At 73.1% G+C, this 52,104-nt stretch carries 12 protein-coding genes and 1 pseudogene (1 of these 13 running past the window's edge); 5 read left to right on the plus strand and 8 right to left on the minus strand.

The genetic code is table 11. The features are described from left to right. Positions 1-1,084 carry the 3' portion of an MFS transporter gene (locus ACIGXE_RS23760; protein WP_399750525.1) on the plus strand. 467 nt of this gene lie to the left of the window's left edge, so the window shows 1,084 of its 1,551 coding nt (coding positions 468-1,551); its start codon lies beyond the left edge, outside the window; the stop codon is at positions 1,082-1,084. A 123-nt stretch (positions 1,085-1,207) separates the two neighbouring features. Here ACIGXE_RS23760 and ACIGXE_RS23765 read toward each other — a convergent pair whose 3' ends face one another. The 8 genes and pseudogenes from ACIGXE_RS23765 to ACIGXE_RS23800 all read right to left on the minus strand — a co-directional run bounded on the left by ACIGXE_RS23765 (position 1,208) and on the right by ACIGXE_RS23800 (position 9,469). After that, on the minus strand, positions 1,208-1,915 hold the full coding sequence (locus ACIGXE_RS23765; protein WP_399750527.1) for a methylmalonyl-CoA mutase family protein: 708 nt from the start codon (positions 1,913-1,915) through the stop codon (positions 1,208-1,210). A 41-nt stretch (positions 1,916-1,956) separates the two neighbouring features. Beyond that, positions 1,957-2,745: a carbon-nitrogen hydrolase family protein gene (locus ACIGXE_RS23770; RefSeq protein WP_399750529.1), complete on the minus strand. Its 789-nt coding sequence runs from the start codon at positions 2,743-2,745 to the stop codon at positions 1,957-1,959. A 15-nt stretch (positions 2,746-2,760) separates the two neighbouring features. Continuing rightward, positions 2,761-4,230, minus strand: a complete 1,470-nt coding sequence (locus ACIGXE_RS23775) for a class I adenylate-forming enzyme family protein (RefSeq protein WP_399750531.1) — start codon at positions 4,228-4,230, stop codon at positions 2,761-2,763. 122 nt (positions 4,231-4,352) lie between these two features. Further along, positions 4,353-4,979: a thioesterase II family protein gene (locus tag ACIGXE_RS23780; RefSeq protein ID WP_399750533.1), complete on the minus strand. Its 627-nt coding sequence runs from the start codon at positions 4,977-4,979 to the stop codon at positions 4,353-4,355. A 353-nt stretch (positions 4,980-5,332) separates the two neighbouring features. Beyond that, positions 5,333-5,500, minus strand: a complete 168-nt coding sequence (locus tag ACIGXE_RS23785; protein WP_399750535.1) for a hypothetical protein — start codon at positions 5,498-5,500, stop codon at positions 5,333-5,335. Between the two features lie 21 nt (positions 5,501-5,521). Continuing rightward, a pseudogene (locus ACIGXE_RS23790) lies at positions 5,522-5,578 on the minus strand (hypothetical protein); the annotation flags it as partial. Between the two features lie 173 nt (positions 5,579-5,751). After that, positions 5,752-8,523 carry an AAA family ATPase gene (locus tag ACIGXE_RS23795; protein WP_399750537.1) on the minus strand — a complete coding sequence of 924 codons (2,772 nt, stop codon included), beginning with the start codon at positions 8,521-8,523 and terminating at the stop codon, positions 5,752-5,754. Positions 8,524-8,716: 193 nt separating this feature from the next. Continuing rightward, positions 8,717-9,469: a thioesterase II family protein gene (locus ACIGXE_RS23800; RefSeq protein WP_399750539.1), complete on the minus strand. Its 753-nt coding sequence runs from the start codon at positions 9,467-9,469 to the stop codon at positions 8,717-8,719. Between the two features lie 540 nt (positions 9,470-10,009). On the opposite strand from ACIGXE_RS23800, the gene ACIGXE_RS23805 reads away from it, so the two are divergent. The 4 genes from ACIGXE_RS23805 to ACIGXE_RS23820 form a co-directional block, all read left to right on the plus strand. Continuing rightward, positions 10,010-10,945, plus strand: a complete 936-nt coding sequence (locus ACIGXE_RS23805) for an ACP S-malonyltransferase (protein WP_399750541.1) — start codon at positions 10,010-10,012, stop codon at positions 10,943-10,945. Positions 10,946-11,158: 213 nt separating this feature from the next. Continuing rightward, entirely contained in the window at positions 11,159-23,452 is a 12,294-nt protein-coding gene (locus tag ACIGXE_RS23810; protein WP_399750568.1) for an SDR family NAD(P)-dependent oxidoreductase, read from the plus strand. A 22-nt stretch (positions 23,453-23,474) separates the two neighbouring features. After that, positions 23,475-35,636 (plus strand): SDR family NAD(P)-dependent oxidoreductase, encoded by a 12,162-nt coding sequence (locus ACIGXE_RS23815; RefSeq protein ID WP_399750543.1) that lies wholly within the window; start codon positions 23,475-23,477, stop codon positions 35,634-35,636. 365 nt (positions 35,637-36,001) lie between these two features. Further along, positions 36,002-52,104 (plus strand): type I polyketide synthase (locus ACIGXE_RS23820; protein ID WP_399750545.1); only part of this gene is annotated, 16,103 nt, incomplete at its 3' end.

Genomic DNA, 52,104 nt, shown 5'->3' on the forward strand with positions numbered 1-52,104 from the left:
CGTCTCGGCCGGCGGCGGCGCGATCGGACTGCTCGCCGGCGGCATCCTCGTCGAATGGCTCAACTGGCGCTGGGTGTTCTTCGTCAACGTGCCGATCGCCCTGCTGATCACCTTCCTGACCCCCCGTCACGTGAAGGAGTCCGAGCGGCATCCCGGCCACTTCGACCTCCTCGGCGCGCTCACCTCGACCCTCGGCATGGTCGCGCTGGTCTACGGCTTCATCCGCGCCGCCCAGGAGGGCTGGAGCGACCCGTACACGCTGGGCTCGTTCGCGGCGGCGGTCGTGCTGCTCGTGGCCTTCATCCTGATCGAGCGGCGCTCGCGGCAGCCGATCACCCCGCTGCACATGTTCGCCGACCGCAACCGCGCCGGCACGTACGGCATCATGCTCTGCCTCGCCGCGGCGATCTTCGGGATGTTCTTCTTCCTGACCCTGTTCGTGCAGAACGTGCTGGGCTTCAGCCCGTTGCAGGCCGGACTCGCCTTCCTGCCGGTCAGCGCGGTGATCGCGGTCCTCGCCGGCGTCACCTCCCAGTTCCTGCCCCGCTTCGGGCCGAAACCGTTCATGGTGGTCGGCTCCATCTGCCTGGCGGCGGGCCTGTCCTGGCTGACGCTGACCGACGTCCACTCCACGTACGCCGGCAGCATCCTCGGGCCGATGCTGGTGCTGAGCGCCGGCATGGGCATGCTGTTCGTGTCGCTGACCCTGATGGCGCTCTCCGGTGTCGAGTCCTTCGAGGCGGGCGCCGCCTCCGGCCTGCTCAACGCGACCCAGCAGGTCGGCGGCTCGCTCGGTCTGTCGATCCTGGTCACCGTCTACGGCACCGCCAGCCGCAACGAGGCCGAGACGCAGGTGCCGGCCTTCCTGTCCCAGGCCGGCCCCTTGGAGAAGGCCCAGTTCGCCAAGACGGGTCAACTGCCCAAACCCTGGGGCGACGAGGTCCTCACCAGCGGCGTGACCGCCGGCTTCGTCGTGGCCGCGGCGTTCGCCTGCGTCGCCTTCCTGATCGCCCTCTTCGCGATCAAGGTCCGCCCGTCCGACATCGAACGCCTCAAGGGCGGCGCGATGGTCCCGGGCGCCTGACTGCGGACCGCGCCTTACGACGGACCGAGCCTTACGACGGACCGCGCCTGACGACGCCTGACCGCGTCCGCGAGGCGCGTCCGCGAGGCGCGTCGGCGAGGCGGCGGCGCCCCGGCCCCGTGGTCAGGGGCGGCGCGGCGCCCCGGGAAGGCCGACCCCGCCCCAGACCTCGCGCAGCGTCCCGTACACCTCGCCGACCGTCGCGCCGGAACCGAGCGCGTCCTTCATCGGCGGGAGCACCCCCTCCGTGCCCCAGGCCGCCTTCTGCAGCCGCACCAGCGCCTCGCCCACCAGGTCCTGGTCCCGCCAGGCCCGTAGCTTCGCGAGCCGCTCGCGCTGCCGGGGCTCCAGGACCGGACACGGCAGACAGGCCGCGTCCGGCGGGGGAGCGGCGACCGGGCGGGCGGTCCAGCCGGGCAGCTCGGCGCGGAGGTACGCGAGGACGTCGGCCGCCAGCCGTGGCGCGGCGTCCGCCCGGAAACCCCCGCGGCCGGTGCTCAGGACGCCGGTGAGCCGACGGGCCGGGACCCCCTGTTCCTCGCCGACCAGCTGACACAGCAGGAGCAGCGCGGCGGCCGGGTCGGCGGCGGTCAGCGTCACCGACACCGTGCCCAGCGGGATCCCCCGGAAGAGCACGCGCATGTCGTCGAGCGAGTCGATCGCCACCCCCGACCGGCCCACCCGCCCGGCGGCCTCGCGGGTGTCGGAGTCGTAGCCCTGCCGGGTGGGCAGGTCGACGACGACGCACAGCGACCGCGCGCCGCCGTCGGCCAGTCGTCTCAGGTACGCGTTGGACTCCACCGCGGTACCGGGACCCGTGTAGTGATGCACCGTTCTGTGCCTCCCTCGGACCGGCCGCCGACCGGATCGCGTCAAGGGGCCGGCCCGTACAACTCGGGCCGGCGATCCTGAAGATAGGTGGTGCTCGCGCGCGCGGCTACGACGCGGGCCGGATCGATGTCGGCGAACAGCAGCTCCTCCCCGTCGCCCCCGACCGTCACCAGCCCGCCGTCCGGCCCCGCGACCCTGGTCAGGCCGGCGAAGTCCAGCCCCGCCCGAGCCCCGGTCCAGTTCGTGTACGCGATGAACAGGCCGTTCTCGAAGGCCCGGGCGGGCACCACGACCCGCGCCACGAAGTCCCACGGACGCATCAGCGCCGTCGGCACCACCAAGAGCTCCGTGCCGGCCAGCGCGTGCGCCCGGACGGCCTCGGGGAACTCCACGTCGTAGCAGATCAGCAGGCCGACGGTGAGGCCCCCGAGACGGGTCTGGACGACCCCGTCGGAGCCCGGCGCGAACAGCGCCCGCTCCTGCGACCCGAACAGATGCCCCTTGCGGTAGGTGAGCAGCCGGCCCTCGGGCGAGGTGACCGCCGCCGCGTTGTGCACGACCGCGCCCGCCGCCTCGGGCCAGCCGTGCACGATCGCGACCCCGGTCTCCCGGGCGATCGCCGCGATCGCCTCGCCGTGCGGACCGGCCACCGGTTCGCGCGCCTCGGCGAGGGCGGCCGCGCTCAACGGGTAGCCGCCCACCGACATCTCGGGGGTGACGAGGAGTCCGGCCCCGCCGGCCGCCGCCCGCCGGGCAACGGCCCGGAGGGACTCCAGGAAGGCCGGTACGCCCCCGGGGGCACACGTCGCCTGCCAGCAAGCGATCCTCATACGGTCCTCGTCCGCTCAGGCCGGGGTGGGGCGGATCTGCCCGGCGGTGTCGCGCTGGCGCGGCAGCAGCCCGCCCGCACGCTGCCGCTCCGCGAGCTCCCGCAGCCGCAGCTTGTCCGGCTTGCCGTTGCGGTTGAGCGGGAAGCGGTCCAGGGTGACGACCGTGTTCGGCTGCTCGAACTCCGGCAGCGCGGCGCGCAGCACCCCGCGCCAGTGCGGCACCCCCAGGTCGGCCTCGTCCTCGACGAAGAACACCAGCTGCGAGCCGCGTGAGCCGTCGTCCAGGGCGACGATCCGGGTGGAACAGCCAGCCGCGGCCGCCTTCCGCTCGATCAGCTCGGGATACAGCGTGTAACCGTTGCGGTGGACGGCGTACTTGCGGCCGAGGACGAACACGTTGCCGTGCTCGTCGAGGTGACCGAGGTCGCCGGTGCGCGTCCAGCCGCCCGGCACGGGCACCAGCTCGCCGTCCTCGCCGAGGAAGCCTTCCAGCGCGTCGGGGGTGTCCACCTCGATCTCGCCGGGCTGCCCGGCGGGCACGGGCAGGCCGTCCTCGTCGACGATCCGCAGCCGGATGCCCTCCATGGCGGTGCCGCAGGCGACGGGGTTGTCGAGGGTCGCGAAGGCGATGTTGCCGAGCTCGGTACTGCCGTAGCTGTCGAGCAGCGGCAGGCCGAACTCCTCCACGTACCGGTCCACCAGTGGCTGGTCCAGCGGCGCGGCGCCGACGCAGAACATGCGCACCCGGTCGAGGTGCTCGCGCAGCCCCGGGTTGCGGGTCACGATGTTGAGCATGCTGCGGTAGCTGGCGGGCGTCGCGTCGAGGACGGTGCCGCCGGACTGGCCGGCCATCACCAGCGAGCGGTCGAGCCTGCGGTACGGGGCGATCACCAGCGAGCAGCGCACCTGCCAGGCGATCAGCACCATGGACAGCCCGTACTGGTGGGAGAACGGCAGCAGCGGCACCAGCACGTCGGCGGCGACGTGGCCGACCTGGTCGGCGTTGCGCCGCAGGTTCTCGAGGAACCTGCCGCCCGACTTGACGATGCCCTTCGGGCTGCCCGTGGAGCCCGAGGTCCACATGATCAGCGAGTCGGGCATCGCACACCATGTGCCGAAGTCCAGCCGCGTGTCGAGCGCCGTGCGGCCGGCGGCCGCCACCAGCAGCTCGTACAGGGTGATGGGGGCCAGCTCGTCGGGCACCGCCGCGTCGTTGTCGACCAGGACCAGCTTGGCGCCGGTGCGCTCGGCGATGCGCAGCGTCTCCTCCGAGCGCTCCTGCTGGTCGATGAGGACGATCGACGCCGCCGTGTGCATGAGGGCGAGGAGGGTCGCGACGTACGCGGCCGAGTTGCCGGCCTTGAGGATGACGCGCTGCCCGGGGGTGACGCCCCGCTCCGCGAGCGCCTCTGCGACACGGAGAGCGCAGTCCTCGAATTCCTCCAGGGTCTGCACAGAGTCGGATGCGAATATTTTCGCTGTCATTTCTGCACGCTCCTTCCGCGTCCGAACGTGAGGTTGCCGCACCGGATATAGGGCTCCCGTTGTCGAACCCTGCCCTCTCGTACCGGACCGGTGGAACCCCTAACACGGCCCCTAGGCGCCCCTCATTCGGGCGGCAGGAGTACCGGTTGCGGGAGGGAGAGAAGCTGGTCGTGAATCAGGTTGACCAGCTGGCTCGAGTCGCCGTAAGGGAATTGCTGCGAGCCCGGAAACACCTCCAGGTCGAACGGCCCGCTGGTGAATTCCCGCCAGGCCAGGTGAGAGGCGTATCCGGCGGGCGAGGTGTCGCCGGTGAGCGCCACGATGCGGCAGCTCGGCTTGCGCCACTCGCGGCGCTCGGCCTCCGACGGCGCCGCCCGGTCGGCGACGAACAGGGTGGACGGCGTCACCCCGAACCGGTGCTCGAGCCGCTGGGCCACCAGGAGCGCCAGGTAGGCGCCGCCGCGGTGGCCGATGAGGGCCAGCGGCAGATCGGTCCACTCGAGCAGCGCCTGGAGCGACTGCTCGGCCAGTTCCTCGATGTCCCGGATGTGCACGGGGGTGCCGTCCGGCTGATTCGCCGCGTACTGGAACGACAGGACCTCCACTCCGGGCAGCAGCTGCCCGGAAAGCCTGTGGTAACTGGAAGGATATTCCGTGAGATGCGGGAAACAGGCCAGTCGGTGCGAGCCCGGTTCGGTGGCACAGTAAGTCCGGATGACACAGACGCCATCGTTCCGGTCGGCGTACAAAAGAAACCTCCGCTGGACGTGGGCAGCACGACTTCGGCAGCCGCCCGACGGCCAGCCGGCCACCACCATTAAGGCGTGAGCCGTATTCCCGACGGAAGAGATTTCCGCAGGATAAGGGATCGGATAAGGGATTGAGGGGTGGCTGCGCCCGGCGCGGCCCGCGCCCGCAGGGGTCCTTCGCGGTGGCGCGGGCGGCGGCGCCGGAAGCGGCCCGTCCGCGCCGGGGGTGCGGCGACGTCCACGGCGGCGAGGGCCGGAGTCAGGGGCGGGCCGGGAAGGTCAGGGGCGGGCCGGGAGGACGACGGCCGTGCGGAGGATGCCGCGTCCGGCCGGCCAACGCCCGTCGAAACGGGTCACCGGGTGTCCGTCGGGCGTCCGCCCCGGACGCCCAGTTCCTCACGCATGAGGGGGTACCACGCCTTGTGGACGCACTCCTTGGCGCTGAACAGCAGCCGCGACCAGGCCACCGGCCCGTCCGCCGAGGCGACGGCCGCCGCGCGGTAGCCGGCGCAGTGGGTCATGCTCCCGACCACGCCGGCGGGCCACACGGGCGCGTTGCGCACCCCCGGCAGCAGCGGCACAGGCGGCAGCCCGAGGCCGGCGAGCGCCGTCCGGGCGCAGGCCCGGACGGCGCCGAACTCCGCGCGGCGCCGCCATACCGGTGTGCAGGTCGCTCACCGCGAGCAGCCGCGGCCCCGACGCGACCCCGACCCCGACCCCGACCCCGACGCCGGGGTCGGCGTCGACGCCGCCGCCGTCCGATGACGCTGCATCAGCTGGCCACCTGGGTGAGTTCGGCGAGTGCCGTGGGCAGGTCGCGCCGCCGCTTCACGCTGAGCTTGCGGTAGATGCGGGTCAGATGCTGCTCGACCGTGCTCACCGTGATGTACAGCTTCGCCGAGATCTCACGGTTCGTCAGGCCCTGGGCGGCGAGGACCGCCACCCGGTTCTCCGCCTCCGACAGCAGGGTGTCGTTCCCTTGGGACATCTCGTCCTCCGGGCCTGCCTCCACATGGCCTCCCTCCGGGCTCTGCGGCGCCAGTCTGCGGCAGACCGGTTCCGCGGCACAGGACTTCGCCAGGTGCCAGGCTCGACGGGTCAGCATGCGGGCCCGTCCGAAGTCGCCCTTGGCGTGGTGGACATCGCCGAGCTCGCCCAGCGCGAGGGCCAGCTGCAGCGGGCCCTCACCGCCTTCGAGGAGCTCGACCGACTCGTGCAGCGCGGCCGTGCGCGCGGCCGTGTCCCGCGTCGCCATGCCGAGCACGCGCAGCGTCATGCCGCGCAGCTGGCGCAGCCGGGCGGGGGTGAGCTTCAGCTGCTCCTCCGCGAGCGCGGCCGCTCGCTGGGGCTGCCCGAGCGCCAGCCAGGCCTCGGCCGCGTCGGTCCGCCACGGCACCAGCGCCGGTGCGTCCGCGCCCCACCGCTCCACCAGCTCGCCGCAGGCGAGGAAGTCGCCCAGGGCGGCGTGGTGACGGTTGGTGGCCAGGTAGAGGCGCCCGCGCGCGCGGCGGTAGTGCAGGCCGGGCAGGGTGTCCAGCATCTCGTCGGGTACCGGCCGGCTGAGCATGGCGAGGGCCTCGTCGTAGCGGCCCATCCCGGTCAGCGCCTCGACCCGGATCGCCACCGGGAAGCCCACGCCCAGGCCCCAGCTGCGTAGGGACATCCCGCGCAGGCCGGTGTTCGCCAGGTGGTCGGCGCTGTTCAGCCGTGAGCGGCGCAGGTCGACCTCGGCGCGTACGGAGATCAGCAGCGCCTGCCACGAGGGGGCGTGCGTGCCGGAGCACTCGGTCAGCAGCCGGCGGCTCCAGTCGTCGGCCAGGTCGAGTCTCTCCGCGTAGACCAGCGCCCAGAGGGCGAAGACGAGCGGCTGCACCGTGGTGTCGTTCAGCTGGTAGCGCTGCAGGACGAACAGCGCCTTGTCGGTGGCGCCGTTGGTCAGGGACTCGGCGACCGCGCCGGCGGCGTGGAAGTAGGGGTCGTCGGCGAGGGCGGCGTCCTCCGCGGCGCCGGCCGCGTCGGCGGCGGCGAGCCGCTCGCGCAGCCGCGGGCTCAGCATGGCCAGCCAGGAGCGGGCGCCGGTGAGGCGGTCGGTGCGGGTGGGGCCCCAGGGCTGCGCCTCGCGCAGTCGCTCGGCGAGCTCCGCCGCCTGCTCGACCCGGCCCGCCCAGGCGAGCTGGGACAGCGACGCCACGGCCTCGACGGGCGACAGCAGTCCGCCGGCCATGTCGGTGGTGAGCTCGGCGAAGTGCTTCTCCGCGGCCGTCGGCAGGGTCCGCCACAGCACGCCGGCGAGCCGCAGCCGGATGGTGGCCCGCGCCCGCTCGTCGACCGCGGCCTCCAGAGCCGCCTCCAGGCAGCGGCGCGCCTGCGTCGTGTCCCCGGCGACCAGGGCGTGTTCCGCGGCCTCGCGCAGGACGGGCGCGGTCCACGCCTCGTGGCGGGCCGGGCCGCGCAGCAGGTGGCGGGCCACCTCGGTGGCGGAGGCGCCCTCCTGGTGGAGCAGGGCCGCCGCGTCCTGGTGGAGCTCGGCGAGGACCGACGCGGGGGTGGAGTCGTAGATGGTGCCGAGGGCCTCCGGATCGCGGAACCGGCCGTCCTGTACGACGCCGCACAGGTCCAGGGTGCAGAGCGCCATCTGGATGCAACGGACGCTGGTGCCCAGGACGCGGGCGAGCAGCGAGGAGGACGAGCGGTCGCCCAGCACGGCGAGGGCGCGGGCGACGGCGAGGCTCTCGGCACCGCAGCGGTGGAGGCAGTCGAGCAGGGCCTCGTCGTAGGTCTCGGCCCGGACGACCTTGAGGGGGGTGCCCTCGGTCTCGGCCGTCGCCTGATAGTCCGTCAGGAGGGCCCGCACGAGCAGCGGGTTGCCGCCGGTGGCCTCGTGCAGGTCGCCGCTGAGCCGGGCGGCGGCGGCCGGGCTGAGCCGGTCGGCGAGCATCTCCTGCATGCCGGCCCGGGACAGCAGCCGGAGCCGGATGCGCCGGTAGTGGGGCTGCTGGGCGAGCTCGGAGCGGTAGCGGGCGAGGCTGTCGCCGCGCCGGCTCGCGTCCGTGAACACCATCAGCACCCGCTGGTGGTGGATGCGCCGGGCCATGTGCAGCAGGAACCGCAGGGACGCCGGGTCGCTGTGGTGGACGTCGTCCACGGCGATGACCAGGGCCCGGTCCTCGACGGACCGCAGCAGGGTGGTGGCCAGCTGCGAGATCGCCTCCGTCGGCGATCCGGCGAGGCCGGAAGTGGTGGTACGGGCCTCCAGGAGGCGCTCGGCCTCGGTGCGGGCGGCGACGGACAGCGGCGCGTCGACGAGCATGCGGCGCAGGACCCCGAACGACAGGTCGTCGTCACCGTGGCTGGCCGTCGCGTCGAGGAGCAGGGCTCCCTCGCCGGCCGTCTCGTTGGCGAACTGGTTGAGCAGGGCGGTCTTTCCGCTGCCCACAGCTCCGGTGATCAGCGCGACATGGCCCGACGATCCCTGCGTCCGGGCGAACATCTCTCTGAGTTCCGACAGCTCTTCGTCGCGATCCGTCAGCTTTGCAGACAGCAACTTACTTACTCCCCCGATAGGTACTGGCGCGGGGCCCCGATGGAGCGGGCGGCGCCAACCAGTTAGTTCAAGTTGCAAAGGTTGTGCCCAGGCCCACTCCTTTCCGGCGTGTCCCGTCGTCCCGAATCGATCACCACTCGCCCGCTTGGATTCCCGTCATCGCTCGACGGTTCCCTGAAGGGCGAAGTGGCGCTCAGGACCGAAAAAGCTGGCTTGAAATCAACTGGACGACAGCGGCCTGGTTCTTCGCCGGGAAGAAGTGACCGCCCGTGAACACCCTGAGGTCGAAGCCGCTCGTGGTGTGGGACCGCCAGGCCTCCGCGTCGGCGACCGACACCCGCGGGTCCGAGTCGCCGGTCAGCGCCGTCACCGGGGCCGCGACGACCGCCCCCGGCTCGGCGCGGTAGCGCTCGATGGCACGGTAGTCGCCGCGCAGCGCGGGCAGCGCCATCCGCAGCAGCTCCTCGTCGGCGAGCACCGCCGCGTCCGTGCCCTGCAGGGCCAGCATCTCCCGCACGATGCCGTCGTCACCGCGCAGGTGAACGGTCTCGTCGCGGTGGATCGAGGGGGCCTGGCGGCCCGAGACGAACACATGGGCCGCGGTGAACGCGTACTTCCGCTCCATCACCCGCGCCACCTCGAACGCGAGGGTCGCGCCCATGCTGTGCCCGAAGAGGGCGACCGGCCGGTCGAGGCAGGGCTCCAGCTCGGCCGCGACGGCCAGGGCGAGCTCACCGATGTCCTCGACGCACGGCTCCTTGCGGCGGTCCTGCCGCCCCGGGTACTGGATCGCCATGACGTCCAGTCGGCCGGACAGGGCCTGTGACATGGGGTGGTAGAAGGAGGCCGAGCCGCCGGCGTGCGGCAGGCAGACCAGGCGGACGCCGCTGTCCGGGGTGGGGTGGAACCGTCGAATCCAGGCGCTGCCCGATGCTGGGTCGGTCACAGTGACGGCGAGTCCTTCCGTGTGAAGGTCCGAGGAGTCAGTCGGAAAGTTTGTGCGAATCGATCTTTGCTGAATGCTAACGAGACAGATCTGCGCGGCGGTACCCCTATTGATGCTCCGACAGGTTTGAACCGCGCTTGGCGTGCGCAAAGCGGATAGTCCCCATGTCTCCCCAGGCTTCCCGGGGGTTCCGGACGGGTGACTTGAGCCTGCCTTGAGGATTGCGTCAGGGGCCCTAGGGGTTCCGTGTACGGGTCACATCGGCCAATCGACGCCGACCAGGGCCGACTCGCGAGCGCGACCCCGGACCCCGTCACCTAGGGGACGTTAGGGGTGGGGGGCGTCGCTACCGCCGCGTAGGGTCGCCCCCGGACCAGACGACCTGTCGTGGTCGGATCCAAGGCCCGGCGGCGCATGGACGAGATCCGGCCAGCCGTGCGCGGCACCGCCCGCGAGGCTGTCGCCCGCGCGGCACCGCCCGCGAGCCGACGCCGCGCGGCGAAGCGGCCGTCCGGCGCCGGTGAAGCGTGAAGGAGAGCCATGTCCCCCGCAACCGCCCTCGTCTTTCCCGGCATGGGGCCGTCGAACTTCGCCGAGGTGGGCAAGTTCATGGTCCTCGACCCCTACGTGCGCCGCCGGCTGGCGGAGGCCGACGAAGCCCTCGGCTATCGCCTCCTCGACCGGTTCTACGCCTCGGCGGACGACTATTCCGAGTACACCCAACTCGCCTTCCTGGTCAATTCCACGGCCCTCGCCGACCGCGCCGTCGAAACCCTGGGAATGCGCCCCGAGATCTGCGTCGGCCCCAGCTTCGGACAGAAGGCGGCAGCCGTCTACGCCGAGACCATGACCTTTTCCGACGCGATACGGATGACGGCGGAAACAGCCCGCTGCGAAGCCGAGTTCTTCGCCGCCGAATACACCGACACCGTCACCCAGTCCGTCGCCCGCACCCCCCGCGAACCCCTCGAGGAACTCGTCGCCCGACTGCGCGAACACGACGACACCTGCGAGATCTCCGGGTACATGGACAGCAACTTCTTCCTCGTCACCCTGCGCGAAACCACCCTCGACGAGTTCACCGCCGCCGTCCGCGCCCTCGGCGGCCACCCCATGTACACCATGCGACCGCCGGTCCACGCCCGGGCCTTCGCGGGACTCCGCGCCAAGGCCGAACGAGAGGTCTTCGCCCGTTACCGCGTCGGCGCCCCCGCGCTCGCCGTCGTCGCGGACCAGGACGGACGGGTCGTCACCACCGCCGACGACATGCGCACCATGCTCCTCGACACCTTCGACCGCCCCGTCGACTGGCCGGCCGCCGTCGAGGGTCTGAGCGCGCTCGGCGTGGAACGCGTGGTCGTCACCGGCCCCGACAACCTCTTCCGCCGACTGCCCTGCACCACCTCCCGGTTCGAGGTCACCGCTTTTGAGCCGAAGGGCACCGTCCGGGCCATGACCGCTCCCGTGTCGCACTGAATCAGCCCCCGAAAACCGCGAATTGAGTGCCGGTCAGGGGGTTTTAGGGGTGCGAACGAGCTCCGTCCGCTGCGTAGCCTCGACAACGGATCGGCGTCCGCTGAGAAGCACAGCAGAACTCTGGAGTGGTCAAAGATGCTGGATGAGTCCCGCGAATTCGGTGCGCGAACGGAGAACGCCCGCCAGGAAGAAACCGATTCCCATCGGTCCTCCATCCGCGACGTACTCGCCCCGGCCTCCGCGTACGAACGAAGGCGCATACTCGTCTCCCTCGTCCGCGACCACGTGGCGGACATCCTGGAACGGTCCGCCGACGAGATCACCTCCGACACGTCCTTCCTGGACCTCGGGTTCGGCTCCCTCGCGGCCGTGGAACTCGTCCGCCGGATCGGCGACGCCACCGAGCTGCGCCTGCCGGTCGTCCTCGTCTACGACCACCCCACCCCGCGGGCCCTCGCCGAGCAGATCGTCGCCGAACTCGTCGGCGACGGCCTGCCCGCCGGGCCCGGCACCGGCACCCGTACCGGCGCCGACGAGACGGTCCCCGCCGGCGCCCCCGCCGCCGGCCCGCACGCCGACGACCCGGTCGTCATCGTCGGCATGGGCTGCCGCTACCCCGGCGGCGTCACCTCGCCCGCCCAGCTGTGGGACCTCGTCGCCGACGGCCGGGACGCCGTCACCGGCTTCCCCGACAACCGGGGCTGGGACCTGGACGGCCTCTACCACCCCGACCCCGACCACCCCGGCACCAGCTACACCCGCCACGGCGGCTTCCTCCACGACGCCGACCGGTTCGACCCCCAGTTCTTCGGCATCACCCCCCGCGAAGCCCTCGCCACCGACCCCCAGCAGCGCCTCCTCCTGGAGACCGGCTGGGAGGCTCTCGAACACGCCGGGATCGACCCGGCCGCCCTGCGCGGCAGCCGCACCGGCGTCTTCGTCGGCGCCGAGACCCAGGAGTACGGTCCCCGGCTCGGCGACGCCGAAGCCGGCCTCGAGGGCTACCTCCTCACCGGCAACGCCGCCAGCGTCGCCTCCGGCCGCCTCGCCTACACCTTCGGCCTCGAAGGCCCCACCCTCACCGTCGACACCGCCTGCTCCGGCTCCCTCGTGGCCCTGCACCTCGCCGTCCGCGCCCTGCGCGCCGGTGAGTGCTCCCTCGCCCTCGCCGGCGGCGTCGCCGTCATGTCCTCACCCGGCGGCTTCCTCGCCTTCAGCCGACAGCGCGGACTCGCCCCCGACGGCCGGTGCAAGCCCTTCTCCGCGGACGCCGACGGCACCGGCTGGTCCGAAGGCGTCGGCATCCTCGTCCTCGAACGCCTCTCCGACGCCCGGCGCAACGGCCACCACGTCCTCGCCGTCGTCCGCGGCACCGCCGTCAATTCCGACGGCGCCTCCAACGGCCTGACCGCCCCCAACGGTTCCGCCCAGCGCCGCGTCATCCGCGCCGCCCTCCAGGACGCCGCCCTCACCGTCGCCGACGTCGACGCCGTCGAGGCCCACGGCACCGGGACCGTACTCGGCGACCCCATCGAGGCCCGCGCCCTCATCGAGACCTACGGCCAGGACCGCCCGGAGGACCGTCCGCTCTGGCTCGGCTCCGTCAAGTCCAACCTCGGCCACACCCAGGCCGCGGCCGGCGTCGCAGGCGTCATCAAGATGGTCCAGGCGCTGCGCCACGGCACCCTGCCCCGCACCCTGCACGCCGCCGAGCCCACCCCCCACGTCGACTGGACCGCCGGACACGTCCGGCTCCTCGACGACCACCGCGCCTGGGCACCGACCGGCGACACCCCCCGCCGCGCCGGCGTCTCCTCCTTCGGCATGAGCGGCACCAACGCGCACGCCATCATCGAGGAAGCCCCCACCGCCCCGTCCGCACCCGACGGCACCACGACCCCCGCCGTCGCCGACGGCACCCCCCTGCCCCACACCCTGTCCGCCGCGACCGCCGTCGCCCTGCGCGACCAGGCCCGGCGCCTCGCCGCCCGGCTCACCGCCGACGCGTCCGACGCGTCCGCCGCTTCGGATGGCTCCGAGGCGTCCGCCGCTTCGGATGGCTCCGTCGCGTCCGTCGCGTCCGTCGCTTCCGATGCCGACATCGCCCACTCCCTCGCCACCACCCGCGGCCACCTGCCGCACCGCGCGGTCGTCGTCGCCGACGACCGCGCCGACCTCCTCGCCGCCCTCGACGCCCTCGCCCAGGGAACCGAACGCCCCGGCACCGTCACGGGCACCCGCACCGACGGCGGCACCGCCGTCCTCTTCACCGGCCAGGGCAGCCAGCGCCCCGGCATGGGCCGCGAACTGCACCATGCCTTCCCCGTGTTCGCCGCCGCCCTCGACGAGGCCTGCGCCGCCCTCGACGCCCACCTCGACCGGCCCCTCAAGCAGGTCATGTTCGCCGACGAGGGCACCCCCGACGCCGCCCTCCTCGACGAGACCCGCTACACCCAGCCCGCCCTCTTCGCCCTCGAGGTCGCCCTCTACCGGCTCGCGGAATCCTGGGGACTGCGCCCCGACTACGTCACCGGCCACTCCATCGGCGAACTCACCGCCGCCCACGTCGCCGGCGTCCTCAGCCTCCCCGACGCCGCGCTCCTCGTCAGCGCACGCGGCCGCCTCATGCAGGAACTCCCCGCCGGCGGTGCCATGGTCGCCGTCGAGGCCACCGAGGACGAGATGCTCGCCGCACTCGCGGGACGCGAGCACGAGATCGGCATCGCCGCCCTCAACGGCCCCGACTCCCTCGTCCTGTCCGGCACCGAGGACGCTGTCACCGAGATCGCCCGCACCTGGAAGTCCCGCGGCCGCCGCACCCACCGGCTCACCGTCAGCCACGCCTTCCACTCGCCGCTCATGGAACCCATGCTCGACGAGTTCCGGTGGATCGCCCGCATCGTCGACTACCGGCCGCCCACCATTCCCGTCGTCTCCAACCTCACCGGCCGCACCGCCGGCGCCGACGAACTCGGCTCGCCCGACTACTGGGTGAACCACGTCCGGCACGCCGTGCGCTTCGCCGACGCCGTCCGCTTCCTGCGCGAGCAGGACGTCACCCACTTCCTGGAACTCGGCCCCGACAGCGTCCTCACCGCCATGGCGCGGCAGACCGCGGGCGACGACACACCCGCCCTCTTCACCGCCGCCCTGCGCCGTGACCGGGCCGAGGCCCGCACCTTCACCACCGCCCTCGCCGCACTCCACACCCACGGCGCCCCCGTCGACTGGGCCGGCGCCCTCGCCGGTCGCGGCGGCCGGCGCACCGACCTGCCCACGTACGCCTTCCAGCACCAGCGCTACTGGCTCGACGCGACCGCCGCCGGCGGCGACGCCGAAAGCCTCGGCCAGCACGCCACCGGCCACCCCCTGCTGGGCGCCGCCGTCACCCTCCCCGACAGCGACGGCCTCGTCCTCACCGGCCGGATCTCGCTGCGCACCCACCCGTGGCTCGCCGACCACGCGATCACGGGAACCGTCCTGCTCCCCGGCACGGCGTTCGTCGAGATGGCCGTCCGCGCCGGCGACGAGGCCGGCTGCGACCGCCTCGACGAACTCACCCTCGCCACCCCGCTCGTCGTGCCCGAGCGCGGCGGCATCGCCCTGCGCGCCACCGTCACCGCCCCCGCCGCCGACGGCTCCCGCGAACTCACCGTCCACTCACGGCCCGTGGACGCCGCCGACGACGAATGGACCCTGCACGCCACCGGCCTGCTCACACAGGCCACCGCGACCGGCGCCCCGGCCGGGACCGCCGAGGCCGTCCCGGAGGCGTGGCCGCCCGCCGACTCCGTACCCCTCACCCTCTCCGGCTTCTACGAGCGCCTCGACGCCGACGGCTACGGCTACGGTCCCGTCTTCCAGGGCCTGCGCGCCGCCTGGCGGCACGGCGACGAGATCCACGCCGAGGTCGCCCTGCCCGAGACGGCCGCCGACGGCGCCGCCGACTTCGGCCTGCACCCCGCGCTCCTCGACGCCGCCCTGCACACCACCAGCCTCCTCGCCCCAGGGAACGCCGAGGACGGCCAGGGCGTGCTGATCCCCTTCTCGTGGAGCGGGGTACGCCTCGCCCTCGGCGGCGCGTCCGTCTGCCGCGTCACCGTCGCCGAGACCGCCCCCGGCACCGTACGGCTCACGCTCGCCGACCCCGCCGGTGCCACGGTCGCCACCGTCGACGCCCTCACCCTGCGCCCGGCCGCGGCGGACCTCGCGGCCGTGGCCGCGGGCCACGACGGCCTCCACCACGTCGAGTGGACGGCCCTGGCCACGCCGCTGTCCGAGCCCGCCCCGGCCACCTGGGCCGTCCTCGGCGCCGACGCCACCGCCGTGGCCGAGGCCCTGGCCGGCACGCCGGTCACCGCCCGCCCCCACGGCGACCTCGACTCCGCCGCGGCCGACACGCCCGGCACCGTCGTCCTCAGCCTGCCGCAGGCCGGCGGCGACGACCTCGCCGCCGCCGTCCACGAGCGCGTCGGAGCCGCGCTCGCGCTGCTCCAGGAATGGCTCGCCGACACCCGCTTCGACACCGGCGACCTCGTCGTCCTCACCCGCCGGGCGGTCGCCACCGCACCCGGCGGGGCCCCCGAGGACCTCCCCGGCGCGTCCGTCTGGGGCCTCGTCCGCTCCGCGCAGGCCGAGAACCCCGGCCGCATCCGGCTCGTCGACCTCGACGAACCGGCCGCCGCGGCCGCGCTCCCCGCCGTCCTCGGCCTCGACGAACCGGAAATCGCCCTGCGCGAGGGCGCCCCGTACGCCCGCCGCCTCGGCCGCGCCCCCGTGCCCGGCCCTGTCCCCGCCGACGCTGCCCGGTCCCAGGCAGGGCGCCAGACCGAGCTCCAGGCCGAGCTCCAGGCCGATCCCCAGGCCGATCCCCAGGCCGAGCCCCAGGTCGAGCCCCAGGTCGACGTCGAGGCCGACGGCCCCGCGGGCACCTGGCTCGTCACCGGCGGCACGGGCTCCCTCGGCGCCCTGGTCGCCCGCCACCTGGTGGCCCGCCACGGCGTCCGCCGGCTGCTGCTCACCAGCCGCCGCGGCAGCGCCGCCCCCGGCGCCGCCGAACTCACCGCCGAACTCACGGCGCAGGGCGCCCACGTGACGGTCGCCGCCTGCGACGCCGCCGACCGCGACGGCCTGGCCGCCGTCCTCGCCGCACTCCCCGCCGCGCACCCGCTCACCGGCGTCGTGCACACCGCCGGCGTGCTCGACGACGCCCTCATCGGCTCGCTCACCCCCGAGCGCCTCGCCCGCGTCCTGCGGCCCAAGGTCGACGCCGTCGTCAACCTGCACGAACTCACCCGCGAGCGGAAGCTGTCCGCGTTCGTCCTCTTCTCCTCCGACGCCGGCGTCGTCAATGCGCCCGGACAGGGCAACTACGCCGCCGCCAACACCTTCCTCGACGCCTTCGCCCAGCACCGGCGGGCCCAGGGACTCCCCGCCCTCTCCCTCACCTGGGGCCTGTGGGAAGAGCGCAGCGGCATGACCGCCCACCTCTCCGACGCCGACGTCGAGCGCATGAAGCGGGCCGGCTCCCTGCCCCTGCCCACCGAGGTCGGCCTCGCACTCCTCGACCTGGCCCTGCGCACCGACCTGCCCGTCGTCGCCCCGATCCGGCTCGACCTCGCCGCCGTACGCGCCTCCGGCGCCGTACCCGCCGTCCTGCGCGGCCTCGTCCGTATCCCCACGAGCGTCCGACGCGGCGCCGCCGGCACCGGCACGGCGGGCTCCGCCCGTACCTTCGCCGACCAGCTCGCCGCCCTCACACCCGAGGACCGGCACAAGGCCTCCCTCGACCTCGTACGGCGCACCGTCGCCCTGGTCCTCGGCACCGCCGAGAGCGCCGCCCTCGACGAGCAGCAGGCGTTCAAGGAACTCGGCTTCGACTCGCTGTCCGCCGTCGAGCTCCGCAACCGGCTGACCGCCGCCACCGGCGTACGCCTGCCCGCCACGCTGATCTTCGACCACCCGACCCCGCACGCCCTCGCCCGCGAGTTCGCGACGACGCTGGCCGGCGACGCGCCGGCGGCGCCGGCACCGGCCGGTGCGGCCGGCACCACCGGGACGGGGGACGTGGACGACGACCCCGTCGTCATCGTCGGCATGGCCTGCCGCTATCCCGGTGACGTGCGGTCGCCGGAGGATCTGTGGCGGATGGTGGTGGAGGGTGCGGACGGTGTGTCGGCGTTCCCGGAGGACCGTGGCTGGGACGTGGACGGCATCTTCGATCCGGACCCGGACCGTCCGGGGACGACGTACGTGCGGGAGGGTGGTTTCCTGCACGACGCGGCGCAGTTCGATCCGGCGTTCTTCGGTATCAGCCCGCGCGAGGCTCTCGCGATGGACCCGCAGCAGCGTCTGCTCCTGGAGGTGTCCTGGGAGGCCGTCGAACGCGCCGGCATCGACGCCCGGAGCCTGCGCGGCGACGCCGTCGGCGTCTTCGCCGGCGTCATGTACGGCGACTACGCCGCCCGCCTCGACGAGATCCCGCAGGACGTCGCCGACTTCGTCGGCAACGGCAACGCCTACAGCGTCGCCTCCGGCCGCGTGGCCTACACCCTCGGCCTCGAGGGCCCGGCGGTCACCGTCGACACGGCGTGCTCGTCGTCCCTCGTGACCCTGCACCTGGCCGTGCAGGCGCTGCGGCGCGGCGAGTGCTCCATGGCCCTCGCCGGCGGCGTCACCGTCATGTCGACCCCCGACACCTTCATCGACTTCTCCCGCCAGCGCGGCCTCGCCCGCAACGGCCGTTGCAAGTCCTTCGCGGCGGCCGCGGACGGCACCGGCTGGGGCGAGGGCGTCGGCATGCTCCTCCTGGAGCGCCTGTCGGACGCCCGCCGGCTCGGTCACCGGGCCCTCGCGGTGGTGCGCGGTTCGGCGGTCAACCAGGACGGTGCGTCGAACGGCCTGACGGCACCGAACGGCCCGGCCCAGCAGCGGGTGATCCGACAGGCCCTCGCCGACGCGGGCCTGTCGGCGACGGACGTCGATGTGGTGGAGGCGCACGGTACGGGCACCACGCTCGGTGATCCGATCGAGGCGCAGGCGCTGCTCGCGACGTACGGTCAGGGGCGGGACGGCGAGGGTTCCGAACCGCTGTGGCTGGGCTCGCTGAAGTCGAACATCGGGCACACCCAGGCCGCGGCCGGCGTGGGCGGCGTCATCAAGATGGTGCAGGCGCTGCGGCACGGTGTCATGCCGAAGACGCTGCATGTCGACGAGCCGTCGGGCCAGGTCGACTGGTCCGAGGGCGCCGTGGAGCTGCTGACGGAGTCGCGGGAGTGGCCCGAGGTGGGTCGTGCGCGGCGGGCGGGTGTGTCGTCGTTCGGCATCAGCGGGACGAACGCGCACGTGGTGCTTGAGCAGGCGCCGGAGGTGGAGTCGGCCGTCGAGCAGGAGGCGGTGGAGGACTTCGGTCCGGTGACGGTGCCGTGGGTGGTGTCGGGCAGGTCGCCGGCGGCGCTGGCGGCGCAGGCGGCTCGGCTCGCGGAGTTCGTGGCGGGTGCGGGTGCGGGTGCGGGTGTGAGGGAGGGGCTGCGTCCGGTGGACGTGGCGGCCTCTCTGGTCCGTACGCGGTCCTCGTTCACGCACCGGGCCGTCGTCGTCGGCTCGCGCCAGGAGGAGTTCGTCGCAGGACTGAGGCAGCTTTCCGAGAACGCCGGTGCGAGCGCAGCCGGTTCCGTCGGTTCGGGCGCGGTCTTCGTGTTTCCCGGTCAGGGGTCGCAGTGGTTGGGGATGGCGGTGGAGTTGGCGGAGTCGTCGGCTGTGTTCGCCGAGGCGCTGGACGAGTGTGAGGAGGCGTTGGGGCCGTTCGTCGACTGGTCGCTGCGCGAGACGCTGCGTGATGAGAGCGGCGTGTGGCTGGAGCGTGTGGATGTCGTTCAGCCGGTGCTGTTCGCGGTGATGGTGTCGCTCGCCAAGCTGTGGCGCTCCCTGGGCGTCGAGCCGGCGGCAGTGGTCGGTCACTCGCAGGGAGAGATCACCGCCGCGTGCGTGGCGGGTGCTCTGTCCCTGCAGGACGCCGCTCGGGTCGTCACCCTTCGCTCCCAGGCGATCCGGGCCCTGTCTGGCCGGGGCGGCATGGTGTCCCTCGCCCTGACGGCGGAGGCGGTTCGCGACCGGATCGCCGGTTTCGACGGTCGGATCTCCATCGCGGCGGTCAACGGCCCGACGGCCGTGGTCGTGTCCGGAGACGCTGACGCGCTGCAGCAGCTCGTCGCCGGCTGTGAGACGGACGGTGTCCGCGCTCGGGTGATCCCGGTGGACTACGCCTCCCACTCCGCCCATGTGGAGGAGCTGGAGGCCGAGTTGCTCGACGTGCTCGCCCCGATCACCCCTCAGACCTCGCAGGTCCCGTTCTTCTCCACCGTGACGGGCGACTGGCTCGACACCACGGCTATGGACGCCGCGTACTGGTACCGCAACCTGCGCCGGACGGTCGAGTTCGGCGACGCGACCGCCGCCCTGATCGAGCAGGGTCACGATCTATTCGTCGAGGTCAGCCCGCACCCCGTGCTCACCGTCGGTCTTCAGGAGACCGTCGAGGCCTCCGGCAAGCCGGTGACCGTGCAGGGCACGCTGCGCCGCAACGAAGGCGGCTGGGATCGCTTCCTGATCTCTCTCGGTCAGGCGTATGCGGCCGGCGCGTCTGTCGACTGGGACAAGACGCTTCCCGCTGACGCGCGGATCGTCGACCTTCCGACGTACGCCTTCCAGCACTCCCGCTACTGGCTGGAGAACATAGGCGGCACTGGAGACGTCACCTCCGCCGGACTCGAAGCCACCCACCACGAGTTGCTGGCGGCGGCGGTCGCCGTACCCGGCACCGACAGTGTGGTGCTCACCGGGCGGATCTCTCTGCGTACCCATCCCTGGCTGACGGACCACGCGGTCATGGGCACCGTGCTCCTCCCCGGTACGGCGTTCGTCGAGATGGCGGTGCGGGCCGGTGACGAGGTCGGCTGCGACACCGTCGAGGACCTGACCCTCGCCGCCCCGCTGGTGGTGCCGGAGCGCACCGCGGTGGTGCTGCTGCGGGTGGTGGTGGGCTCTCCGGACGGTGACGGGCGGCGCGAACTGTCGGTGTTCTCGCGGATCGAGGGCGAGGGCGTGGGTGAAGGGGACTCGGGTGGTGTCTGGACCTGTCACGCGACCGGTGTGCTCGCGCTCGGCGGCCCGACCGCCGCGTTCGATCTCGGTGTTTGGCCGCCGCGGGGTGCCGAGCCTGTGGACGTCTCCGGGTTCTACGCGACCGCGGAGGCGGACGGTTACGGCTACGGGCCGGTCTTCCAGGGGTTGAAGGCGGCCTGGCGGGTCGGCGACGAGATCTACGCCGAGGTCGCCCTGCCCGAAGGCGCCGACCCGAGCGGTTTCGCGCTCCACCCCGCCCTCGTCGACGCGGCCCTGCACGCCACCAGCCTCGCTGACGCCGAACGGGCCGGCGAGTCCGGGCCGTTGCTCCCCTTCTCCTGGGGCGGCGTGACCCTCCACGCGCAGGGTGCCACAGCCCTGCGTGCGCGCATCCGGCCGGCCGGGCAGGACACGGTCGCGCTGGATCTTGCGGACAGCGCGGGAGCGCCGGTGGCGACCGTCGCCTCGCTCGCCCTGCGGGCGGTGTCGGCCGACGGGCTGTCCGGAGGTGCCGGCGGGGAGGCGTTCCACGGTGCGCTGTTCCGGTCCGAGTGGCGGGCCGTGTCGTTGCCGGAGGACGTACAGGCGGAGGCTTGTGCCCTGGTCGGGCGGGACACGTTCGGGCTCGCGGAGCTCGCTCCGTACGCCGCCGCCGCCTCGTACGACTCGCTCGACGAGCTGACCGGCGACGTCCCCCCGTACGTGCTCGTCGCCCTGCCGGAGCCCACGGCCGCCGACCTCGCCGTTCAGGTGCACGACACCCTGCAGGAGACGCTGCGGCTGGTCCGGGCCTGGCTGGCGGAGGACCGGTTCGCCGGGTCGCGCCTGGTGCTCGTCACCCGTGGCGCCGTCTCAGGCGAGCCGGGCGAGCGGATCACCGCGCTCGCACAGTCACCGGTGTGGGGACTCGTGCGCTCCGCGCAGGCGGAGAACCCGGGCAGCTTCGTCCTCGTCGATCTCGACGAGGCCCCCGACTCGCTGTCCGCACTGCCGGCCGCGCTGGCCACCGGCGAGCCCGAGCTCGTCGTGCACGGCGGCGAGGCGCGGGTACGCAGGCTGCTCAAGGTCACCGAGGAGCAGGCACTCGTGCCGCCGCGGGAAGGCCCCTGGCGCATGGACGTCTCCGCCAGCGGCACCCTGGAGAACCTCTGCCTGGTCCCGGCGCCCGACGCGGCGGAGCCGCTGCGCGAGGGCGAGGTGCGGGTCCGGGTCCGTGCCGCGGGCCTCAACTTCCGCGATGTCGTGACGGCGCTCGGCATGGTGATCGTCGACGAGGTCATGGGTGGTGAAGCGGCGGGTGTGGTCGCCGAGGTCGGTCCCGGTGTGACGGACCTGGCGGTGGGCGACCGTGTGGTGGGCCTGTTCACCGGTTCCTTCGGCCCGCTCGCGGTGACCCACCGGGACTATCTGGCGCCGATGCCGACCGGCTGGACCTTCGCCGAGGCGGCCGCCGTCCCCGTCGTCTACGTGACCGCCCTGTTCGGCCTGGTCGACCTCGCGGCGACCGCCCCCGGACAGCGCGTCCTCGTCCACGCGGGCGCCGGCGGCGTCGGCATCGCGGCCGTTCAGCTCGCGCGGCATTTCGGAGCGGAGGTGTTCGCGACGGCGAGTCCGGGGAAGTGGGACATGCTGCGGGCGCTGGGGCTGGACGACGACCACATCGCGAACTCGCGTGATCTGGACTTCGAGGAGAAGTTCATGAAGGTCACCGGCGGCGAGGGCATGGACGTGGTGCTCAACTCGCTGGCGCGCGAGTTCGTGGACGCGTCGCTGCGGCTGTTGCCGCGGGGTGGGCACTTCCTGGAGATGGGCAAGACCGACAAGCGCGACCCGGAGGAGATCGCCGCCCGGTACCCGGGCGTCAGCTACGCCGCGTACAACCTGCCCGACTTCGACCGGGGCCGCTCCCAGGAGATGCTCGTCGAGATCGTCGAGCTCTTCGAGCGCGGTGTCCTCCGGCCCAGCCCGGTGGTGGCGTGGGATGTGCGGCGGGGGCCGGAGGCGTTCCGGTTCATGAGTCAGGCGCGGCAGGTCGGCAAGATCGTGTTGACGGTGCCGGTGTCGATGGATCCTGCGGGCACGGTGTTGGTCACGGGTGGTACGGGCACCTTGGGCGCGCTCGTGGCGCGTCATCTGGTGACCGAGCACGGTGTGCGGCGTCTGGTGCTGACCAGCCGGCGGGGGATGGCGGCGGCCGGTGCGGTCGAGCTGGTGGCCGAGCTGGCGGAGTGGGGTGCGTCGGCTGAGGTGGTGGCGTGTGACGCCGCTGATCGTGAGGCGTTGGCGGGGGTGTTGGCGGGGATCGCGGCGGATGCTCCGTTGACGGCTGTGGTGCATGCGGCGGGTGTGCTGGACGACGGTCTGGTGGGGTCGTTGACTCCGGAGCGGTTGGAGCGGGTGTTGCGTCCGAAGGTGGACGCGGCGGTGAACCTGCACGAGTTGACCCGGGGTATGGATCTGGCGGCGTTCGTGTTGTTCTCGTCGGCGGCGGCGACGCTGGGTGAGTCGGGGCAGGGCAACTACGCTGCGGCGAACACGTTCCTGGACGCGCTCGCCGAGGAGCGGCGTGCTGCGGGTCTTCCGGCCACGTCGCTGGCCTGGGGCTTCTGGGAACAGCGCAGCGGCATGACCGCCCACCTCTCCGACGAGGACGTCGAACGCATCAAGCGCACCGGTGTCCTCCCGCTCCCGACCGAGCTCGGACTCGAACTCCTCGACCACGGCACCGCGTCCGCCTGGCCGGCCCTCGCGCCGATCAAGCTGGACACGGCCGCCCTGCGCGAGAGCGGCATGGTCCCGCCCGTCCTGCGCGGCCTGGTGAAGGCGCCGTCCCGCCGCACCGTGGCAGCGGGCACGACCGCCCCCTCGGCCGAGTCCCTCGCCGACCGGCTCGCCGCCCTGCCGGCCACGGAACGCGAACGGTTCGTCCTGGACCTCGTACGACGCGACGTGGCCACCGTCCTCGGCCACGAAGGAGCCGACGCGGTGGAGCCCGCCCAGGCGTTCAAGGAGATCGGCTTCGACTCCCTGACCGCCGTCGAACTCCGCAACCGGCTCGCGACCGCGACCGGCCTGCGGCTGCCCGCCACCCTGGTCTTCGACTACCCCAACCCGGCCGGACTCGCCCGCCACCTGACGAGCGAACTAGTCCCCTCGGACAACGAGGCCCCGGCCGACTCCCAAGAGGCGCAGCTCCGGGCCGCCCTGGCGGAGCTGCCGCTCGCCAGGCTCCGCGACGCGGGCCTGCTCGAGGCCCTCCTGGCGCTCACCGGGCTCGCCGAGCCGGCCACGTCCGCCGAGGACGCGGGCGACAGCGAAGGCGCCATCGACGAGATGGACGCCGAGAGCCTCATCCAGCTCGCCCTGAGCAACCCCGACTCCTGACCTGAGATCTGTGGAGCATGTGATGGCTACGCCAAACAACCAACTCGTCGATGCCCTGCGCGCCTCACTGAAGGAGACGGAGCGGCTCAAGCAGCAGAACCGTCAGCTGATCGGCGCCGGCACGGAGCCGATCGCGATCGTCGGCATGGCCTGCCGCTATCCCGGTGACGTGCGGTCGCCGGAGGATCTGTGGCGGATGGTGGTGGAGGGTGCGGACGGTGTGTCGGCGTTCCCGGAGGACCGTGGCTGGGACGTGGACGGCATCTTCGATCCGGACCCGGACCGTCCGGGGACGACGTACGTGCGGGAGGGTGGTTTCCTGCACGACGCGGCGCAGTTCGATCCGGCGTTCTTCGGTATCAGCCCGCGCGAGGCGCTGGCGATGGACCCGCAGCAGCGTCTGCTCCTGGAGGTGTCCTGGGAGGCCGTCGAACGCGCCGGCATCGACACGACCACCCTCGCCGGCAGCCAGGTCGGCGTCTTCACCGGCATCATCAACAACGACTACACCGTCAAGCCGCAGTCCGTACCCGACGACCTCGAGCCCTTCCTCGGCAACGGCGGCGCCAGTAGCGTGGCCTCCGGCCGGATCGCCTACACGCTCGGCCTCGAAGGCCCGGCGATCAGCATCGACACGGCCTGCTCGTCGTCGCTCGTCGCCCTGCACCTCGCGGTCCAGTCGCTCCGGCGCGGCGAGTGCTCCATGGCCCTCGCCGGCGGCGTCAGCGTGATGGCCCACCCGGGCGGCTTCATGGAGTTCTCGCGGCAGCGCGGTCTGGCGCTGGACGGCCGCTGCAAGGCCTTCGCGGCGGCCGCGGACGGCACCGGCTGGGCCGAGGGCGTCGGCGTGCTCGTGGTCGAGCGCCTGTCGGACGCCCGTCGGCTCGGTCACCGGGTCCTCGCGGTGGTGCGGGGTTCGGCGGTCAACCAGGACGGTGCGTCGAACGGCCTGACCGCACCGAACGGCCCGGCCCAGCAGCGGGTGATCCGCGCGGCCCTGGCGAACGCCAGCCTGTCGGCGACGGATGTGGACCTGGTCGAGGCGCACGGCACCGGCACCACGCTCGGTGATCCGATCGAGGCGCAGGCGCTGCTCGCGACGTACGGTCAGGGGCGGGACGGCGAGGGTGCCGAGCCGCTGTGGCTGGGCTCGCTGAAGTCGAACATCGGGCACTCGATGGCTGCCGCCGGTGTCGGTGGCGTCATCAAGATGGTGCAGGCGCTGCGGCACGGTGTCATGCCGAAGACGCTGCATGTCGACGAGCCGTCGGGCCAGGTCGACTGGTCCGAGGGCGCCGTGGAGCTGTTGACGGAGTCGCGGGAGTGGCCCGAGGTGGGTCGTGCGCGGCGGGCCGGTGTGTCGTCCTTCGGTATCAGCGGGACGAACGCGCACATCGTCCTTGAGCAGGCGCCGGAGGTGGAGTCGGCCGTCGAGCAGGAGGCGGTGGAGGATTCCGGTCCGGTGACGGTGCCGTGGGTGGTGTCGGGCAGGTCGCCGGCGGCGCTGGCGGCGCAGGCGGCTCGGCTCGCGGAGTTCGTGGCGGGTGCGGGTGCGGGTGCGGGTGCGGGTGCGGGTGCGGGTGCGGGGGAGGGGCTGCGTCCGGTGGACGTGGCGGCTTCCCTGGTCCGTACGCGCTCCTCGTTCACGTATCGCGCGGTTGTCGTCGGTCAGGACGTAGACGAGTTCGCCCTGAAACTGCGGGAGTTGGCGGACGTCGGAGCGGTGTCGTCGGCATCGTCGTCGCTGTCGACCGGTGCGGGTGCGGTGTTCGTGTTTCCTGGTCAGGGGTCGCAGTGGTTGGGGATGGCGGTGGAGCTGGCGGAGTCGTCGGCTGTGTTCGCCGAGGCGCTGGACGAGTGCGAGGCGGCGCTGGCGCCGTTCGTCGACTGGTCGCTGCGCGAGACCCTGCGCGATGAGAGCGGCGCCTGGCTGGAGCGCGTCGATGTCGTTCAGCCGGTGCTGTTCGCGGTGATGGTGTCGCTTGCCAAGCTGTGGCGCTCCCTGGGCGTCGAGCCGGCGGCGGTGGTCGGTCACTCGCAGGGGGAGATCGCTGCCGCGTGTGTGGCGGGTGCTCTGTCCCTGCAGGACGCCGCTCGGGTCGTCACCCTTCGCTCCCAGGCGATCCGGGCCCTGTCGGGCCGGGGCGGCATGGTGTCCCTCGCCCTGACGGCGGAGGCGGTTCGGCAGCGGATCGCCGGTTTCGACGGTCGGATCTCCATCGCGGCGGTCAACGGTCCGACGGCCGTGGTCGTGTCCGGTGACGCTGACGCGCTGCAGCAGCTCGTCGCCGGCTGTGAGTCGGACGGTGTCCGGGCTCGGGTGATCCCGGTGGACTACGCCTCCCACTCCGCCCACGTGGAGGAGCTGGAAACGGAACTCCTCGACGTGCTCGCCCCGATCACCCCGCAGGTCTCCTCGGTGCCGTTCTTCTCGACGGTGACGGGCGACTGGCTCGACACCACGGCTCTGGATGCCGCGTACTGGTATCGCAACCTGCGCCGCACGGTCGAGTTCGGCGACGCGACCGCCGCCCTGATCGAGCAAGGTCACGGCCTGTTCGTCGAGGTCAGCCCGCACCCCGTGCTCACCGTCGGTCTTCAGGAGACCGTCGAGGCCTCCGGCAAGCCGGTGACCGTGCAGGGCACGCTGCGCCGCAACGAGGGCGGCTGGGACCGCTTCCTGATCTCTCTCGGCCAGGCTTATGCGGCCGGCGCGTCCGTCGACTGGGACAAGACGCTTCCCGCTGACGCGCGGATCGTCGACCTCCCGACGTACGCCTTCCAGCACTCCCGCTACTGGCTGGAGAACACCGGTGCCGCCGGAGACGTCACCTCCGCCGGACTCGAAGCCACCCACCACGAGTTGCTGGCGGCGGCCGTGGCCGTGCCGGGCTCTGACGGCGTTGTGCTGACCGGGCGGATCTCGCTCCGTACGCACCCCTGGCTCGCCGATCACGCGGTCATGGGCACTGTCCTCCTCCCCGGTACGGCGTTCGTCGACATGGCCGTGCGGGCCGGTGACGAGGTCGGCTGCGACACCGTGGAGGACCTCACGCTCGCCGCCGCCCTCGTCGTCCCCGAGCGGGGGGCCGTCGTGCTGCGTGTCGTCGTCGGAGCCGCCGACGGCGACGGACGCCGTGAGCTGTCGGTGTACTCGCGGGTCGACGGCGACGGCGAGGGCGTGGGTGAAGGGGATTCGGGTGGTGTCTGGACCTGCCACGCGACCGGTGTGCTCGCGCTGGGTGCGCAGGCGCCGCTGTTCGATCTCGGTGTGTGGCCGCCGCGGGGTGCCGAGCCTGTGGACGTCTCCGGGTTCTACGCGACCGCGGAGGCGGAGGGTTACGGTTACGGGCCGGTCTTCCAGGGGCTGAAGGCGGCCTGGCGGCGCGGTGAGGAGGTGTTCGCCGAGGTCGCCCTGCCCGAAGGCGCCGACCCGAGCGGTTTCGCGCTCCACCCCGCCCTCATGGATGCCGCTCTCCACGCCACGGGCATCTTCAAGGACGCCGGCTCGGACGCGGTGCAGCTGCCGTTCTCCTGGAGCGGAGTGTCCCTGTTGGCCTCCGGGGCGTCGCGGCTCCGCGTGCAGGTGACCCGGTCGGCCCGCGACACCGTCACCCTGCGGCTGGCCGACGGCGCCGGGGCGCCGGTGGCGACCGTCGAGTCGCTCGTCTTCCGCGACGTCACGGCCGCGCAGCTGACCGCCCGGCCCACCGGTTCCGACGCTCTCTTCCGGGCGGCGTGGACCACGCTGCCGGGCGCGGCCGGCTCCGAGCCCACGGCGGACCGCCGCTGGGCGGTCGTCGGCGCGGCCGATCCGCTCGCGATCGCCGACGTGCCCTCGTACGTCTCGCTGGACGAGCTGGCCCTGGCCGTCGCGGAGGAGCCGGACGCGAACCGGCCCGAGGTCGTGATCGCTCCCTTCTGCGCGGCCCCGGACGTCTCCGGCCTTCGCGGCGACGACCTCGCGGACGCCGTTCACCGCGCCGCGTCCGACGCGCTGGCGACCGTCCAGCAGTGGCTGGCCGACGACCGCTTCGCCGACGCCCGTCTCGTCCTCGTCACCCGGGGCGCGGTCGCGGCCGGTTCCGGTGACCGGGTCGCGGACCTCGTGCACTCGCCGGTGTGGGGTCTGGTGCGCTCCGCACAGGCGGAGAACCCCGGCCGTCTCCTCCTCGTCGACATCGACGAGGCCGACTCCCTCGTACGTTCGCTGCCGGTCGTCCTGGCGCAGGGCGACGAGCGCGAGTTCGCGCTGCGCGGCACGACCGTCCTCGTACGCCGCCTGGTGCGGGCGGCGGCGGGCGGCTCGCTCGTACCCCCCGCGGACGCGCCGAGCTGGCGGCTCGACGCGACCGTGCGCGAATCCCTGGAGAACCTGGAGCTGATTTCCGCCCCCGAGGCCGTGGCGCCGCTCGCCGAGGGCGAGATCCGGGTCGCCGTGCGCGCCGCCGGCGTCAACTTCCGCGACCTCGTCTCGCTGCTCGGCATGGCGGCGACCGAGGAGGTCATGGGCGGTGAGGCGGCGGGCGTGGTCGCCGAGGTCGGTCCCGGTGTGACGGACCTGGCGGTGGGCGACCGTGTGGTGGGCCTGTTCACCGGCTCGTACGGCCCGCTCGCGGTGACCCACCGGGACTGTCTGGCGCCGATGCCGACCGGCTGGACCTTCGCCGAGGCGGCCGCCCTCCCGATCGCGACCCTCACGGCCTTCTACGGGCTTCGGGACCTCGGCCGGCTCCGAGCCGGCAACCGCGTGCTCGTCCACGCGGGTGCCGGTGGCGTGGGGATCGCGGCTGTTCAGCTCGCGCGGCATTTCGGAGCGGAGGTGTTCGCGACGGCGAGTCCGGGGAAGTGGGACATGCTGCGGGCGCTGGGGCTGGACGACGATCACATCGCGAACTCGCGTGATCTGGACTTCGAGGAGAAGTTCATGAAGGTCACCGGCGGCGAGGGCATGGACGTGGTGCTCAACTCGCTGGCGCGCGAGTTCGTGGACGCGTCGCTGCGGCTGTTGCCGCGGGGTGGGCACTTCCTGGAGATGGGCAAGACCGACAAGCGTGACCCGGAGGAGATCGCCGCCCGGTACCCGGGAGTCGGCTACCGCGCCTTCGACCTCGTCGAGGCCGGTGCCGAGCGGACCCGCGAGATGCTCGCCGAGATCCTCGGCCTCTTCGAGCGCGGAGCGCTGCGACCGATCCCGGTGGTGGCGTGGGACGTGCGGCGGGGGCCGGAGGCGTTCCGGTTCATGAGTCAGGCGCGGCAGGTCGGCAAGATCGTGTTGACGGTGCCGGTGTCGTTGGATCCTGCGGGCACGGTGTTGGTCACGGGTGGTACGGGCACCTTGGGCGCGCTGCTGGCGCGTCATCTGGTGACCGAGCACGGTGTGCGGCGTCTGGTGCTGACCAGTCGGCGGGGGATGGCGGCGGCCGGTGCGGTGGAGCTGGTGGCCGAGCTGGCGGAGTGGGGTGCGTCGGCTGAGGTGGTGGCGTGTGACGCCGCTGATCGTGAGGCGTTGGCGGGGGTGTTGGCGGGGATCGCGGTGGATGCTCCGTTGACGGCTGTGGTGCATGCGGCGGGTGTGCTGGACGACGGTCTGGTGGGGTCGTTGACTCCGGAGCGGTTGGAGCGGGTGTTGCGTCCGAAGGTGGACGCGGCGGTGAACCTGCACGAGTTGACCCGGGGTATGGATCTGGCGGCGTTCGTGTTGTTCTCGTCGGCGGCGGCGACGCTGGGTGAGTCGGGGCAGGGCAACTACGCTGCGGCGAACACGTTCCTGGACGCGCTCGCCGAGGCGCGGCGTGCTGCGGGTCTTCCGGCCACGTCGCTGGCCTGGGGCTTCTGGGAACAGCGCAGCGGCATGACCGCCCACCTCTCCGACGTCGACATGCAGCGCATGAAGCGTGCCGGCATCGTGCCCCTGAGTTCGGAGCTTGGCCTGCGGCTCTTCGACGAAGGACTGGTCTCGGAGTGGGCGCTGCTGGCCCCGATCAAGCTCGACACGGCCGCCCTCCGGGCCGCCGGCGACGTGCCGCCGCTGCTGCGCGGTCTGGTCGGCACACCGGCACGCCGGGCCGTCGACGCGGGCGCGAAGGCGGGCGGCACCGCCCTCGCCGACCGGCTCGCCGCCCTGCTGCCGGCGGAGCGCGAGCGCTTCCTGCTCGCCACCGTCCGCTCGCACGTCGCGGCCGTGCTCGGCTTCTCGGACGCCGAGGCCGTCGAGCCGAACCAGGCGTTCAAGGAGATCGGCTTCGACTCCCTGACCGCCGTCGAACTCCGCAACCGGCTCGCGACCGCGACCGACCTGCGGCTGCCCGCCACCCTGGTCTTCGACTACCCCAACCCGGCCGGACTCGCCCGCCATCTCATGAGCGAGCTCGTCGGCGACGCCCCCGCACCCGGCGCCGCCCCGCAGCCGGTCTCCCCGGCCGGGGGCGTCGGGACCGAGGACGACCCTGTCGTCATCGTCGGCATGGCCTGCCGCTACCCGGGCGACGTGCTGTCGCCCGAGGACCTGTGGCGGATGGTCCACGACGGCGTCGACGCCATGTCGGGCTTCCCCGACGACCGCGGTTGGGACGTGGAGGGGCTCTACGACCCCGACCCGGACCGCCCGGGGACCACGTACGCCCGCGAAGGCGGATTCCTGCGGAACGCCGGGAACTTCGACCCCGAGTTCTTCGCCATCAGCCCGCGCGAGGCGGTGGCGATGGACCCGCAGCAGCGCCTGCTCCTGGAGGTGTCGTGGGAGGCCTTCGAGCGGGCCGGCATCGACCCCGCCGGCCTGCACGGCACGCCCACCGGTGTCTTCATGGGCGTGATCACCAACGACTACACGTCCAGCGTCCCGTCCGTCCCCGAGGACGTACAGCCCTTCCTCGGCAACGGCGGCTTCAACAGCGTCGCCTCCGGCCGGATCGCCTACTCCCTCGGCCTCGAAGGCCCGGCGATCAGCATCGACACGGCCTGCTCGTCGTCGCTCGTCGCCCTGCACCTGGCCGCCGAGGCACTGCGGCGCGGCGAGTGCTCGATGGCCCTCGCGGGCGGTGTCGCGATCATGGCCACGCCCATCGCCTTCACCGACTTCTCGCGGCAGCGCGGTCTGGCCCTGGACGGCCGCTGCAAGGCCTTCGCGGCGGCCGCGGACGGCACAGGCTGGGCCGAGGGCGTCGGCGTGCTCGTGGTCGAGCGCCTGTCGGACGCCCGTCGGCTCGGTCACCGGGTCCTCGCGGTGGTGCGGGGCTCGGCGGTCAACCAGGACGGTGCGTCGAACGGCCTGACGGCGCCGAACGGCCCTGCCCAGCAGCGGGTGATCCGCGCGGCCCTGGCGAACGCGGGCCTGTCGACGGCGGACGTCGATGTGGTCGAGGCGCACGGCACCGGCACGACCCTGGGTGACCCGATCGAAGCCCAGGCGGTGGTGGCCACGTACGGCCAGGGCCGCCCCGAGGACCAACCCCTGTGGCTGGGCTCGTTCAAGTCGAACATCGGGCACTCGATGGCCGCCGCCGGTGTCGGCGGCGTCATCAAGATGGTCCAGGCCCTGCGCCACGGCGTGCTGCCGAAGACCCTCCACGTCGACGCCCCCACGCCGCATGTCGACTGGTCGGCGGGTGCGGTGGAGCTGCTGACGGAGTCGCGGGAGTGGCCCGAGGCGGGTCGTGCGCGGCGGGCGGGTGTGTCGTCGTTCGGTATCAGCGGGACGAACGCGCATGTGGTGCTTGAGCAGGCGCCGGAGGTGGAGTCGGCCGTTGGGCTGGAGGTGGTCGAGGACTCCGGTCCGGTGACGGTGCCGTGGGTGGTGTCGGGCAGGTCGCCGGCGGCGCTGGCGGCGCAGGCCGCTCGGCTCGCGGAGTTCGTGGCGGGTGCGGGTGCGGGTGCGGGTGCGGGTGTGGGTGCGGGTGTGGGGGAGGGGCTGCGTCCGGTGGACGTGGCGGCTTCCCTGGTCCGTACGCGCTCCTCGTTCACGTATCGCGCGGTTGTCGTCGGTCAGGAGAACGCCGAACTTGGCGCCCAGTTGATGCAGTTGGCCGAGTCGGCTGCCGCCGCCGTCCCGTCCTCGGTATCGACCGGCCGCGGCGCGGTCTTCGTCTTTCCTGGTCAGGGGTCGCAGTGGTTGGGGATGGCGGTGGAGCTGGCGGAGTCGTCGGCTGTGTTCGCCGAGGCGCTGGACGAGTGCGAGGCGGCGCTGGCGCCGTTCGTCGACTGGTCCCTGCGCGAAACCCTGCGCGATGAGAGCGGCGCCTGGCTGGAGCGCGTCGATGTCGTTCAGCCGGTGCTGTTCGCGGTGATGGTGTCGCTTGCGAAGCTGTGGCGTTCGCTGGGCGTCGAGCCTGCGGCGGTGGTGGGTCACTCGCAGGGTGAGATCGCTGCCGCCTGTGTGGCGGGTGCTCTGTCCCTGCAGGACGCCGCTCGTGTGGTGGCTCTGCGTTCGCAGGCGATCCGGGCCCTGTCTGGCCGGGGCGGCATGGTGTCCCTCGCCCTGACGGCGGAGGCGGTTCGCGACCGGATCGCCGGTTTCGACGGTCGGATCTCCATCGCGGCGGTCAACGGTCCGACGGCTGTGGTCGTGTCCGGGGACGCTGACGCGCTGCAGCAGCTCGTCGCCGGCTGTGAGTCGGACGGTGTCCGTGCTCGGGTGATCCCGGTGGACTACGCCTCCCACTCCGCTCACGTGGAGGAGCTGGAGGCCGAACTCCTCGACGTGCTCGCCCCGATCACCCCGCAGGTCTCCTCGGTGCCGTTCTTCTCGACGGTGACGGGCGACTGGCTGGACACGTCCGGCATGGACGCGGGCTACTGGTATCGCAACCTGCGCCGGACGGTCGAGTTCGGCGACGCGACCGCCGCCCTGATCGAGCAGGACTTCGGTCTGTTCGTCGAGGTCAGCCCGCACCCCGTGCTCACCGTCGGTCTTCAGGAGACCGTCGAGGCCTCCGGCAAGCCGGTGACCGTGCAAGGCACGCTGCGCCGCAACGAAGGCGGCTGGGACCGCTTCCTGACCTCCCTCGGCCAGGCCTATGCCGCCGGTGCGTCCGTCGACTGGGACAAGACGTTCCCCGCCGACGCGCGGATCGTCGACCTTCCGACGTACGCCTTCCAGCACTCCCGCTACTGGCTGGAGAACACCGGTGCCGCCGGAGACGTCACCTCCGCCGGACTCGGGGCCACCGATCATCCGCTCCTCTCCGCCGCCCTGCCGCTGGCCGAGTCCGACCGGGTGGTGCTGACCGGGCGGATCTCGCTCCGCACGCACCCCTGGCTCGCCGATCACGCGGTCATGGGCACCGTCCTGCTGCCGGGCACGGCGTTCGTCGAGATGGCCGTGCGGGCCGGCGACGAGGTCGACTGCGCCGAGATCGTCGAACTGACCCTGCTCGAACCGCTGGTCCTCGGGCCGTCGGAGGCGGTCCAGGTGCAGGTCACCGTCGGTGCGGCCGACGAGAACGGGCGGCGGCCGGTCGACGTCCACTCCCGGCCGGCGGACCAGGAGAACGGCCTCGGCACGTGGACCACCCACGCCACCGGCGTGCTGGCCGCCGAGCCGATCGTCTCCGCGCTCGCGCCCGATCCGGTCTCCTGGCCGCCCGCCGGGGCCGAGTCGATCGAGCTCGGCGGCGGCTACGACGAGCTCGTGGCGCAGGGGTACGAGTACGGGCCGGTCTTCCAGGGGCTCAAGGCGGCCTGGCGGGCCGGCGACGAGATCTACGCCGAGGTCGCGCTGCCCGAGGGGGTCGCCGTCAACGGCTTTGCCCTCCACCCCGCACTGCTCGACGCGGCGCTGCACGCCCTCGGAACGGCGGAGGGCGGGGACTCCGCCCAGGGCGTCCGGCTGCCGTTCTCCTGGAACGGAGTGTCGGTGCACGCGGCCGGCGCGACGTTCCTGCGGGTGCGCCTGACCCCGGAGCAGGGCGGTGACCGGGTGCGCGTCAGCGTCGCCGACGGGGCCGGAGCGCCGGTGGCGACCGTCGAGGAGCTCGTCCTGCGGGCGATCTCGGCCGAACAGCTGTCCACGGCGGCGGGAACGACGGGGGACACCCTCTACCGCACCGACTGGGTCGCCCTGGCGACGGGCGCGGCGGACGCGCCGGCGACGTCCGGTGGATGGGCGGTCGTCGGTGCCGACACGCCCGGCCTCCAGCAGACGCTCAAGTCCGACGGCGTGGACGCCGTGCACTACCCGGATCTCGGCGGGCTCGCGGCGGCGGTCGCCGCGGGCGCTCCCGCGCCCGAGGTCGTCCTCGCCCCGCTCACCGGGAGCGTCGTTCCGGCAGCGACCGAAGCGCCTGCCGGCGTCACGGCCGACGCCGCTGCCGGTGTGGTCGTCGACCTGCCCGCCGCCGTGCGGGCCGCCACCGGCCAGGCGCTCGTGCTCCTCCAGGAGTGGCTGGCGCACGAGGCGTTCGCCGACGCCCGGCTGGTGTGCGTCACCGACGGAGCGGTCGCGACCGAGCCCGGTGGCGCGCCGGACGACCTCGGGCTCGCCGCGGTCTGGGGGCTCGTACGGGCCGCGGAGGCGGAGAACCCCGGACGCTTCGTCCTCCTCGACCTGGACCGGGACCCGGCGTCGTGCCGGACGGTGCAGGCGGCGCTCACCACCGGTGAGCCCGAAGTGGCCGTACGCGAGGGCCGACTCCTCGGCCGACGCCTCCACGCGGCCCCGGCCACGGCCTCCGCCACGGCCTCCGCCACCGACCCGGCCCCGGCTTCCGCCGCGGTCTCCGTCACCGGCCCTGCCCCGGCCACGGCCGGTGCCGCGGGCCTGCCCGTCGGGCCGGCAGACGCCGCCCGAACCCCCATCGACGCGTCCGGCACCGTACTCCTCACCGGCGGCACCGGGACGCTGGGCGCACTCCTGGCCCGGCACCTGGTCACCCGGCACGGAGTGCGCCGGCTCCTCGTCACCAGCCGTCGTGGCATGGCGGCCGACGGTGCCGCCGAGCTGCGCGACGAGCTGGCCGGGCTCGGCGCCGACGTCACGGTCGTGGCGTGCGACGTCGCCGACCGCGAGGCGGTCCGGGGACTGCTCGACGGCATCCCGGCCGAACACCCGCTGACCGCGGTCGTCCACACCGCGGGCCTCACCGACGACGGAGTCGTCGCCGCGCTCGACGCGGGACGCCTCGACACGGTGATGCGCCCCAAGGTCGACGCGGTCGTCCACCTGGACGAGCTGACGCGGGACGCGGACCTCTCCGCGTTCGTGCTCTTCTCCTCCGCCGCCGGCACGATCGGCAGCCCCGGACAGGCGAACTACGCGGCGGCCAACGCGTTCACCGACGCGCTCGCCGCACGACGACGGGCGGCCGGCCTGCCCGCCGTCGCCCTCGCGTGGGGCTTCTGGGAGCAGCGCAGCGAACTCACCGCGCGGCTCGGCGAGGCCGACGTGGCCCGGATGAACCGTTCGGGGGTCACGGCGATGCCGTCGGAGACCGGACTCGCGCTCTTCGACGCCGCTCTCGGCCGCGACGAGGCCGTCCTCGTGCCGGTGCGCTTCGACCTTCCGGCCGTCCGCGCCCGGCTCGTGGAACACGGCACCCCTGCCGTCCTCAAGGACCTGGTGCGGCTGCCTGCCCGCCGGAGCCAGGCCCAGGCCGCGCTGTCCCGCTCGGAGGCCGAGGCGCTCCTCCAGCGGCTGGCGGCGCTGCCCGTCGAGGACCGGACCAAGGCCGTCCTCGACCTGGTGCGGACGCACGTGGCCGCCGTGCTCGGCTTCGCCGGGCCCCACGCGGTGATCGCCGACCGCGGGTTCCTCGACCTCGGTTTCGACTCCCTGACCGCGCTCGAGCTCCGCAACCGGCTGACCGCCGCAACGGGTCTGCGGCTGCCCGCCACGCTGATCTTCGACTACCCGTCGGCGGACGCGCTCGCCGGCTTCGTCGTCGGAGAACTCCCGGTCACGGGAGCAGGTGCCGAGGGAGGTGCCGGAGCCGGTACCAACGCCGGAGTGGGGGCGGGGGCGGGCGCCGGTGCTTCGGCCGGCGCGCTCGTCCGCGCCGAACTGGAGCGGCTGGAACGGGCCGTGACCGGCACGCCCGTCCCCGACGACGAGAAGGGTGAGATAGCCGAGCGACTGCAGGCCCTTCTGCTCGCGCTCGGCGGCGCCGGCGCCGAAGTCGCCGCCCGCCTCGACGAGGCCAGCGACGACGAGATGTTCGCGTTCATCGACAACGAACTCGGACTGTCGTAGGTCCTGCCCGACGGCCCGTGCCCCGACCTCCTACGAGGCCGGGGCACGGGCCGTCCGCCTAGGCCCTGTCGTCGAACTCCCGCCTGCCCTCCGGGTAACGACGGGAGTGCGACGACAGGTCCTAGGGGGCTGCTCCGGGGCTGCCCAGGGGCGGCTAGGGGTGTTCGCGCCGATCGGCCCGAACGAAGCTTGGCTTGATCAGCCGTCCCGTCGAGGCGGTCCCCGGGGCCGCCTCGATCCATGGGCTGACGTGTTCGCCACGGGCAGTGGCCGCCGTCCCACCGACGTCGGAGCCACTGCCCGAGCCGCTGCGCCGGACGGGGGTCCGCGTGCGCGCCCGGCCATCGACGAAGAGGTTGCCCCAGATGCAGAACGAGCAGAAGCTTCGCGACTACCTCAAGCGGGTCACGGCAGACCTGGCGCAGACCCGCCGGCGCCTGCGCGAGGTGGAGGCCAAGGCCAACGAGCCCATCGCGATCGTCGGCATGAGCTGCCGCTACCCGGGCGGCGTCAGCTCGCCCGAGCAGCTCTGGGACCTCGTCGCCGGACAGCACGACGCGATATCCCCGTTCCCCGACGACCGCGGCTGGGACGTGGAGGGGCTCTACCACCCCGACCCCGAGAACCCCGGCACCTTCTACGCGCAGGGCGGCGGCTTCCTGGACCGTGTCGGCGACTTCGACGCCGAGTTCTTCGGCATCAGCCCGCGCGAGGCCCTCGCGATGGACCCGCACCAGCGGCTGCTCCTGGAGACCTCCTGGGAGGCGTTCGAGCGGGCCGGCATCGACCCGCAGTCCGTGCGGGGCAGCGCGACCGGAGTCTTCGCCGGTGTCATGTACCAGGACTACGCCTCGCGGCTCGACACCATCCCCCACGAGCTCGAGGGCTACATCGGCAACGGCAACGCCTACAGCGTCGCCTCCGGCCGCGTCTCCTACACCCTCGGCCTCGAGGGCCCGGCCGTCACCGTCGACACCGCCTGCTCCTCCTCCCTCGTCACCCTGCACCTCGCGGTCCAGTCGCTGCGCCGCGGCGAGTGCTCCATGGCCCTCGCCGGCGGCGTCACCGTCCTGTCGACGCCCGACGTCTACGTCGAACTCAGCCGCCAGCGCGGCCTGTCCACCGATGGCCGCTGCCGCTCCTTCTCCGACGACGCCGACGGCACCGGCTTCTCCGAGGGCGCCGGCATGCTCCTCCTGGAGCGCCTCTCCGACGCGCAGCGTCTCGGACACCGCGTGCTCGCCGTCGTCCGCGGCTCCGCCGTGAACCAGGACGGCGCCAGCAGCGGTCTCACCGCCCCGAACGGCCCGGCCCAGCAGCGGGTGATCCGCCAGGCCCTCGCCGACGCGGGCCTGGCGACGGCGGACGTGGACCTGGTCGAGGCGCACGGTACGGGCACGACCCTCGGTGATCCGATCGAGGCGCAGGCGCTGCTCGCGACGTACGGTCAGGGGCGGGACGGCGAGGGTGCCGAGCCGTTGAGGCTGGGCTCGCTGAAGTCGAACATCGGGCACACCCAGGCCGCGGCCGGCGTGGGCGGCGTCATCAAGATGGTGCAGGCGCTGCGGCACGGTGTCATGCCGAAGACGCTGCATGTCGACGAGCCGTCGGGCCAGGTCGACTGGTCCGAGGGCGCCGTGGAGCTGCTGACGGAGTCGCGGGAGTGGCCCGAGGTGGGTCGTGCGCGGCGGGCGGGTGTGTCGTCGTTCGGCATCAGCGGGACGAACGCGCACGTGGTGCTTGAGCAGGCGCCGGAGGTGGAGTCGGCCGTCGAGCAGGAGGCGGTGGAGGACTTCGGTCCGGTGCCGGTGCCGTGGGTGGTGTCGGGCAGGTCGCCGGCGGCGCTGGCGGCGCAGGCGGCTCGGCTCGCGGAGTTCGTGGCGGGTGCGGGTGCGGGTGCGGGTGCGGGTACGGGTGCGGATGTGGGGGAGGGGCTGCGTCCGGTGGACGTGGCGGCTTCTCTGGTCCGTACGCGGTCCTCGTTCGCGCACCGGGCCGTCGTCGTCGGTCAGGAGAACGCCGAACTTGGCGCCCAATTGATGCAATTGGCCGAGTCGGCTGCCGCCGTCCCGTCCTCGGTGTCGACCGGTGCGGGTGCGGTGTTCGTGTTTCCTGGTCAGGGGTCGCAGTGGTTGGGGATGGCGGTGGAGCTGGCGGAGTCGTCGGTTGTGTTCGCCGAGGCGCTGGCGGAGTGCGAGGCGGCGTTGGCGCCGTTTGTCGACTGGTCGCTGCGCGAGACGCTGCGTGATGAGAGCGGCGTGTGGCTGGAGCGTGTGGATGTCGTTCAGCCGGTGCTGTTCGCGGTGATGGTGTCGCTTGCCAAGCTGTGGCGCTCCCTTGGCGTCGAGCCTGCGGCGGTGGTCGGTCACTCGCAGGGTGAGATCGCCGCCGCCTGTGTGGCGGGTGCTCTGTCCCTGCAGGACGCCGCTCGGGTCGTCACCCTTCGCTCCCAGGCGATCCGGGCCCTGTCTGGCCGGGGCGGCATGGTGTCCCTCGCCCTGACGGCGGAGGCGGTTCGGGAGCGGATCGCCGGTTTCGACGGGCGGATCTCCATCGCGGCGGTCAACGGTCCGACGGCCGTGGTCGTCTCCGGGGACGCTGACGCGCTGCAGCAGCTCGTCGCCGGCTGTGAGTCGGACGGTGTCCGTGCTCGGGTGATCCCGGTGGACTACGCCTCCCACTCCGCCCATGTGGAGGAGCTGGAGGCCGAACTCCTCGACGTCCTCGCCCCGATCACCCCGCAGGTCTCCTCGGTGCCGTTCTTCTCCACCGTGACGGGCGACTGGCTCGACACCACGGCTATGGATGCCGCGTACTGGTATCGCAATCTGCGCCGGACGGTCGAGTTCGGCGAGGCGACCGCCGCCCTGATCGAGCAGGGTCATGGCCTGTTCGTCGAGGTCAGCCCGCACCCGGTGCTGACCGTCGGTCTTCAGGAGACCGTCGAGGCCTCCGGCAAGCCGGTGACCGTGCAGGGCACGCTGCGCCGCAACGAGGGCGGCTGGGACCGCTTCCTGACCTCCCTCGGCCAGGCTTATGCCGCCGGCGCGTCCGTCGACTGGGACAAGACGCTTCCCGCCGACGCGCGGATCGTCGACCTCCCGACGTACGCCTTCCAGCACTCCCGCTACTGGCTGGAGCCGGAGGAGCTCGCCGCCGACGTGGCCGTGGACCCGCTCGACGCCCGCTTCTGGGAGGCCGTCGAGCGCGGGGATCTCGCCGCGCTGAGCGACGACCTCGAACTCGATGTCGCGAACGGCGAGCAGCAGACCGCGCTCGGCTCCGCGCTCCCCGTCCTGGCCAACTGGCGCCGGCAGCGGCGCAACCGGTCCCTCCTGGACTCGTGGCGTTACGGCGTGACCTGGCGCCGACTCGCCGATCCGCGTTCGCCCAACCTGCAGGGCGGCTGGCTGCTGGTCGTGCCCACGGAGGGCGAGTCCGGCGACGCGATCGAGGCCGCGCTGACGGCGTACGGGGCCACCGTCGCGCGCGTGCCGTGGGACGCGGCGGACACCGACCGTACGGCGCTCGCCCTGCGGCTCCGTACCGCCGCCGACACCCTGCCCACCGGCGTACGGGGTGTGCTGTCGCTGCTCTCCGGCGACACGCGCCCGCACCCCGAGCGGGCCGAGGTTTCGGCCGGCCTGGCCGGCACGCTCACCCTGGCCCAGGCCCTCGGCGACGCGGCCGTCGAGGCGCCGCTGTGGCTGCTGACCCACGGCGCGGTGTCCACCGGGGCTGCCGACGCCGCCGACCCGGCGGGCGCCGAGATCTGGGGCTTCGGCCGGGTCGTCGGCCTGGAGCGGCCGCAGCGCTGGGGCGGCCTCGTCGACCTCCCGTACGACAACCCGCGGAACGCTCGGGCCACCGAGGCCACCGAGGCCACCGACGCCACCGAGGCCCACCTGACGGCCGAGTCGGCCCGGACGGCCCTGGACGAGCGGACCGCCGCCCGTCTGGCCGGAGTCCTCGGCGGTATCGGCGACGAGGACCAGCTCGCCGTGCGCGACTCGGGCGTGTACGCCCGCCGACTGGCCCGTACTCCGCCGGCCGGCAAGCCCGCCCGCGACTGGCGTCCGCGCGGCACCGTGCTCGTCACGGGCGGTACGGGCGCGCTCGGCGCGCACGTCGCGCGCTGGCTCGCCCGTAACGGCGCCGAGCACCTCGTGCTCACCAGCCGCCGCGGCGCGGACGCGCCCGGCGCCGCCGAACTGGCGGCCGAACTCCGCGCGTCGGGTGCGGAGGTCACCGTCGCCGCCTGCGACGTGGCCGACCGGGACGCCCTGGCCGCCCTGCTCGCGGACCTCACCCTCACCGCCGTCGTGCACACCGCCGGTGTCGGCGGCATCGCCGCGGTCGAGGACACCGGACTCGACGACCTGGCCGCCGCTCTCTCCGGCAAGGTCGCCGGCGCCCGCCACCTCGACGAGCTGCTCGCCGACACCCCGCTCGACGCGTTCGTCCTGTACTCCTCCAACGCCGGCGTCCTCGGCGGCGGCGGCCAGAGCGCCTACGCCGCCGCCAACGCCTCCCTCGACGCCCTCGCCGAGCAGCGCCGCGCCCGTGGCCTGACCGCGACGTCCGTCGCCTGGGGACTGTGGGACGGCGGAAGCGGCCTCGGTGACGCCGACGACGCCGACTTCGTCCTGCGCCGCGGACTGCGCCCCATGGCGCCCGAGCTCGCGGTCGCCGCCCTCGTGCGCGCCGTCGAGCACGACGAGACGACCGGTGTCGTCGCCGACATCGACTGGGAGCGGTTCGCCACGGCGTTCACCGCGGCACGGTCCCGCCCCCTCATCGGGGACCTGCCCGAGGTCAAGAAGCTCCTCGCCGCCGCCGACGAGCCCGACGACGCCAGCCCCTCCGCGCTCGCCGCGCGGCTGTCGACCGTCCCCGCCCCGGAGCGGGCCGGCATCGTCCTCGAACTGGTCCGCGCCCAGGCCGCCTCCGTGCTCGGCCACGCCGGACCCGAGGCGATCGACCCGCACCGCGCCTTCCGCGAGCTCGGGTTCGACTCGCTCAGCGCCGTCGAGGTCCGCAACCGGCTCAGCGCCGCCACCGGAGTGCGCCTCCCCGCCACCCTCGTCTTCGACTACCCGTCCGCGTCCTCGGTCGCCGACTTCCTGCTCGCCGAGGTCCTCGGCGCCGGCGACGACGCCGCCCCGCTCGTCGCGGCCTCCGCCGCCGCCCTCGACGACGACCCGATCGCGATCGTCGGCATGAGCTGCCGCTACCCGGGCGGCGCCGACACCCCGGAGCGGCTCTGGCAGCTCGTCCTCGAAGGCCGCGACACCACCGGCGACTTCCCCACCGACCGCGGCTGGGACCTCGACACGATCTACGACCCCGACCCCACCAAGTCGGGCACCACCTACACCCGCCAGGGCGCGTTCGTGTACGAGGCGGGCGCCTTCGACCCGGCGTTCTTCGGGATCAGCCCGCGCGAGGCGCTGGCGATGGACCCGCAGCAGCGCCTGCTGCTCGAAGCCTCGTGGGAGACCCTGGAGCGGTCCGGAATCGATCCGACGACCCTGCGCGGCACGGCGACCGGCGTGTTCGTCGGCGTCAGCTCGCAGGGCTACGGCTCCGAGGCGTACGAGATCCCCGAGGGCGCCGAGGGCTACTTCATCACCGGCGGCCAGACCGCCGTCGTCTCCGGCCGCGTCTCCTACACCCTGGGCCTGGAAGGCCCGGCGATCACCATCGACACGGCCTGCTCGTCCTCCCTCGTGGCCCTGCACCTCGCGGCCCAGTCGCTCCGCCAGGGCGAGTGCTCCATGGCCCTGGCCGGCGGTGTCGCCGTGATGACCGGCCCGGGCGCGTTCATCGAGTTCTCGCGCCAGCGCGGCATGGCCGCCGACGGGCGATGCAAGCCGTTCGCGGCGGCCGCCGACGGCACCGGCTGGGGCGAGGGCGTCGGCCTGGTGCTCCTGGAGCGCCTTTCGGACGCGCGCCGCAACGGCCACCAGGTCCTCGCCGTCCTCCGCGGCTCCGCAGTGAATCAGGACGGCGCCTCCAACGGCCTGTCCGCCCCCAACGGCCCCGCCCAGCGCCGCGTGATCCGCCAGGCCCTCGCGAACGCCGGCCTGACCACCTCCGATGTGGACGCGGTCGAGGCGCACGGCACGGGTACGACCCTCGGCGACCCCATCGAGGCCCAGGCCCTGCTGGCCACGTACGGTCAGGACCGTCCGGAGGGCGCGGACCCGCTGTGGCTGGGCTCGATCAAGTCGAACATCGGCCACGCCCAAACGGCGTCCGGAGTCGCCGGCGTCATCAAGATGGTCATGGCGATGCGGCAGGGTGTCCTTCCGGCGACGCTGCACGTGGACGAGCCCACCCCGCACGTGGACTGGTCGGCCGGCGCCGTCGAGCTGCTCACCGAGCGCCGCGACTGGCCCGCGACCGGCCGCCCGCGTCGCGCGGGCGTCTCGTCCTTCGGCGTCAGCGGCACCAACGTGCACGTCATCCTGGAGCAGGAGCCCGCGGCGGACGCGGCTGTCGCCCGAGCGGCCGGAAGCGACGCCGACGGTGTGGACGACGTGGACCGCCTGGGCGGTGCCGTGATGTGGCCCCTCTCGGCCAAGTCCGAGGACTCCCTGCGGGGTCAGGCCCGCAAGCTCCTCGACCTCGTCACCGAGCGACCCGAACTCGCCCCGGCCGACGTCGCGTTCTCGCTGGCCGCTTCGCGTGCGTCGTTCGAGCGGCGTGCGGTGGTGGTGGGTGCGGACCGCGAGGAGTTGGTGCGCGGGCTGGCGGCGCTCGCCGCCGGCACGGCGGCTCCGGGTGTGGTGACCGGTCAGGCGGTCGGTGGTCGGACGGCGTTCCTGTTCACCGGTCAGGGTGCTCAGCGGGTCGGTATGGGCCGTGAACTGTATGCGGCTTTCCCGGTGTTCGCGGAGGCTTTGGACGAGGTCTGCGCGGTCTTGGACGAGTGGACCGAGTACCCGACGCGGGACGTGCTGTTCGGGGAGGGCGTCACGGGCGAGCCGGGTCTGATCGACCGTACGGGTTGCACGCAGGTGGCGTTGTTCGCTGTGGAGGTGGCGCTGTTCCGGCTGGTGGAGTCGTGGGGTCTGAAGCCGGACTTCGTGGCCGGTCACTCGGTGGGCGAGCTGGCCGCCGCGCATGTCGCCGGGGTGGTGTCGCTGGCGGATGCTGCGCGGCTGGTGGCGGCGCGGGGTCGGCTGATGGAGGCGTTGCCGGACGGTGGGGCGATGGCGGCGCTGGAGGCGACGGCCGAGGAGGCCCTGGAGCTGATCGGTGGCCGGGGTGAGGTGGTGTCGATCGCTGCCGTGAACGGTCCGACGTCGGTGGTGGTGTCGGGTGTCGAGTCGGTGGTGGAGGAGATCACGCAGGCCTGGAAGGCGGCTGGTCGCCGCGCCCGGCGGTTGACGGTCTCCCATGCTTTCCATTCGCCGTTGATGGAGCCGATGCTCGCGGAGTTCGCGCGGGTGGCGGAGCAGCTGGAATACCGGCAGCCCCGTATTCCGGTGGTGTCGAACGTGTCGGGTGAGCTGGTGGTGTCGTTCGACGCCGACTACTGGGTCCGTCATGTGCGTGAGGCCGTCCGTTTCGCCGACGGCATCCAGTTCCTCGCCGGGCAGGGTGTGACGGCGTTCGTCGAACTCGGTCCCGACGGAGTGCTGTCCGGCATGGGTCAGAGCTGCCTGCCGGAGGACGACCGGGTCCTGTTCGCCCCCGTCCTGCGCAAGGACCGCGACGAGGTCCGCACGCTCACTACGGCGCTCGCGCAGGCCCACACCCACGGTGTCGCTGTCGACTGGCAGAGGGTGTTCGCCGGGCGTGCCGCCCGACGGGTCGACCTGCCGACCTACGCCTTCCAGCACGAACACTTCTGGCTGAAGCTTGCCGCGCCGCTGGGTGACGTGACGGCCGCCGGTCTCCATGCTCCCGGCCACCCCTTCCTTGGCGCGACGGTGGTGCTGCCGGATTCGGACGGTGTCGTCCTGACGGGGCGGCTGTCGCTGCGGTCGCACCCGTGGCTGGCGGACCACACCGTTCTGGGCAATGTCCTCCTCCCGGGCACGGCGTTCGTGGAGCTCGCACTGCGGGCCGGTGACGAGGTGGGCTGCGATCTGGTCGACGAGCTCACCCTCGCCGCCCCCCTGGTCCTGCCGGAGCAGGGCGCGGTCGACCTGCGGGTCGTCGTCGGCCCGGCCGACGAGGCCGACCGCCGCACCCTCACCGTTCACTCGCGCTCCGAGGACGCACTGCCGGAGGAACCGTGGACCACCCACGCCACCGGTCTGCTCTGCGAGGGCGCTGCGAGCGAGCTGCCTGCGCCGCTCACCGAGTGGCCGCCGGCCGGTGCGGAGCCCGTCGACGTCGACGGGCTCTACGCGGACTCCGCCGCCGCCGGCTTCTCGTACGGCCCCGTCTTCCAGGGCCTGCGGGCCGCCTGGCGCGGGACCGACGGCGCGGTGTTCGCCGAGGTCGCCCTCCCCGAGGACGCGGACGCCGCCTCCTTCGGCATCCACCCGGCGCTCCTCGACGCCGCCCTGCACGCCGTCGGCTACGGCGAGCTGCTGGCCGACGACGGCCAGGCCAGGCTGCCGTTCTCCTGGAGCAGGGTGGCCCTGCAGGCCGCCCACGCCTCCGAGCTGCGGGTCCGTCTCGCCCCCGCGGGCGAGAACGCCATCGCCGTGACCGTCGCCGACGGGACGGGCGCGCCCGTGGCCTCCGCGGGGTCGCTCGCCTTCCGGGCGGTCTCCGCCGACCAGCTCTCGACCGGCCGTGGCCCCGCCGCCGATTCGCTCTTCCACGTGGAGTGGACCGAACTCCCGGCCGCCGCCCAGACGCCGGATGCGGCGCTCTCGCTCGCCGTCCTCGGGACGGGTCCGTCCGGTCTCCTGCCGGACGCCACCGTGTACGCCGACCTCGCCGACGTACGGGACGTCCCGGACGCCCTCGTCGTACGGGTCCCGGCCCCCGCCACGGCCATGAGCGAGGAAGACGTCCAGGCCGACGCCGTTCGCGAGGCGACCGCCCGAGTGCTCGAGACGGCCCGCGCGTGGCTGGCCGACGAGCGGTTCGCGGACGCCTGCCTGGTCTTCGTCACCGAGGGCGTCACCGAGGGCGTCACTGGGGGCGTCACCGGGGGCGCCACCGACGCCGCCGGCGGTACTGCGACCGACCTGCTGCACGCTCCCGTCCGGGGCCTGGTCAGGGCCGCGCAGGCGGAGAACCCGGGCCGCTTCCTCCTCGTCCACCTGGACGGCACCGCCGAACTCGCCGACACGGCGCTCCGGTTCCCGGCCGCGCTGACCACCGCCCGTACGGCGGACGAGGGCGAGATCGCGCTGCGCGAGGGTCGGGTCATGGTGCCCAGGCTCGTCCGGACGCGTCCCGTCGACCGGGGGCCGGGTGGGTCCGGGGCGGCGGAGTCCGGGGCGATGGCCTTCGGTGAGGGCACGGTTCTGGTGACGGGTGGTACGGGTGCGCTGGGTGCGCTGGTGGCCCGTCATCTGGTGGCCGAGCACGGGGTGCGGAGTCTGCTGCTGACCAGTCGCCGCGGCGCCGAGGCGCCCGGCGCGACCGAACTGACCGCGGAACTGGTGCAGTTGGGTGCCGAGGTCACGGTGGCGGCGTGCGATGCCGCCGACCGTGAGGCACTGGCCGGACTCCTCCGGGGAGTCGACCTGTCGGCGGTCGTCCACACCGCGGGGGTGATCGACGACGGTGTGCTGTCGGCGATCACGCCGGCGCGCCTGGACGCGGTGATGCGTCCGAAGGTCGACGCGGCCCTGAACCTGCACGAGTTGACCCGCGACCTGGACCTGTCCGCCTTCGTCCTCTTCTCCTCCGCCGCCGGCGTGTTCGGCAACCCGGGGCAGTCCAACTACGCGGCGGCCAACACCTTCCTCGACGCCCTCGCCGCCCACCGCCAGGCCCTCGGCCTGCCCGCGACCTCGGTCGCCTGGGGCCTGTGGCAGAAGTCCGGCGGCATGACCGCCGAACTCGCAGAGACGGATCACAATCGCATGTCCCGTTCGGGCGTCACCGCACTCGCGGACGCCGACGGCCTGGCCCTCCTCGACGCCTCCGTACGCTCCGGCCGCGCCACGCTCGTCGCGATCCACCTCGACCTGGCCGACCTGCGCGGCCGGACCCCCGCACCGATCCTGCGTGGTCTGGTGCGGGTGTCGGGTCGTCGGGTGGCGTCGCGGGCGGGTGCGGTGGAGTCGTCGGCTCTGGCGCGTCGGCTGTTGTCGGTGGGGGAGTCGGAGCGGCTTCCGGTCGTTCTGGAGGTCGTGCGGGGGCAGGTGGCGGCTGTCCTCGGGTTCGCCGGTGCGCAGGCGATCGATGCGGCGCGGGCGTTCAAGGATCTCGGGTTCGACTCGTTGACGGCGGTGGAGCTGCGTAACCAGTTGGGTGAGGCGGTGGGTCTGCGGCTGCCGGCGACGCTGGTCTTCGACTATCCGACCCCGCAGGCGCTCGCCGAGCACATCATCGGCGAACTCCTCGGCACGCTCGGCAGCGGAACGGCGGAGCCCGTGGCCCAGGCCGCCGCGAGCGACGAGCCCATCGCCATCGTCGCGATGAGCTGCCGCTACCCGGGCGGCGTGGAGTCCCCGGAGGACCTGTGGCGCCTGCTCGCCGAGGGACGCGACGGCATCACGCCCTTCCCGACCGACCGCGGCTGGAACACCGACGACCTCTTCCACCCCGACCCGGACCACCCCGGCACCTCGTACACCTCCGAAGGCGGATTCCTGGAGGGTGCGGCCCAGTTCGACCCCGGATTCTTCGGGATCAGCCCGCGTGAGGCGTTGGCGATGGACCCGCAGCAGCGATTGCTGCTGGAGACCTCGTGGGAGGTCTTCGAGCGGGCCGGCATCGACCCGACGGGGCTGCGGGGCAGTGCGACCGGTGTCTTCGCCGGCGTGATGTACCACAACTACGGGACCCGCCTCACCCACGTACCCGAGGAGGTGGAGGGTTTCCTGAGCACCGGCGCGTCGAGCAGCGTGGTCTCCGGCCGTGTGTCGTACACCTTCGGTTTCGAGGGTCCGGCGGTGACGGTGGACACGGCTTGCTCGTCGTCGCTGGTGGCCCTTCATCTTGCGGCGCAGGCTCTGCGGCAGGGTGAGTGCTCGATGGCGTTGGCCGGTGGTGTGACGGTGATGCCGACGGCGGACACGTTCGTCGAGTTCTCGCGTCAGCGGGGTCTGGCGGCCGACGGCCGGTGCAAGTCCTTCGCGGCTGCGGCGGACGGCACGGGCTGGGGCGAGGGTGTCGGGATGCTGCTCCTGGAGCGGTTGTCGGATGCCCGGCGCAACGGGCATCAGGTTTTGGCGGTGGTGCGTGGTTCGGCGGTCAACCAGGACGGTGCGTCGAACGGTCTGACGGCCCCGAACGGTCCCTCGCAGCAGCGGGTGATCCGCCAGGCCCTGGCGAACGCGGGCCTGTCGACGGCCGATGTGGACGCGGTCGAGGCGCACGGTACGGGTACGACCCTCGGGGACCCCATCGAGGCGCAGTCCCTGCTGGCCACCTACGGTCAGGACCGTCCGGAGGGCGCGGACCCGCTGTGGCTGGGCTCGATCAAGTCGAACATCGGTCACACCCAGGCCGCCGCCGGCGTCGCGGGCATCATCAAGATGGTCATGGCGATGCGGCAGGGTGTCCTTCCGGCGACGCTGCACGTGGACGAGCCGACCCCGCACGTCGACTGGTCGGCCGGTTCGGTCGAGCTGCTCACCGAGGGCCGCGACTGGCCCGCGACGGGCCGCCCGCGCCGGGCGGGCGTCTCGTCCTTCGGCGTCAGCGGCACCAACGCCCACGTCGTCATCGAGCAGGTCGCGGAGGTTCCGGCCGACCGCGACCGGACGGCCACCGAGCCGCCCGGGGACATGCCCGTCGTCCCCTGGGCCCTGTCGGCCCGCACCGAGAGCGCCCTGCGTGCCCAGGCGACGCGCCTGATCCAGGCCCTGCAGGCGGACGACACCCTGAACCCGCTGGACGTCGGCCACTCCCTCGTCGCCACGCGTGCGTCGTTCGAGCGGCGTGCGGTGGTGGTGGGTGCGGACCGCGCCGAGTTGCTGCGCGGGCTGGCGGCGCTCGCCGCCGGCACGGCGGCTCCGGGTGTGGTGTCCGGCCAGGTGGTCGGTGGTCGGACGGCGTTCCTGTTCACCGGTCAGGGTGCTCAGCGGGTCGGTATGGGTCGTGAACTGTATGCGACTTTCCCGGTGTTCGCGGAGGCTTTGGACGAGGTCTGCGCGGTCTTGGACGAGTGGACCGAGTACCCGACGCGGGACGTGCTGTTCGGGGAGGGCGTCTCGGGCGAGCCGGGTCTGATCGACCGTACGGGTTGCACTCAGGTGGCGTTGTTCGCTGTGGAAGTGGCGCTGTTCCGGCTGGTGGAGTCGTGGGGTCTGAGGCCGGACTTCGTGGCCGGTCATTCGGTGGGCGAGCTGGCCGCGGCGCATGTCGCGGGGGTGGTGTCGCTGGCGGATGCTGCGCGGCTGGTGGCGGCGCGGGGCCGGTTGATGGAGGCGTTGCCGGACGGTGGGGCGATGGCGGCGCTGGAGGCGACGGCCGAGGAGGCCCTGGAGCTGATCGGCGGCCGGGGCGAGGTGGTGTCGATCGCTGCCGTGAACGGTCCGACGTCGGTGGTGGTGTCGGGTGTCGAGTCGGTGGTGGAGGAGATCACGCAGGCATGGAAGGCGGCTGGTCACCGCGCCCGGCGGTTGACGGTCTCGCATGCTTTCCACTCGCCGTTGATGGAGCCGATGCTCGCGGAGTTCGCGCGGGTGGCGGAGCAGCTGGAATACCGGAAGCCCCGCATTCCGGTGGTGTCGAACGTGTCGGGTGAGCTGGTGGTGTCGTTCGATGCCGGCTACTGGGTCCGTCATGTGCGTGAGGCCGTGCGCTTCGCCGACGGCATCCAGTTCCTCGCCGGGCAGGGTGTGACGGCGTTCGTCGAACTCGGTCCCGACGGAGTGCTGTCCGGCATGGGTCAAAGCTGCCTGCCGGAGGACGACCGGGTCCTGTTCGCCCCCGTCCTGCGCAAGGACCGCGACGAGGTCCGCACGCTGATCACGGCGCTCGCGCAGGCCCACACCCACGGTGTTGCTGTCGACTGGCAGAGGGTGTTCGCGGGGCGTGCCGCCCGGCGGGTCGACCTGCCGACCTACGCCTTCCAGCACGAACACTTCTGGCTGGAGGACGCGCTCAGCTCGGGAGACGCCGGAAGTCTCGGCCAGCGGCCGACCGGGCACCCGCTGCTCGGTGCGGCGGTGGTGCTGCCGGATTCGGACGGTGTCGTCCTGACGGGGCGGCTGTCGCTGCGGTCGCACCCGTGGCTGGCGGACCACACCGTCATGGGCAATGTCCTTCTCCCGGGCACGGCGTTCGTGGAGCTCGCTTTGCGCGCGGGTGACGAGGTGGGCTGCGATCTGGTCGACGAGCTCACCCTCGCCGCCCCCCTGGTCCTGCCGGAGCATGGCGCGGTCGACCTGCGGGTCGTCGTCGGCCCGGCCGACGAGGCCGACCGCCGCACCCTCACCGTGCACTCGCGCTCCGAGGACGCACTGCCGGACGAGCCGTGGACCACCCACGCCGTCGGTGTCCTGCGCCAGGCCGTGGGCGCCGAGGCGGAATCAGTCTTCGACGCCACGACATGGCCGCCGGCCGGTGCGGTCGCCGCCGAGGCGGAGTCCGTGTACGACGAGCTGGCCGATGTCGGTCTCGATTACGGACCGCTGTTCCAGGGCCTGCGAGCCGCCTGGCGCGGGACGGACGGTGCGGTGTTCGCCGAGGTCGCCCTCCCCGAGGGCACCGACGCGGCCGCTTCCTACGGCATCCACCCGGCGCTGCTCGACGCCGCGCTGCACGCGATCGGCCTCGGCGACCTCGTCGCGGCCGAGGGGGACGACGCGAAGCTGCCGTTCTCGTGGAGCGGCGTGTCCCTCCACGCCACCGGAGCGACGGCCCTGCGCGTACGGATCACCCGGGCCGGCAGCGACAGCGTCACGCTCGCCGTCGCCGACGCCGACGGCGCGCCGGTGGCCACCATCGGCGCCCTCGATCTCCGCACCGTCTCCGCCGAGCAACTCTCCACGGTCGGGACGCAGTCGCTGAACAACCGTCTCTTCCACGTCGACTGGACGGAGATCGAACACGCCGTCCAGGCCTCCGCGCAGAACTCAGCGCAGAACTCCGCGCAGAACTCCGCGCAGAACTCAGCGCAGAACTCCGCGCAGGACTCCGCCGTGTCGGCGGTCATGCTCGGCGCGGACGAGGACCTGACGGCGCTGCCCGCCTCGGTCACGCCCGAACTGGTCTTCCTGACCTGCTCGACGCCGACGGACTCCGTCGGCGCCGGCTCCGCGCACGACGCCGCGCACCGCGCGCTCGCGACGGCGCACCAGTGGCTGCGGGACGATCGGTTCACCGAGTCCCGTCTGGTCTTCGTCACGGCCGGCGCCGTGGCCGCACGGCCCGGCGACGCGGTTTCCGGCCTGGCCGACGCGCCCGTCTGGGGCCTGATCAGGGCGGCGCAGGCCGAGGAGCCGGGACGGTTCGTCCTGCTCGACATCGACCCGGGCGCCGAGGTGCCCTCGGTCGTCGAACTGGCGGCGGCCGTCAGCAGCGGCGAGCCGCAGCTGGCCGTGCGCGACGGCCGCACGCTGATGCCGAGGCTCGTGCGCACGTCTCCCGTCGGCCAGGGGCCGGGTGGGTCCGGGGCGGCGGAGTCCGGGGCGATGGCCTTCGGCGGGGGCACGGTTCTGGTGACGGGTGGTACGGGTGCGCTGGGTGCGCTGGTGGCTCGTCATCTGGTGGTCGAGCACGGGGTGCGGAGTCTGCTGCTGACCAGTCGCCGCGGTGCCGAGGCGCCCGGTGCGACGGAACTGGCCGAGGAGCTGCGGCAGTCGGGTGCGGAGGTTGCCGTCGCCGCCTGCGACGCCGCCGACCGTGAGGCGCTCACGGCATTGCTCCAGGGAGTCGACCTGTCGGCGGTCGTCCACACCGCCGGCGTCCTCGACGACGGCGTGCTGTCGGCCATGACGCCGGAGCGGATCGACCTGGTCATGCGTCCGAAGGTCGACGCGGCCCTGAACCTGCACGAGTTGACCCGCGACCTGGACCTGTCCGCCTTCGTCCTCTTCTCCTCCGCAGCCGGTGTCGTCGGCAACCCGGGGCAGTCCAACTACGCGGCCGCCAACACCTTCCTCGACGCCCTCGCCGCCCACCGCCAGGCCCTCGGCCTGCCCGGCCTCTCGCTCGCCTGGGGCGCGTGGACGGAAAGCGCCGGCATGGCGGGCACGCTCGGCGCCGACGAACTCGCGCGCATCCAGCGCTCCGGCGTCGACGGCCTGTCGGCCGCCGAGGGCCTCGCGCTGCTCGACGCAGCCGTCCGGGACCAGAGGTCCCTGCTCGTTCCGATGCGTCTCGACCTCGCGGCGCTGAGCTCCCAGCCCGACCGCCTGCCCGCCCTCCTGCGTGGTCTGGTGCGGGTGTCGGGTCGTCGGGTGGCGTCGCGGGCGGGTGCGGTGGAGTCGTCGGCTCTGGCGCGTCGGCTGCTGTCGGTGGGGGAGTCGGAGCGGCTTCCGGTCGTTCTGGAGGTCGTACGGGGACAGGTCGCGGCTGTCCTCGGGTTCGCCGGTGCGCAGGCGATCGATGCGGCGCGGGCGTTCAAGGATCTCGGGTTCGACTCGTTGACGGCGGTGGAGCTGCGTAACCAGTTGGGTGAGGCGGTGGGTCTGCGGCTGCCGGCGACGCTGGTCTTCGACTATCCGACCCCGCAGGCGCTCGCCGAGCACATCATGGGCGAACTCCTCGGCACGGCCGATCTCGCCCAGGTTGCCGTGGCGGCCACGGCCGTCGCGGACGAGCCGATCGCGATCGTGGGCATGAGCTGCCGCTACCCGGGCGGCGTGGAGTCCCCGGAGGACCTGTGGCGCCTGCTCGCCGAGGCCCGCGACGGGATCTCCGGCTTCCCCACCGGGCGTGGCTGGGACGTGGAGGGCATCTACGACCCTGACCCCGACCGTGCGGGCAAGTCCTACACCCGCGAGGGAGGTTTCCTGGAAGGTGCCGCGGAGTTCGACGCGGGGTTCTTCGGGATCAGCCCGCGTGAGGCGTTGGCGATGGACCCGCAGCAGCGGCTGCTGCTGGAGACCTCGTGGGAGGTCTTCGAGCGGGCCGGTATCGACCCGACGGGGCTGCGGGGCAGCGCGACCGGTGTCTTCGCCGGCGTGATGTACCACAACTACGGGACCCGCCTCACCCACGTACCCGAGGAGGTGGAGGGTTTCCTGAGCACCGGCGCGTCGAGCAGCGTGGTCTCCGGCCGTGTGTCGTACACCTTCGGTTTCGAGGGTCCGGCGGTGACGGTGGACACGGCTTGCTCGTCGTCGCTGGTGGCCCTTCATCTTGCGGCGCAGGCTCTGCGGCAGGGTGAGTGCTCGATGGCGTTGGCCGGTGGTGTGACGGTGATGCC

This window comes from Streptomyces sp. NPDC053431 (assembly GCF_044544925.1).
Classification (GTDB): domain Bacteria; phylum Actinomycetota; class Actinomycetes; order Streptomycetales; family Streptomycetaceae; genus Streptomyces.

Bases quoted from the DNA above. Each gene is read 5' to 3' on its own strand.
- ACIGXE_RS23770 (WP_399750529.1), bottom strand. From the start codon at position 2,745: ATGAGGATCGCTTGCTGGCAGGCGACGTGTGCCCCCGGGGGCGTACCG.
- ACIGXE_RS23775 (WP_399750531.1), bottom strand. From the start codon at position 4,230: ATGACAGCGAAAATATTCGCATCCGACTCTGTGCAGACCCTGGAGGAA.
- ACIGXE_RS23785 (WP_399750535.1), bottom strand. From the start codon at position 5,500: ATGACCCACTGCGCCGGCTACCGCGCGGCGGCCGTCGCCTCGGCGGAC.
- ACIGXE_RS23805 (WP_399750541.1), top strand. From the start codon at position 10,010: ATGTCCCCCGCAACCGCCCTCGTCTTTCCCGGCATGGGGCCGTCGAAC.
- ACIGXE_RS23815 (WP_399750543.1), top strand. From the start codon at position 23,475: ATGGCTACGCCAAACAACCAACTCGTCGATGCCCTGCGCGCCTCACTG.